At 63.0% G+C, this 56,823-nt stretch carries 53 protein-coding genes, 1 tRNA gene and 1 pseudogene (2 of these 55 running past the window's edge); 20 read left to right on the top strand and 35 right to left on the bottom strand.

The window, feature by feature from the left end; translation table 11 throughout:
* Nucleotides 1-1,159, top strand: the 3' portion of a protein-coding gene (gene glgC / locus XI02_RS12810; RefSeq protein ID WP_172648432.1) for a glucose-1-phosphate adenylyltransferase. It extends 104 nt beyond the left edge of the window; only the last 1,159 of its 1,263 coding nucleotides appear in the window; its start codon lies off the left edge, out of view; the stop codon is at nt 1,157-1,159.
* Entirely contained in the window at nt 1,156-2,610 is a 1,455-nt protein-coding gene (gene glgA / locus XI02_RS12805) for a glycogen synthase GlgA (protein WP_172648433.1), read from the top strand. Before glgC ends, glgA begins: the two co-directional genes overlap by 4 nt.
* 10 nt (nt 2,611-2,620) lie before the next feature.
* Here glgA and XI02_RS12800 read toward each other — a convergent pair whose 3' ends face one another.
* From XI02_RS12800 to XI02_RS12785, 4 genes are all read right to left on the bottom strand, one after another.
* Nucleotides 2,621-2,935, bottom strand: a complete 315-nt coding sequence (locus tag XI02_RS12800; protein WP_016846273.1) for a hypothetical protein — start codon at nt 2,933-2,935, stop codon at nt 2,621-2,623.
* Nucleotides 2,936-3,066: 131 nt separating this feature from the next.
* Nucleotides 3,067-4,197 carry a serine hydrolase gene (locus XI02_RS12795; RefSeq protein ID WP_244980739.1) on the bottom strand — a complete coding sequence of 377 codons (1,131 nt, stop codon included), beginning with the start codon at nt 4,195-4,197 and terminating at the stop codon, nt 3,067-3,069.
* A gap of 482 nt (nt 4,198-4,679) precedes the next feature.
* Nucleotides 4,680-5,207, bottom strand: coding sequence for a YkgB family protein (locus XI02_RS12790; protein ID WP_172648434.1), 528 nt, complete (start codon nt 5,205-5,207; stop codon nt 4,680-4,682).
* Nucleotides 5,208-5,400: 193 nt separating this feature from the next.
* Complete coding sequence (locus XI02_RS12785) at nt 5,401-6,036, bottom strand: TetR/AcrR family transcriptional regulator (protein WP_069279378.1); 636 nt, start codon at nt 6,034-6,036, stop codon at nt 5,401-5,403.
* Between the two features lie 249 nt (nt 6,037-6,285).
* Here XI02_RS12785 and XI02_RS12780 point away from each other — a divergent pair, with 249 nt between their 5' ends.
* The 7 genes from XI02_RS12780 to XI02_RS12750 are packed head-to-tail and all read left to right on the top strand — an operon-like array spanning nt 6,286 to nt 14,292.
* Complete coding sequence (locus XI02_RS12780) at nt 6,286-7,596, top strand: NAD(P)/FAD-dependent oxidoreductase (protein ID WP_244980740.1); 1,311 nt, start codon at nt 6,286-6,288, stop codon at nt 7,594-7,596.
* A 5-nt stretch (nt 7,597-7,601) separates the two neighbouring features.
* Nucleotides 7,602-8,456, top strand: a complete 855-nt coding sequence (locus XI02_RS12775) for an ABC transporter ATP-binding protein (protein ID WP_172648436.1) — start codon at nt 7,602-7,604, stop codon at nt 8,454-8,456.
* Complete coding sequence (locus tag XI02_RS12770; RefSeq protein ID WP_172648437.1) at nt 8,453-9,247, top strand: ABC transporter ATP-binding protein; 795 nt, start codon at nt 8,453-8,455, stop codon at nt 9,245-9,247. Before XI02_RS12775 ends, XI02_RS12770 begins: the two co-directional genes overlap by 4 nt.
* The gene (locus tag XI02_RS12765) at nt 9,247-11,181 is read left to right on the top strand and encodes a long-chain fatty acid--CoA ligase (protein ID WP_081334842.1); all 1,935 of its coding nucleotides are present in this window, start codon (nt 9,247-9,249) and stop codon (nt 11,179-11,181) included. The genes XI02_RS12770 and XI02_RS12765 overlap by 1 nt, the downstream gene beginning before the upstream one ends.
* Nucleotides 11,182-12,054 carry a branched-chain amino acid ABC transporter permease gene (locus XI02_RS12760; protein ID WP_172648438.1) on the top strand — a complete coding sequence of 291 codons (873 nt, stop codon included), beginning with the start codon at nt 11,182-11,184 and terminating at the stop codon, nt 12,052-12,054.
* Nucleotides 12,054-13,100 (top strand): branched-chain amino acid ABC transporter permease, encoded by a 1,047-nt coding sequence (locus XI02_RS12755; protein WP_172648439.1) that lies wholly within the window; start codon nt 12,054-12,056, stop codon nt 13,098-13,100. The genes XI02_RS12760 and XI02_RS12755 overlap by 1 nt, the downstream gene beginning before the upstream one ends.
* Nucleotides 13,101-13,131: 31 nt before the next feature.
* Nucleotides 13,132-14,292 carry an ABC transporter substrate-binding protein gene (locus XI02_RS12750; protein ID WP_172648440.1) on the top strand — a complete coding sequence of 387 codons (1,161 nt, stop codon included), beginning with the start codon at nt 13,132-13,134 and terminating at the stop codon, nt 14,290-14,292.
* A 408-nt stretch (nt 14,293-14,700) separates the two neighbouring features.
* Here XI02_RS12750 and XI02_RS12745 read toward each other — a convergent pair whose 3' ends face one another.
* Genes XI02_RS12745 through XI02_RS12720 form a run of 6 tightly spaced genes read right to left on the bottom strand, consistent with a single transcriptional unit; the run spans nt 14,701 to nt 20,143 of the window.
* Nucleotides 14,701-15,894, bottom strand: coding sequence for an acyl-CoA dehydrogenase family protein (locus XI02_RS12745; protein WP_172648441.1), 1,194 nt, complete (start codon nt 15,892-15,894; stop codon nt 14,701-14,703).
* Complete coding sequence (locus XI02_RS12740) at nt 15,891-16,826, bottom strand: alpha/beta hydrolase (RefSeq protein WP_172648442.1); 936 nt, start codon at nt 16,824-16,826, stop codon at nt 15,891-15,893. Before XI02_RS12740 ends, XI02_RS12745 begins: the two co-directional genes overlap by 4 nt.
* A 1-nt stretch (nt 16,827) precedes the next feature.
* The gene (locus XI02_RS12735) at nt 16,828-17,577 is read right to left on the bottom strand and encodes an SDR family NAD(P)-dependent oxidoreductase (protein ID WP_172648443.1); all 750 of its coding nucleotides are present in this window, start codon (nt 17,575-17,577) and stop codon (nt 16,828-16,830) included.
* 1 nt (nt 17,578) lies between these two features.
* Nucleotides 17,579-18,373: an enoyl-CoA hydratase/isomerase family protein gene (locus tag XI02_RS12730; RefSeq protein WP_172648444.1), complete on the bottom strand. Its 795-nt coding sequence runs from the start codon at nt 18,371-18,373 to the stop codon at nt 17,579-17,581.
* Between the two features lie 13 nt (nt 18,374-18,386).
* Nucleotides 18,387-18,884, bottom strand: coding sequence for an aromatic-ring-hydroxylating dioxygenase subunit beta (locus tag XI02_RS12725; RefSeq protein WP_172648445.1), 498 nt, complete (start codon nt 18,882-18,884; stop codon nt 18,387-18,389).
* A complete protein-coding gene (locus XI02_RS12720; RefSeq protein WP_172648446.1) occupies nt 18,884-20,143 on the bottom strand; it encodes a Rieske 2Fe-2S domain-containing protein in 1,260 nt (419 codons plus the stop codon). Before XI02_RS12720 ends, XI02_RS12725 begins: the two co-directional genes overlap by 1 nt.
* 583 nt (nt 20,144-20,726) lie before the next feature.
* On the opposite strand from XI02_RS12720, the gene XI02_RS12715 reads away from it, so the two are divergent.
* The 3 genes from XI02_RS12715 (at nt 20,727) to XI02_RS12705 (ending at nt 24,788) form a co-directional block, all read left to right on the top strand.
* Nucleotides 20,727-20,960 (top strand): hypothetical protein, encoded by a 234-nt coding sequence (locus tag XI02_RS12715; protein ID WP_157183436.1) that lies wholly within the window; start codon nt 20,727-20,729, stop codon nt 20,958-20,960.
* A gap of 280 nt (nt 20,961-21,240) precedes the next feature.
* Nucleotides 21,241-23,574: a TonB-dependent siderophore receptor gene (locus XI02_RS12710; protein ID WP_172649228.1), complete on the top strand. Its 2,334-nt coding sequence runs from the start codon at nt 21,241-21,243 to the stop codon at nt 23,572-23,574.
* Nucleotides 23,574-24,788 carry a PepSY domain-containing protein gene (locus XI02_RS12705; RefSeq protein ID WP_172648447.1) on the top strand — a complete coding sequence of 405 codons (1,215 nt, stop codon included), beginning with the start codon at nt 23,574-23,576 and terminating at the stop codon, nt 24,786-24,788. Before XI02_RS12710 ends, XI02_RS12705 begins: the two co-directional genes overlap by 1 nt.
* Nucleotides 24,789-24,797: 9 nt before the next feature.
* On the opposite strand, the gene XI02_RS12700 is transcribed toward XI02_RS12705, so the two are convergent.
* Together XI02_RS12700 and XI02_RS12695 are read right to left on the bottom strand one after the other, a co-directional pair.
* Nucleotides 24,798-25,277 (bottom strand): DUF4269 domain-containing protein, encoded by a 480-nt coding sequence (locus XI02_RS12700; protein WP_244980741.1) that lies wholly within the window; start codon nt 25,275-25,277, stop codon nt 24,798-24,800.
* 266 nt (nt 25,278-25,543) lie between these two features.
* Nucleotides 25,544-27,181: an isocitrate lyase gene (locus XI02_RS12695; protein WP_069279393.1), complete on the bottom strand. Its 1,638-nt coding sequence runs from the start codon at nt 27,179-27,181 to the stop codon at nt 25,544-25,546.
* Nucleotides 27,182-27,327: 146 nt separating this feature from the next.
* On the opposite strand from XI02_RS12695, the gene XI02_RS12690 reads away from it, so the two are divergent.
* Nucleotides 27,328-28,761 carry a short-chain fatty acyl-CoA regulator family protein gene (locus XI02_RS12690; protein WP_026192420.1) on the top strand — a complete coding sequence of 478 codons (1,434 nt, stop codon included), beginning with the start codon at nt 27,328-27,330 and terminating at the stop codon, nt 28,759-28,761.
* A 9-nt stretch (nt 28,762-28,770) separates the two neighbouring features.
* On the opposite strand, the gene serA is transcribed toward XI02_RS12690, so the two are convergent.
* From serA to XI02_RS12675, 3 genes are all read right to left on the bottom strand, one after another.
* On the bottom strand, nt 28,771-30,024 hold the full coding sequence (gene serA, locus XI02_RS12685) for a phosphoglycerate dehydrogenase (protein ID WP_194483402.1): 1,254 nt from the start codon (nt 30,022-30,024) through the stop codon (nt 28,771-28,773).
* Nucleotides 30,025-30,371: 347 nt separating this feature from the next.
* Nucleotides 30,372-30,740, bottom strand: coding sequence for a BA14K family protein (locus tag XI02_RS12680; RefSeq protein ID WP_172649229.1), 369 nt, complete (start codon nt 30,738-30,740; stop codon nt 30,372-30,374).
* Between the two features lie 155 nt (nt 30,741-30,895).
* Entirely contained in the window at nt 30,896-31,192 is a 297-nt protein-coding gene (locus XI02_RS12675; protein WP_244980743.1) for a hypothetical protein, read from the bottom strand.
* A gap of 157 nt (nt 31,193-31,349) precedes the next feature.
* Between XI02_RS12675 and XI02_RS45980 the strand changes: the two genes are divergently transcribed.
* The 3 genes from XI02_RS45980 (at nt 31,350) to XI02_RS12665 (ending at nt 34,740) form a co-directional block, all read left to right on the top strand.
* A complete protein-coding gene (locus tag XI02_RS45980) occupies nt 31,350-31,472 on the top strand; it encodes a hypothetical protein (RefSeq protein WP_016848234.1) in 123 nt (40 codons plus the stop codon).
* A 184-nt stretch (nt 31,473-31,656) separates the two neighbouring features.
* Nucleotides 31,657-32,718, top strand: a complete 1,062-nt coding sequence (locus XI02_RS12670) for an AraC family transcriptional regulator (RefSeq protein ID WP_244980744.1) — start codon at nt 31,657-31,659, stop codon at nt 32,716-32,718.
* A gap of 189 nt (nt 32,719-32,907) precedes the next feature.
* Complete coding sequence (locus XI02_RS12665) at nt 32,908-34,740, top strand: PQQ-binding-like beta-propeller repeat protein (protein WP_172648450.1); 1,833 nt, start codon at nt 32,908-32,910, stop codon at nt 34,738-34,740.
* A 280-nt stretch (nt 34,741-35,020) separates the two neighbouring features.
* Here the strand turns inward: XI02_RS12665 and XI02_RS12660 are convergent.
* Nucleotides 35,021-35,123: transfer RNA gene (locus XI02_RS12660), tRNA-Ser, on the bottom strand.
* An 847-nt stretch (nt 35,124-35,970) separates the two neighbouring features.
* Here XI02_RS12660 and XI02_RS12655 point away from each other — a divergent pair.
* Together XI02_RS12655 and XI02_RS12650 are read left to right on the top strand one after the other, a co-directional pair.
* Nucleotides 35,971-36,651, top strand: coding sequence for an HAD family hydrolase (locus tag XI02_RS12655; protein WP_016848237.1), 681 nt, complete (start codon nt 35,971-35,973; stop codon nt 36,649-36,651).
* A 283-nt stretch (nt 36,652-36,934) separates the two neighbouring features.
* A complete protein-coding gene (locus tag XI02_RS12650; protein WP_026192417.1) occupies nt 36,935-37,843 on the top strand; it encodes a TauD/TfdA family dioxygenase in 909 nt (302 codons plus the stop codon).
* Nucleotides 37,844-37,918: 75 nt separating this feature from the next.
* On the opposite strand, the gene XI02_RS12645 is transcribed toward XI02_RS12650, so the two are convergent.
* The 15 genes from XI02_RS12645 to XI02_RS12575 all read right to left on the bottom strand — a co-directional run bounded on the left by XI02_RS12645 (nt 37,919) and on the right by XI02_RS12575 (nt 53,356).
* Nucleotides 37,919-38,161 (bottom strand): DUF2274 domain-containing protein, encoded by a 243-nt coding sequence (locus XI02_RS12645; RefSeq protein WP_075968962.1) that lies wholly within the window; start codon nt 38,159-38,161, stop codon nt 37,919-37,921.
* Nucleotides 38,162-38,165: 4 nt separating this feature from the next.
* A complete protein-coding gene (locus XI02_RS12640) occupies nt 38,166-39,377 on the bottom strand; it encodes a TrbI/VirB10 family protein (protein WP_038379346.1) in 1,212 nt (403 codons plus the stop codon).
* Nucleotides 39,374-40,408, bottom strand: coding sequence for a P-type conjugative transfer protein TrbG (gene trbG, locus XI02_RS12635; protein WP_028344502.1), 1,035 nt, complete (start codon nt 40,406-40,408; stop codon nt 39,374-39,376). Before trbG ends, XI02_RS12640 begins: the two co-directional genes overlap by 4 nt.
* Nucleotides 40,405-41,088 carry a conjugal transfer protein TrbF gene (trbF, locus tag XI02_RS12630; protein ID WP_038379344.1) on the bottom strand — a complete coding sequence of 228 codons (684 nt, stop codon included), beginning with the start codon at nt 41,086-41,088 and terminating at the stop codon, nt 40,405-40,407. Before trbF ends, trbG begins: the two co-directional genes overlap by 4 nt.
* Before the next feature lie 92 nt (nt 41,089-41,180).
* The gene (trbL, locus tag XI02_RS12625; protein ID WP_028343873.1) at nt 41,181-42,404 is read right to left on the bottom strand and encodes a P-type conjugative transfer protein TrbL; all 1,224 of its coding nucleotides are present in this window, start codon (nt 42,402-42,404) and stop codon (nt 41,181-41,183) included.
* Complete coding sequence (gene trbK-alt, locus XI02_RS12620; protein ID WP_016845887.1) at nt 42,401-42,772, bottom strand: putative entry exclusion protein TrbK-alt; 372 nt, start codon at nt 42,770-42,772, stop codon at nt 42,401-42,403. The genes trbL and trbK-alt overlap by 4 nt, the downstream gene beginning before the upstream one ends.
* Nucleotides 42,772-43,500, bottom strand: a complete 729-nt coding sequence (gene trbJ, locus XI02_RS12615) for a P-type conjugative transfer protein TrbJ (RefSeq protein ID WP_026192416.1) — start codon at nt 43,498-43,500, stop codon at nt 42,772-42,774. The genes trbK-alt and trbJ overlap by 1 nt, the downstream gene beginning before the upstream one ends.
* Nucleotides 43,497-45,938: a conjugal transfer protein TrbE gene (gene trbE, locus XI02_RS12610; protein WP_028343872.1), complete on the bottom strand. Its 2,442-nt coding sequence runs from the start codon at nt 45,936-45,938 to the stop codon at nt 43,497-43,499. Before trbE ends, trbJ begins: the two co-directional genes overlap by 4 nt.
* 10 nt (nt 45,939-45,948) lie before the next feature.
* Nucleotides 45,949-46,212, bottom strand: a complete 264-nt coding sequence (locus XI02_RS12605) for a VirB3 family type IV secretion system protein (RefSeq protein WP_018270310.1) — start codon at nt 46,210-46,212, stop codon at nt 45,949-45,951.
* Nucleotides 46,212-46,484, bottom strand: a complete 273-nt coding sequence (locus XI02_RS12600) for a TrbC/VirB2 family protein (protein WP_240537001.1) — start codon at nt 46,482-46,484, stop codon at nt 46,212-46,214. Before XI02_RS12600 ends, XI02_RS12605 begins: the two co-directional genes overlap by 1 nt.
* A 55-nt stretch (nt 46,485-46,539) precedes the next feature.
* Nucleotides 46,540-47,454, bottom strand: a complete 915-nt coding sequence (gene trbB / locus XI02_RS12595; RefSeq protein ID WP_016845878.1) for a P-type conjugative transfer ATPase TrbB — start codon at nt 47,452-47,454, stop codon at nt 46,540-46,542.
* A 232-nt stretch (nt 47,455-47,686) separates the two neighbouring features.
* Complete coding sequence (locus tag XI02_RS12590; protein WP_026192414.1) at nt 47,687-49,015, bottom strand: nitrate/nitrite transporter; 1,329 nt, start codon at nt 49,013-49,015, stop codon at nt 47,687-47,689.
* Between the two features lie 141 nt (nt 49,016-49,156).
* Nucleotides 49,157-49,573: a CopG family transcriptional regulator gene (locus tag XI02_RS12585; RefSeq protein WP_018270307.1), complete on the bottom strand. Its 417-nt coding sequence runs from the start codon at nt 49,571-49,573 to the stop codon at nt 49,157-49,159.
* 6 nt (nt 49,574-49,579) lie between these two features.
* Nucleotides 49,580-51,556 carry a conjugal transfer protein TraG gene (locus tag XI02_RS12580; RefSeq protein ID WP_194483401.1) on the bottom strand — a complete coding sequence of 659 codons (1,977 nt, stop codon included), beginning with the start codon at nt 51,554-51,556 and terminating at the stop codon, nt 49,580-49,582.
* Between the two features lie 36 nt (nt 51,557-51,592).
* A complete protein-coding gene (locus XI02_RS12575; protein ID WP_028343870.1) occupies nt 51,593-53,356 on the bottom strand; it encodes a DUF3363 domain-containing protein in 1,764 nt (587 codons plus the stop codon).
* A 66-nt stretch (nt 53,357-53,422) separates the two neighbouring features.
* On the opposite strand from XI02_RS12575, the pseudogene XI02_RS46370 reads away from it, so the two are divergent.
* Nucleotides 53,423-54,313, top strand: a pseudogene (locus XI02_RS46370) (transposase).
* A 43-nt stretch (nt 54,314-54,356) separates the two neighbouring features.
* Entirely contained in the window at nt 54,357-54,611 is a 255-nt protein-coding gene (locus XI02_RS12560; RefSeq protein ID WP_016845865.1) for a hypothetical protein, read from the top strand.
* A 163-nt stretch (nt 54,612-54,774) separates the two neighbouring features.
* On the opposite strand, the gene XI02_RS12555 is transcribed toward XI02_RS12560, so the two are convergent.
* The 4 genes from XI02_RS12555 to XI02_RS12540 form a co-directional block, all read right to left on the bottom strand.
* Nucleotides 54,775-55,506: a lytic transglycosylase domain-containing protein gene (locus tag XI02_RS12555; RefSeq protein ID WP_210262968.1), complete on the bottom strand. Its 732-nt coding sequence runs from the start codon at nt 55,504-55,506 to the stop codon at nt 54,775-54,777.
* Nucleotides 55,507-55,661: 155 nt separating this feature from the next.
* On the bottom strand, nt 55,662-56,174 hold the full coding sequence (locus XI02_RS12550) for a S26 family signal peptidase (RefSeq protein WP_016845863.1): 513 nt from the start codon (nt 56,172-56,174) through the stop codon (nt 55,662-55,664).
* Nucleotides 56,171-56,635 carry a DUF2840 domain-containing protein gene (locus XI02_RS12545; protein WP_016845862.1) on the bottom strand — a complete coding sequence of 155 codons (465 nt, stop codon included), beginning with the start codon at nt 56,633-56,635 and terminating at the stop codon, nt 56,171-56,173. Before XI02_RS12545 ends, XI02_RS12550 begins: the two co-directional genes overlap by 4 nt.
* A gap of 182 nt (nt 56,636-56,817) precedes the next feature.
* Nucleotides 56,818-56,823 carry the 3' end of an AlpA family transcriptional regulator gene (locus XI02_RS12540; RefSeq protein WP_075968518.1) on the bottom strand. 273 nt of this gene lie beyond the right edge of the window, so only the last 6 of its 279 coding nucleotides appear in the window; its start codon lies beyond the right edge, outside the window — the gene reads right to left on this strand; its stop codon occupies nt 56,818-56,820.

Here is a 56,823-nt window from a genome sequence, read left to right as displayed (position 1 = left end):
GCCGGCGGTGTATTTCGGCGGCAAGTCCCGCATCATCGATTTCGCGCTCTCCAATGCGGTGAACTCCGGCATCCGTCGCATCGCGGTGGCGACCCAGTACAAGGCGCACAGCCTGATCCGGCATCTGCAGGGCGGCTGGAACTTCTTCCGCCCTGAGCGGAACGAGAGTTTCGATATCCTGCCCGCAAGCCAGCGCGTCTCCGAGACGATGTGGTATGTCGGCACGGCGGATGCGGTGTATCAGAACATCGACATCATCGAGGCGCACGGCACCAAGTACATTCTGGTGCTGGCCGGCGACCATGTCTACAAGATGGACTACGAGATCATGCTGAAGCAGCATGTCGAAAGCGGCGCCGACGTCACGGTCGGCTGCCTCGAGATGCCGCGCGCGGAATCCTCTGGCTTCGGCATCATGCATATCGACGAGACCGGCCTGATCCAGTCGTTCCTGGAGAAGCCGGCCGATCCGCCGCCGATGCCCGGCAAGCCCGACAAGTCGCTGGCCAGCATGGGTATCTATGTCTTCAATTCGGAATTCCTGTTCGACGAATTGCGCCGCGATGCCGCCGACCCGAACTCGGCGCACGATTTCGGCAAGGACATCATCCCCTATATCGTCAAGCACGGCCGCGCGATCGCGCATCAGTTCAACGATTCCTGCGTCCGCTCCGGCGACGATCCGCGCGCCTACTGGCGCGATGCCGGCACCGTCGACGCCTATTGGGGCGCCAACATCGATCTCACCGACGTGGTGCCCGAGCTCGACCTCTACGATCGCTCGTGGCCGATCTGGACCTATGCCGAGATCACACCGCCAGCCAAGTTCGTCCACGATGAGGAAGGCCGCCGCGGCCAGGCGGTCACCTCGCTGGTCTCGGGCGCCTGCATCATCTCGGGCGCGTCGCTGCGACGCTCGCTGCTGTTCACCGGCGTCCACGTCAATTCCTACGCCAATGTCGAGAGTGCGGTGATCATGCCCTATGTGAATGTCGGCCGCGGCGCGCGGCTCAGAAACGTCGTGATCGATCGCGGCGTGCGGATTCCGGAAGGGCTCGTCGTCGGCGAGGATCCCGCATTCGACGGCAAGCGCTTCCGCACCACCGAGAACGGGATTACGCTGATCACGCAGGCGATGATCGACAGGCTCGAGACATGACGCAACTGCGCGTCCTCGCGGTCGCTTCGGAAGTCTACCCGATCGTCAAGACCGGCGGCCTCGCCGACGTGGTCGGCGCGCTGCCGGCGGCGCTGCAGCAGCATGGCGTCACGACGCGAACGCTGGTGCCCGGCTATCCCGACGTGCTCAAGGCGCTGGCTTCGGCGGAGACGCTGCTGCACTGGCCGGAATTCTACGGCGGGCCGATCCGCGTGCTCGGCGGCGCGCGTGACGGCCTCGATCTGTTCGCGCTCGACGCGCCGCATCTCTATGCGCGCCCCGGCAATCCCTATGTCGGTCCCGACGGACGCGACTGGCCGGACAACGGCATCCGCTTTGCCGCGCTGTCGCGGATGGCAGCGGAGATCGGCCAGGGCGCGATCACTTCCTTCGTCCCCGACATCGTACATGCGCATGACTGGCAGGCGGGCCTCGCACCGGCCCTCCTGCATTACGCCGGGCAACCGCGGCCGGGCACGGTGATGACCGTGCACAACCTCGCCTATCAAGGACAGTTCTCGCCGGACATGCTTGCCGCGTTCGGCCTGCCGGGCGAATCCTACGCGCTGCAAGGCGTCGAATATTACGGCACCATCAGCCTGTTGAAGGCCGGCCTGCAATTCGCCGACCGCATCACCACGGTGTCGCCGACCTATGCGCGGGAGATTCAAAGCGACGAGGGCGGCATGGGGCTCGGCGGCCTGTTGCGCGAACGCGCCGACGTGCTGAGCGGCATCCTCAACGGCATCGACATATCAGTGTGGAATCCGGCCACCGATCCCGACATCGCGGCGCGCTTCAGCGCCGCGCAGCCGGCGGAGCGCGCGGTGAACAAGGCGGCGCTGCAGCGGCGCTTCGGGCTTGATCCCGCGCCGGATGCGATGCTGCTCGGCGTCATCAGCCGGCTGTCATGGCAGAAGGGCCTCGACCTGCTGCTGGAGAACATCCCGACGCTGCTCGGCGAAGGCATTCAGCTCGCGCTGCTCGGCAGCGGCGACCGCGACCTGCAGGATCGCTACGCCGCGCTGGCGCACGAAAATCCCGGACGGATCGCGGTCGTGATCGGCTACGACGAGGCGCTGGCGCATCTGATCCAGGCCGGCGCCGACGCGCTCGCGGTGCCGTCGCGCTTCGAGCCGTGCGGCCTCACCCAGCTGTGCGCGCTGCGCTACGGCGCGGTTCCTGTTGTCGCCAATGTCGGCGGCCTTGCCGACACCGTGCTCGACTTCGACGAAGTCGCGATCACCGGCGATGCGCCGACCGGCGTCAAGTTCGCACCCGTGACTTCCGATGCGCTCGCCCACGGCTTGCGCAAGGCGAACCTGCTGTTCAACGACAAGGTGACCTGGCGCCGGCTGCAACAGGCCGGCATGGCCACCGATGTCTCCTGGCACAATCGCGCCGGCCGCTACGCCGCGCTCTATCGCGAGCTCGCGACGACGCGGCGCTAAGCCGCCGCGATCAATTCAGCAGATCGCAGGACGCGACGCGGTTGATGTCCGCCAGGCGCCGGTCGGGATTTCCCTTGAGATCAAGGCTTGCGACGAGATCGAGCAGCCGGCCATAGGCGCGGTCGGCGACTGCGACGGGCAGCGGCTCCTCGTCGAAAGTTTCGACGTAATTGCCGACGAGACCGCTCAGCAACCGGCAAACGCCGCGCTGCTCCGGGTCGTCCCTGCTGAGGATCTCGAGTTTTTGCTGGAAGGTCCTGAAGGTTCGCAACCCGTGGGGCTGTTGCGAAAGCCAATTGTGCAAATCAGGATACAGATCGGTCATATCAGCCTCTTCAAAATGGAGAAGAAGCTACCGGCTTATACAGCCGATCATGGTTCCGCGCCATCGCGATTTTTGCATGCATCCCCTGCCCTGCTGCGCAGGCCATGTCATTGGACCGGCATGTCCGCCGACTAAAGTCGCGCGAGCGCCGGCAAAATTCTGTAGCGCGCGATCTCGTGCGGATAGTCGCCGCGATTGGCGAGCAGCACGATGCCGAGCCTGCGCGCCGGCACCAGCCCGACATAGGCTGAGGCGTTATTGAGACCGCCCGGCTTGTCGATCACGGTGACGCCGTCCAGCCGCACATGCTCCCACGCCATCGCCTGGCCGAACTTTTCGTCGACGCGAAAGCTCTCATGTTCGGTCATCTGCAAGGCCGCGCGCAATTCGGGATCGATCACCGCGCCGTCGAGGCAGGCGCCCAGCAATATGCCGAGATCGCGCGCCGATGAGAACATCTGGCCGGTGCCCGGAAAATCATAATAGCGCTGCTGATTGCCGGGCTGACCGATCGCCGTGCCGTCGTGGGAGTAGCCCTGAACCACACGCCGCATCATCTCGGGCGCCATCGTCGCACGGTCGTCCTCGCTGCGGTCCGGAACGAAGGTCGACGTCATGCCGAGCGGCTTGAGGATTCGGCTCCCGATCAACGTCGCGATTGGCATGTCATAGCGCCGCTCCAGCACCAGTTGCAGCAGCACATAGCCGGCATGGCTGTAGATGCGCTGCTTGCCCGGCTGTTCGCCCGCCGGTGGAGTCCATACATTGAGCATCGCGATGAACTGATCGCGGCTGAAGGTGCCGACCGGCCATGGCGGATGGTCGGTCGGCAGCAGCAGGCCTGACGTATGATTGACGAGCTCGCCGATGGTGATGCGGCTGACGTAGTCGCCATGCAACTCGGGCAGATATTTCGTGACGGGATCGTCCAGCCGCAATTCACCACGCTCCGTGCCGAGCGCGACCAGCGTCGCCTCGAACAGCTTACGCAACGAGGCGAGGTTGAACAGCGTGTCCCGGGTGACCGGTCGCTTCGCCGCTGCGTCAGCGAAACCGTAGTTGAAGAAGGCGACCCGGCCGCCGGCATAGACCGCCGCGGCGAGGCCGCCCGGGTCGGCCGCAGTCGCGGTCGGCGCGAGTTCCGTCGTGACGATATCCCCGATCTGCGCATCCATGTCGGAATCCGCACGCGCGATGCCAAGCGCGCCAACAGCGACGACGAGCAGGACGGCCGCGATCCGGACGGTGAGCCATTGTTTCATGGAGAATGAAATCGGTGTTGCGATGTGACCCGCGGGCGGGTCTGTTCACCATCGCGAGATGGCAACATCACGATCCTAGCGGTGGAACCAATGCGTTCGAATTCACGATTACGCGTCTTGCGCCGTTACCATCCCGGCCGGGAAGGGGCGGCCCGATCGCTGTTCCGGTGGTCACTTCCGGAAGCCGCGATCGCGACCGCCCTCCCACTCCAGCCACGGTGCGGGAACTGCAATCGAACAAACAAATGCGGGACGTTTGAAAATGACGGGAGTGGGCTTCGACGAAACGGCGAGATCGGCGCTTGCCGATCGGGCCAAGGATATTTCTGACTTCGTCACATTCCGCTCCCAACCGGGGACGTTTCTTTCTAGCAACAATTCGTCAATCGAAGGTTGCATAGGCCGATTGGATTCGATTTTCAAGACACGGTCGTCCGCGACGTTTTGTCCTGTTCCAGATGCCGGATACGCGCGATGGCTGCTTAAGCATCGGTTAACCATCGATGCGCGGCGCGAGACCTATGTGGCGCGCGCGAGCGGACGATCGACCGCGGCAACGACGCCAATAGCAGCACGAGACAGACGCAGAGCAGCACGATGTCCTTGAACAGGAACTCGCCGGCCAGGTTCCAGGCCATCGGATCGGTCGACAGGCTCCATTTGACCACCCCGGGAGTCGTGAAGAAGAACGACCACGTCACCGCGAAAGTGATGACACCCATCAGCGAGCCGATCGCTGAGAGAAGCGGGCTGAACGCGCCGGCGGCGAGCAGCACCGCGATGCCGAACTCGGTGACCCCGAGCACATAGGCCTCGCCCCGGAGGCCGAACATCGACAGCCACGAGACGAAAGGACTGTTGCTGATGAACTGCGCGATGCCTTGCGCCGATTGCAGCGTGAATTTCTGCATGCCGAACGACACGAAGATCACGACCATGACCCAGCGCAGGATCGCGAGCGGACGATAAGGCCCCTCGCCCTGTTCGGCGATGTTGAACGACAGATTCATGCTGATGTTTCTTCCCTCGCTGCGATGCCACCATCGGCCGTCGTTACGGCGTTCGTGGCAGGACTACGCAGCGCGCGCCGCGCGCGTTACGCGCGGGACAACGTCTCGCCTTCACGATGATGTGCGGATGAGATGAGGAATAATCGCTGCGAGAGATGTCTTCGGCGAAGCCGCAGAGCGCGCCGCGCCGGCCTCAGGCGCGCTGGCGCAGCGGCCGCGCGGCGTCCTTTGCCGGCACCGGCATGGTGAAGCCGTACAGGAACAGGTCCACCACCATGTCGGCGAACTCCCCTGGATCGATCCCGCCCTTTGGGTCGTACCAGGTGTGGCTGAAGTTCAGGATGCCGAACAGCATCATGCTGTAGATCTTCTTGGTCCGCTTGACGATCTTGCCTTCCTTGTCGAGTTTGACCAGAAGGTCCGAGACCGTGTCGACGAGCTGGCGCTCCAGCGCCTTGATCGCATCCTGCTCGGTCTCGCCGAGGAACGAGAGGTCGTTGAGGATCACGCGCTGCTCGTCGCTCGAACGCGCATTCAGCGCAACGATGGCCTGGATCGCGGCGCGGAACTGCTCCAGCGTCGTCGCCTTTTCGGCCATCGCCGCCTCGACGTCGGCGATCATCTCGCGGATATGGGCGTCGAGGATCGCGAACAGGATCGCTTCCTTGGAATCGAAATAATGGTACAGCGCGCCGCGCGACAGCTTGCAGGCATCCGCAAGGTCGGCGATCGAGGCACGCATATAGCCCTGCCGCGCGAACAGGCCGCAGGCCGTGGTGAGAATGCCCTGCTGAATCTCGTCGTAATTCTCTGAGCGCGTCCGCGCCATTGCCGTCTCTCTCGTGCACCGTCGGCGCCGCCGGAATCGGGCGACTGCCGTCTCTCTATACTACCGCCGCCCCACGCTCTCCTCCCCTTTGCGGGCACCATCCACCAGAACTCTTCGATCGCCCACGATGACACGACCTGCGTCAAAAAATAATTTGAACGACCGGTCGGATTATATTAGACTGCCATCCATCAAGCAAGCGGATTGCGCACGCCGGGACCAACCCGGCGGCATCGCGGGAGGTTGCGCGTGGATTCTCAGAGGATCGATGCTGTCGTGATCGGAGCCGGTGCCGGCGGGCTGTGCGCCGCGGCGCGCCTTGCCCATGGCGGGCTGCACACGCTCGTCGTCGACGACAAGGACCGGCTCGGCGGGCGCGCCTCGACCGAGGAGATCGACGGCTTCAAGGTCAATATCGGGGCGATCGCGATCGAGTTCGGTGGCGTGTTCGAGGAAACCTTCCACACCGTCGGCGCTCCGCTCGACATCCGCGCGCCGGAGCCCGCGAGCTCGTTCTTCATCGACGGCAAGGTGATCGATGTCGGCCGCGGCGGCTGGTCGCTGCTGCTCGGCCAACTGACCAAGCAAGCCTCGCGCATCCTGGAGAAATTCGCCGACGCCCGCTCCGGCAATCTGCCTGACGGGCGGCAATCGACCGAAGACTGGCTGAAGGGCTACACTAGCAATGCCACGGTGCACGCGCTGTTCCGCAATCTCTGCGCGGCGATCTTCGCCTGCAACGCCGCCGAGCTGCCAGCCCGCGCCTTCCTCACTTATTTCACCAGCAAGGGCGCCTTCAAGAAGTTCGGCTTCTGCCCGCAGGGCACGATCGGCGTCTGGAACAGTCTCGGCAACGCTGTCAGGCGCAATGGCGACATCTGGCTCGGAACGCCGGCGACGACGATCCACACTGCCAACGGCAAGGTTGAAGGCGTCACCGTGCTCAGGAACGGCGAGCGGGTGCGGATCGACACCGATCTTGTCATCAGCAATGCCGGACCAAAGGCCACGGTCGCGCTTGCCGGCAGCGAGGCGTTCCCGGCGGACTACATCGCCAAGGTGAAGAACGACCTTCGCCCGGCCGCCAACATCGTCATCAATGTCGCGAGCCGCGAGCCGCTGATCAATCATCCCGGCATCGTCACCTTCGGCAAGACGCGCCGGCTCTGCAACATGGCTAACCTCAGCGCCACCTGTCCGGAGCTCGCTCCATCAGGTTGGCATCTCTATGTCGCCTACGCGGTTCCGGTGCCGGCGCTCGGCGATTTCGACTCCGATGCGGAGGTCGCGCTCGCGCTCGAGGATCTTCGCGAGCAGTTCGCGAATTTCGACCAGGCCAGGATCCTGTCGATCCGGGTGATGCGCGACGACTGGCCGGCGCAACGCAGCTGCGCCGGCTACGATCTGCCGCGCGAGACCGGCATCGAGGGCCTGTGGTGCGTCGGCGACGCGGTGAAGCAATATGGCAATGGCGGCACCCAGGCCTGCGCCGAGACCGCGAAGCTCGTCACCGATGCGATCCTCGCCGCGCGTCCGCGCTTATCGGCCAGCCGGATCTGAGCACGATGCCGACGACCATCCCGCATCCGACACCGCAACGAGCGCCAGTCGCCGTGCCACAGCGGCAGGGCCTGCTCGAATTCCGCAACATCCGGATCGTCTACGACAATGCGATCGAGGCGATCCGCGACGTCTCGATCGCGGTGCCCGAGGGTCGCATCGTCGCCCTGCTCGGCTCCAACGGCGCCGGCAAATCGACGCTGCTGAAGGCGATGTCCGGCATCCTCTATACCGAGGAAGGCGTGATCGAGAACGGCAGCATCCGCTTCCGCAATGACGAGGTGCATCGCCTTGCGCCGGACGAACTGGTCCGCCGCGGCATCGTGCAGGTGCCGGAGGGCCGCCGCGTGTTCGCGGCACTCACCATCGACGAGAACCTGCAAATGGGCGGCTACACGAGGACCAGCGCCGAGGCGCGCGAGCGCCGCGACAAGGTGTTTGCGCTGTTTCCGCGGCTATATGAGCGGCGCGACCAGATCGCCGGCTACATGTCCGGCGGCGAGCAGCAGATGCTCGCGATCGGCCGCGCGTTGATGACCGATCCCGTGCTGCTGGCGCTCGACGAACCATCGCTCGGCCTCGCGCCGCTGATCATCGACCGCATCTATGACGTGATCGTCCGGCTGCGCGACGAACTGAAGATGACGGTGCTGCTGGTCGAGCAGAACGCGCAGCGCGCACTCGATATCGCCGACTACGGCTACATCCTGGAGACCGGCCGCGTCGTGCTCGACGGCACAGCAGCGAGGCTCACCGCCAACGAGGACGTCCAGGAATTCTATCTCGGCGTCTCCTCCACGGGTCGCAAGAGCCTGCGCGACGTCAAGCACTACAAGCGCCGCAAGCGGTGGCTGTCGTGACCGCGCTGCTCACGGTCGAAAATCTGTCAAAGCGCTTCGGCGGCCTGCAGGCGGTCGCCGATGTCAGCCTGCGCGTCGCGCCCGGCGAGATCTGCAGCGTGATCGGTCCGAACGGCGCCGGCAAGACCACGCTGTTCAACATGATCTCGGGCGTGCTTCGGCCAAGCGGCGGCCGCATCAGCTTCGACGGCATTGACCTCTCGACGATCTCGCCGTGGAAATTCGCCGCGGTCGGCATCGGCCGCACCTTCCAGAATCTCGCGCTGTTCAAGCACGGCACCGTGGTCGAGAACATCCTGACCGGCCGCCACACCCATCTGCGCTCGACCGTGCTCGATGCGGTGTGGTTTTACGGGCGTACCCGCAAGGAGGAGATCGCGGCACGGCAGCGTGTCGAACACATCATCGAATTCCTCGAGATCGAGCATATCAGGGACGCCGTGGTCGGCACGCTGTCCTACGGCCAGCAAAAGCGCGTCGAGCTCGCCCGCGCGCTCGCCTGCGAGCCGAAGCTATTGCTGCTCGACGAGATGGTCTCCGGCATGAACCAGGAGGAGACCGAGGACATCGCGCGCTTCGTGCTCGACATCCGCGACGAGCTCGGCATCACCGTCGTGATGATCGAGCACGAGATGCGCATCGTGATGGACATCTCCGACCGCGTCCATGTGCTGAACTTCGGCCGCAAGATCGCCGAAGGCACGCCCGGCGAGATCAGGCGCGATCCGGCGGTCGCGGAGGCCTATCTCGGCAGCCAGCGCACTGACGCGATGGCGAAGGCGGGCGCTTGATGTCGACGCTGGACAGCCTGCGCACCGCTCATCCGCCGCTGCAAGCGAGCGCGCCGCGCAACCCGCCGGCGACCGGCGCCGACGCGTTGCAGGCTGCGCTTGCGGATGCCGCCATCACCATCCCGCAATTGCTGCGGCAGCGCGCCACCATGCACGGCGAGGCGATGGCGCTGCGCGAGAAGGACTACGGCATCTGGAATCCCTATTCCTGGCGGCACTATTACGACACCGCGCGCGCGGTGGCGCTCGGCCTGCTCTCGCTCGGCATCAAGCCGGGCGACCGGATCGCCATCGCCGGCGAGAACACGCCGGAATGGTTTTACGCCGATCTTGGTGCGCAGATGATCGGCGCGGTCGCGGTCGGCATCTATCCGACCAATCCCTGGGTCGAGCTGCAATACATCGTCAAGCATTCGGGCGCCCGCATCGTCGTCACCGGCGACCAGGAGCAGACCGACAAGGTGCTCGACGCGATGGCGGGCAATGGCGGCCTGCCGGACCTCGAGGCCATCGTCTGCATCGACATGAAGGGCCTGCGGCATTACCGGCAATCGGAGCTGATGTCGTTCGCCGCATTGTGCGAGCGCGGCAGGGCCTACGCGCAGCAGAACCCGGAGGCCGACGCCACGCTCGACCGCCTGATCAGCCAGGGCGCGCCCGACGACGTCTGCATCCTCGTCTACACCTCGGGCACGACAGGTCCGCCCAAGGGCGCGATGCTGACCCATCGCAATCTCGTCTACGCCGCCTATGCCTACGCCAGGACCGTCGGCATTGCCGACAAGCCGTTCGAGGCGGTGAGCTATCTGCCGCTGTGCCACGTCGCGGAGCGCTGCTACGGCACCGTGACGCATCTCGTACTCGGCGGCACCGTCTCGTTCGCCGAATCGATCGACACGGTCGCAATCAACATCCGCGAGATCGCACCGACCTTCTTCGTCGGCGTGCCCCGCATCTACGAGAAGCTGCAGCAGGGCTTTCTGTTCCGCCTCGGCGAGAGCGGTCGCCTGCGCCAGAGCTTCACCAGGGCCTGTCTCGCCTGGGGCCGCACGCTGTCCGACCGTCGACAGACCGGCAACGACAATTGGCTCGATCGCGCCGCCTACGGGCTGCTCTATCTCCTGATGTTCCGCAATTTGCAGCGCCATCTCGGCTTCGCCTACAGCCGGCACCGGCTCTGCGCCGGCGCCTCGATCTCGCCGGAGACGCTGCGCTTCTTCGACATCATCGGCCGCCCGGTGTCGCAAGGCTATGGGCTCACCGAGAGCGGCGGCGTCGCCTTCATCCAGACTGAAAGCCATCATCGGATCGGCGGCTGCGGCGTACCGCTGCCGCAGACCGAATGGAAGTGTGACACCGACGGCGAGATCCTGCTGCGCAACCCGGGCGTCTTCAAGGGCTACTTCCTCGACGAGAAGGCCTCGACCGCCTCGCTGGAACACGGCGGCTGGCTGCGCACCGGCGACATCATCGAGATATTGGACAATGGCGAGATCGCCGTGGTCGACCGCAAGAAGGCGATCATCATCACCGCCGGCGGCAAGAACATCGCGCCGTCCGAGATCGAGAACGCGCTGAAGGATTCCGAGTTCATCAAGGAAGCGATCGTGGTCGGCGAGGCCAAGAAGTATCTCGGCGCCATCATCCAGGTCGATTACGACAATGTCGGCCGTTGGGCACGCGACCGGGCGCTCGCTTACACCAACTACAAATCGCTGTCGCAGCTTCCCGAAGTGAATGAGCTGGTCGAGCGCGTCGTCAACGAGACCAACAAGCGGTTCGCGCGGGTCGAGAACATCAGGCGGTTCGCCATCCTGGAAAAGGAGCTCGACCATGACGACGGCGAGCTGACCGCCACGCAGAAGGTACGTCGCGCCATGATCGAGAAGAAGTTCGCCCGCGAGCTCGCGATCATCTACCGGGCGGAGGGCTGAATGCAGTATCTGATCCAGCTGCTGATCTCGGGGCTCGCGATCGGCGCGATCTACGGCCTGATCGCGATGGGCTTCGCTGTGATCTACAAGTCGACCGGGTTGGTCAATTTCGCCCAGGGCGAGATGACCATGATCACCGCCTATATCGCCTGGACGATCTCGACCACGGTCAGCGGCAATGTGTTCGTCGTCGCGGTGGGCGCGATTCTCGCCGCTGTTCTGCTCGGGCTCATCATCGAGCGGCTCGTGATGCGGCCGATGCTGGGCGAGCCGGTATTCGCGACCGTGATGGTCACGATCGGGCTCGCCGTGATCCTGCGCTCCGCCATCAACTTCATCTGGGACGCCTATCCGCACGGCCTCGATATCGGCATGGGCCGCGGCATCGTGCATCTCGGCGGCATCGGCGTGCGCGCCGGGCAGATTGCGGTGATCGTGACACTGCTTCTGCTGCTCGCCGCGATCTGGGCGTTCTTCCGCTACAGCAAGGTCGGCGTTGCGATGCGCGCGGTCGCGGCCGATGATCGCACCGCGCTGTTGATGGGCATCAGCGCAACAAGAGTTCATGCGCTGGCCTGGGCCGCGTCTTCGGTGATCGCCGGCATCGGCGGGGTGTTCTTCGCGCTGTCCTATGATCTATCGCCGGCGATGTTCCAGCTCGGGCTGAAGGCGTTTCCGGCCACCATACTGGGCGGCCTCGACGCCGTGCTCGGCTCCGGCGTCGGCGGCCTCCTGATCGGTATCACCGAAAACCTGGCCGGCGGCTATATCGGCTCCGGCATGAAGGAGGTCGCGGGCTTTGCCATGATCATCATCGTGCTGATGATCCGCCCGTTCGGCATCTTCGGCGAACGCGACATCGAGAGGGTGTGATGCGGACCGGCGATTACAAGCAGAGCTATGGCGAACTGGTCACGCTGATCGATTCCCCGCCGGTGTGGCTATGGTCGGCGGTGCTGCTGCTGGCGCTGATCGCGGCACCTCACCTGTTGAATTCCTACGCGCTGTCGTTCCTGATGATCATCCTGATCACGGTGACCGGCGCGCTCGGACTCAACATCTTGACCGGCTACACCGGCCTGATCTCGCTCGGCCATGTCGGCTTCCTCGTCACCGGCGCCTATGCCTATGCGGTGCTGGTGTCGAAATATCACATGCCGCCGCTGATCGGTTTCCTCGGCGCCGGCGTAGTGCCGGCGCTGGCGAGCCTGGTCGTCGGCGCACCGTCGCTGCGGCTCAAGGGACTTTACCTCGCCATCACCACGCTCGCCTTCTCCTTCATCATCAACACCGTGATCCTGGAGATGCGCTGGCTCACCAATGGCGCGCGCGGCATCCAGGTGCAAAGGCCGGAGATCTTCGGCATCAGCTTCGACGGCGATGCCGCCTTCACCTATCTCTGCCTCGGCATCGCGGGGCTGACGCTGTTCGCCACCCTCAACATCCGCCGCAGCCGGATCGGCCGCGCCTTTGTCGCGATCAGGGACAACGACACCGCGGCCCGCGTCATGGGCATCAACCTGCATGCCTACAAGCTGTTCGCCTTCATCACCTCGGCGTTCATCACCGGCATCGCCGGCGCGCTCTACGGCATCTATCTGTCCTTCGTCAGCGTCGAGGGCTTTCCGTTCCTGCTCTCGATCGAGGCGCTGGCGATCCTGATCGTCGGCGGGCTCGGCTCGGCGCTCGGCGCGGTGCTCGGCACCATCCTGATCGTGCTGCTGCCGGAGGCGACACGGATCGTCTTCAGCCTGTTCAGCGCACAGATGGACGCGACCTTCACGACCGGCGCGCAGGAGCTCAAGAGCATGCTCTACGGCCTCGTCATCATCCTGTTCCTGCGCTTCCAGCCGAGGGGGCTGGTCGGCGCCTGGCACGACATCAGGCGGACCTGGGTGCACTGGCCGCTGCGCTACTAACAAAAAAACGCAACACCATGAGGAGGAGACAATGATCAAACACCTGGCAGCGGCCTCGCTGCTGCTTTCCGCGGCCTGTCTTGCGATCGGCCCCGCTGCTGCCGCCGATCCCGGGATCACCGACAGCGAGATCCTGATCGGCGACGTGGAGCCGCTGACCGGCCCGCCGGCGCTGCTCGGCGTCGCGGCCTCGATCGGCCACAAGATCGCGATCGCCGAAGCCAACGCCGCCGGCGGCATCAACGGCCGCAAGATAAAATATGTGCTGGAGGACGACGGCTACGTCACCGCGCGCACCATCCAGGGCGTCAAGAAGGTGATCGACGTCGACAAGGTCTTCGCGATGCTCGGCATCTCCGGCTCGGGCCAGTCGATCGCGGTGATGCCGGTGCTGGAGAAATCCGGTATCCCGACAGTGATCGACGTCGCGCCGGTCAAATTCCTGTGGGAGCCGCCGCGCAAGAACGTGTTCGTGGTCGGCCAATCCTACGAGGAAGGCATCATCCACCTCGTCAACTTCCTGGCCGACAGGAACCCCGGCAAGAAATGGGGCCTGATCACCCAGGACGACGATTACGGCATCACCGTGCGCGACGGCTTCGATTCCGTGGTCAAGGCCAAGAAGCTGAACGTCGTCTACAGCGGCAACTACAAGAAGGGCCAGCAGGACTTCTCGTCCGACATGCTGCAGCTGAAGGATTCCGGCGCCGAGGTGTTCCTGGCCGGCGGCATCATCGCCGAGAACATCGCGATGACAAAGGAGCTCGAGAAATTGAACATCAAGCCGGTGACCGGCATCTTCTGGCCCGGCCGTATCGAGCCGGTGCTGAAGCTGATGGGTCCGGCCGGCGACCGCATCTACGCGGTCGACTATGTCGAGCCGTTCGCGGGCACCGCCGGCAAGGCGTTCCTCGAGAAGGCCAAGCCGCTGGTGTCGGAGGCCGAGTTCAAGGGCATCAACCGCTACACCATGACCGGCTATGCCGCCGCGAAGGTCTTGATCGCGGCAATCGAGCGCTGCGGCAAGCAGCCGACCTGGGCCTGCACCATCTCGGAGCTGGAGAAGACCAAGAATGTCGAGACCGGCGTGATGGCGCCGATCAGCTTCGGTCCCGGCGTGCGCTTCTCCAACCAGAAGCTGCAGATCATGCAGGCCGATGCCGCGACGCTCAGCTTCAAGCCGGTGGAGTGACTGCTTCCGCAAACCCACTTCACCTCTCCCGCTTGCGATCACCACAGGTGCGCGCGGCCAAAATATCGAAAACAACCCCATGCAAAGGAGGTTTCGGCGTCCGGCAGGGCAACTTGACACGTCGGGCAAATCAACGGTACTATTCTATTATTCCGAAGTAGCCGGTCTGCGGCTCCTCGGGTGAGGGGTTACGGTCCATCGAGAGAGCAAGAGCCCTCACCCGGATTGCACTGGACGATGCGTCGCATCGCCAGGCGCAATCCGACCTCTCCCCGTCGGGGTAGACCCTCATGGTGAGGAGCGCCGCTTGCGGCGCGACTCGAACCACGAGGCCAAGCTCCTGCGCGGCCGGCGAAGACGCATATGCGATCGCCCTGCCGCAAACGGAGCGAGGGAAGAGCCGCCCCCTCACATCCGCTTGGCGACCTCTTCCAGCATCACCTCGGTGGCACCGCCGCCGATCGTCAGCACGCGGGCGTCGCGCACCATGCGCTCGATCGGCGTGCCGCGCATGAAGCCTGAGCCGCCATGCAGTTGCAGGCAGCCGTGCACGACCTCATGCAGCACTTCGGGCGACAGCGCCTTCACCATCGAGACCTCACACAAGCAATCCTGCCCGGCCGCCGCGAGCTCGGCGGCCTGATAGGCCAGCGCCCGCGCCGCCGCCGCCTTCGCGGCAAGCTGGGCGAGCTTCAGCCGCACGCCCTGCTGCTTCCAGAGCGGGCCGCCGAACGCCTGTCGCGTCTTCACGTAATTCGCCGTCAGCTCGATCGCCTTGGCGGATTCGCCCGCGCAGATGCCGCCGATGCAGATGCGCTCGTTCTGGAAGGTCTCCATGATGCCGTAGAAGCCCTTGTTCTCCTCGCCGAGCAGGTTCTCCGCCGGCACGCGCACGTCCTGGAACGCGAGTTCGGCGGTGTCCGAGCAGAGCCAGCCATGCTTGTCGAGCTTGGTCGCCGTGATGCCCGGCGTGTTGCGCTCGACGATGAACAGCGAAATGCCGCGGCTGCCCTTGGCATGCGGGTCGGTGCGCGCGGCGACGATCAGGAGGTCGCCATAGACCGCGTTGGTGATGAACATCTTTGCGCCGTTGATCACCCAGACATCGCCGTCGCGCCGCGCCCGTGTCTTGAGGCCTGCGACGTCGGAGCCCGCGTCGGGCTCGGTCACCGCGATCGAGCAGACCGTCTCGCCGCGGATGATCGCCGGCAAGTATTTCTGCTTCTGTTCCGGCGTGCCGCGCAAGGAGATGTGCACCGCCGACATGTCGGTATGCACGAGGATCGACGAGGTGAAGCCGCCGAAGCTGGAGCGCCCCAGCTCTTCGGCGAACACCATCGAGGCCAGCGGCCCCATGTCGGTGCCGCCATACTCGGCCGCATGGCGCATGCCGAGGAAGCCGAGCGCGCCCATGCGGCGATAGATCTCGCGCGGGATCTTGCCGTCGCGCTCCCAAGCCTCGGCATGCGGCACCACTTCCTTCTCGACGAAGCGGCGCACCTGCTCGCGCAGCATGCGCAGCTCCTCGGGCAGATTGGGCTGCTCCGAAAAGTGGAATTCGGTCTCAGTGAGCTGGCGCGGATCCGACGTCATGACGTTCATTGTGGCGCCCTCTGATGGCCGATGTGAAGATGGTTGCGCAAAAAAGCTGCCAGCGATGCGACCGCCTCTCGCGCCTGCGGAATCTCCGGGAACATCTGGAAGACGTGGATCATGCCGTCCCAGACCTGCAGCTCGACGTCGACACCGGCAGCCTTCGCCCGTGCGGCCAGTTCCGTCGCATCGTCGCGCACGGTCTCGCGGTCGCCGACCTGCACCAGCAGCGGCGGCAGCGCGGAGAGATCGGCATATAGCGGCGAGGCCAGCGGATTGCTGACATCGCCGTCCTTGCCAAGGTAGTTCTTCGCGAGCGCCAGGATCATCGCGCGCTGGTGGATCGGATCGACCTCGGCCCTGCTCTGATAGCTCGCGCCGCTCGCGGTGAGGTCGGTCCAGGGTGACATCAGCGCGCCGGCAGCGGGCAGCGGCAGGCCGCGATCGCGCGCCGCCAGCATCGTGCACAGCACGAGATTGCCGCCGGCCGAATCCCCGGCGAAGGCGATATCCGCCGGATGCAGCCCCTGATCGCGCAGATATTGATAGGCAATCAGCGCATCCTCGAGCGCCGCCGGAAACCGGTGCTCCGGCGCCAGGCGATAGTTGATCGAAAGCACTTGGCAGCCGGATGCATCCGCGATCCGCGCGGCCAGGTCGCGATGCGAGGCGATCGAGCCGATGCGGAAGCCGCCGCCGTGAAAATAGAGGACCGCTTTGTCGCGCGGAGCATCCGACGGCACGAGCCATTCGCCGTCGACCCCGCCGGCGGAAACCGGCCCGCGCCTCACCGGCACCGAGCAGCCGGCAAAAGCCAAGTCCCAATCGCTGCGCATCTGCGCCACCGATGTATCGCGGGTCCAGCCACGATAGATCGCGCGCAAACGCTCGATCGCGCGATCGACCGGCGTGATTGCGATATCGTCGCCTGTGCTGGCCATCTCAGCCGCCGATGCCCATGCCGCCGGAAACGCCGAGCGTCTCGCCGGTGATATAGGCGGCCTGGTCGGAAGCCAGGAACAGCGCGGCAGCCGCGACCTCCTCCGGCTCGCCGAGGCGGCCGAGCAGCGTTGCGCCGGTCATCGCCTGCAGGATCCTGTCGCCGCCCTTTGCCACGGCCTGCTCCAGCATCGGCGTGCGGATCGGTCCCGGCGCGATCGCGTTCGCGGTAATGCCATAGCGTGCATTTTCCCGCGCGATGCTCCGGGTGAACGAGATCACGCCGCCCTTGGCCGCGGAGTAGACCGCACCGCCTTTTGAGCCGAGCCGCGCCGCTTCCGAGGTGACGTTGATGATGCGGCCAAAGCGCGCCGCCTGCATCGCCGGCAGCGCGGCGTGGGTGCAGGCCAGCACCGAGGTGAGATTGACCGCGATCAGCCGCGCCCAATCCTCCGCCGTGGTATCGGTGAAGAAAGCGTGCTGATCGACGCCGGCATTGTTGACGACAATGTCGAATGGGCCGTCCTGCGCCATCACAGCCTGCACGGCCATGGCGTCGCTGACGTCTAGTCCTGCAACGTCAGCGCCGGTGTCGCGCGCCAGCTCCGAGGCCGCGGCGACGTCGAGATCGCCGATCACGACCCTGGCGCCCGCGCCGGCAAAGCTGCGCGCGATCGCAGCACCGATGCCCCGCGCGCCGCCGGAGACGAAGGCACGGCGGCCATCGAGACGTCCGAATGGCAAGCTCGCCACCTCAGCGCCCCGTGAATACAGGCTGGCGCCGCTCGATCACCGCGGCGAGCCCTTCGCGTGCATCGGCCATCCCCGAGAGTTCCGCGACGGTGCGCGCCTCTTCCGACAGGCACTGCTCGATGCTGGTGCCGGTGCCTGCCCAGACCAGCCGCTTGGTCGCCGCCAGCGCCTTCGGCGCGCCGGCCGCAAGCTCGCGGGCCAGCGCGAGCGATGCCTCGGCGAGCTCGGCATCGGGCACGACCCTGGTGACGATGCCCATCTGCAACGCTTCCGCCGCCGGGATCACCGGATTGGTCAGGAGGATCGACATCGCGCGCCGCAGGCCGACCAGCCGCGACAGCGTAACGGAGACGCCGGCATCCGGCGCCATCGCCACCCGCGTCGCGCCGGCGAGGAATTTTGCCGATTCCGCCGCGATTACGATGTCGGAAGCGCAGACCAGACCGAAGCCGCCGCCGCCCGCCGCAAAGCCCTGCACCGATGATATGACCGGGGCCTCCAGCCGCAGCAATCCGGTCACCGCATTCTGCAGATAGGCGGTGGCCTGGCGGATATAGTCCGGCAGCTTCTCGCCCTTGGAGGCGAAGGCGCGGACGTCGCCACCGGCGCAGAAATTGGTACCCTCGCCGCTCAGCAGCACGACGCGCAGATCGGAATGACCATGACAGACCATGATGGCGTCGCACAGCGCGCGGAGCAGCTCGACACTCATGCCGTTGGCCGCATCGGGGCGGTTGAGCCGCAGCCGCGCGATGCCGTCGGTGACGTCGAGCAGAACGGGGCCCTTGTCGATCATGGCGAGACCTCTCCTAGACCAGGAATGACAGCGTGTAGATCGCCTTGTCGTTGTTGACGAGGATGACCTTCTTGGTGGCCATCCGCAATTCGCCATCGACATGGCGCAGCCGGTATTCATTGCGCGCCGCCCACAGCGTGTCGTCGCGCAGGCTCGACTCGAAAATGAGGCTGTTGCTGGCGACCGCGATGTCGCCGTCGTCAGGCTGCTCGTCCATCAATTCGATGTTGGAGATCAGCCGGCGCAGGTTCGACTGCGGCGTCTGGGTGAAGTGCTTGCCGGTCATCAGCTGCCGGACCCGCAGCGCGATCCGCGAGCGGTTGTCGTAGATGATCGACATCTGCCGTTCCGGGTCGATGTCGGCGCCGTTGGCCGGCACCCAATAGACGCCATCGTCGGTCCAGAGCTTTTCCCAGGCCTCGTATTGATGCTCGTCCTGCAACCGCGCCTCGCGATAGAGGAAGGCGGTGATGGCGCTCATCGACGCGGCGCTGCTCTCGCGCGACAGCATCAGTTTGGCTCCATCAGCTTGCGATAATGCGTCCAGATGCCGCGCGACGGCACCTCGTCGGTGACGTGACCGACCGTGAAGCCGAGTTCGTCCCGCCGCTCGCGCTTCTCGCCGCGGCCGAGGAAGATCCATTCCGGGTTGCGCGCCAGCACGCCGCGATGGCAGCGCTCGTACATTTCGGAATCATCCGCCAGCAGGAAGCCGGCCGGGCCGACCGAGCCCATGGTCTGCTGGCGCAGCCTTCGGTTCAGATCGGGCGCGCCCTTGAACTGCAACGCGGTGACGTGCTGCACGCTGTCGTCGACGCCGAGCGGCTGGATCACGAACATCTGGATCTCGGCGATGAACAGGTTCGGGAAGATCATCACATGCGGCGTGCCGTCGATCATGATCTCCCGCGCTGCGGTGTCGCCATGGGCGGCCTTCATGCGCGCCGTGTAGTCCGGCAGCCGGTCCTCGCTGGTGCCGAACCAGCTCATCGGCGCATCGCGCTTGCGGAACTCGGGCCGCAGATCGATCTCGGTATGGCCGTTGCCGTAGTCGCGCGTCAGCGCGGTCGAGGCGCCGCCATAGAGCTTGCCGATCATGCTGTCGGCGACGCCGAAGATCGAGGTGTGCACGAAGGCCGGATGATAGCCGTCGCACTCGTTCTCCAGGATGAACTTCCAGTTCGCCTTGACGCGATGCTTGAGAAAGCCCGCCGTGATCTCCACCTCGCCCTCCGGCGAGGTGCGCACCAGGCGATCGATGGTCTCCGCGGCGCCGCCGAGATGCTCCTTCAGCGTCGGGCCGTCGGCTGCGAACGAGCCGAACACGAAGCCGCGATAGGAGGCGACGCGCGTCACCCGACCGAGCGCGAGCTGCGACTTGTCCTGCCCTTCATATCCGTCCGGGAAGGCATAGCCGACCAGGCGGCCGTCATTGGCGAAGGTCCAGGAATGGAACGGACAGGTGAACGAGCGGGCATTGCCGCGCTCATAGGAGCAGACCTGGTTGCCGCGATGCGAGCAGCGGTTGAGCAGCAGATTGACCTTGCCCTGCTCGTCGCGCGTCATGATCACGGATTGCGGGCCGATCGACTTGACGACGTAGTCGTTGGCGTTCGGCACCTCGCTCTCGTGCCCGACATAGACCCAGGTCCGGTACCAGATGTTCTTGAGCTCGGCCTCGAAGATCTCGGGATCGGTATAGAGCGATCCGTGCACCCGGTCGGGCCGGATCAACCGCTCCCATGGCGAGGCGCCGGTCATCATGTTCATCGTTCCGTCTCCCTCACCGATCGCCTGCCGCCGACGTTTTCGTCGACGGTCAATAATAATCCGAACGGTCGTTCGACGAATAGCACACCCGGGACAGGCCAGCAAGCGGCTTTACGATCACCGCCCCCGGCCCGGCGCGGACAGATGCAATTCCCGGTGGTCGGCGGCGCCACGGGTCAGCCTTGCGCGACGGCTTCGTTGCGCCCGCGATCTGCGATCCGACGCTGCATCGATTTCCGCGTCGTCGCGAACGCTACCTTGAGCGGAGCGCAGATCATGCGCCGCAGGGGCCGTTCGATCTCAGCGCGGCATCGCGATTGTGACCGCCGCGAGGGTTCGCGCCGCGGCTTCCCCCTCAAGGAAGGGCAACCCGTCATCAAACAACGGTTGAAGCCATATCGTGATCGCGGCTGAGTTGCAGCCATTGGGCGTCATCGGTTCCATCGCCTGTTGAGTCCCGGCAACACCGCCGAACAAAATGCGCAATCGTGCTGATTGCGGCGTTGTGAACCACGAAGGTGCCGCATCCCTGTCAAATCCTGTCTGCGGGTGGCGCAACAAAAACACTTTGGGGAAAACCTACATGCAGCAGGCACCGCTGGCCGCACGGAGTGCGGAATCGTCTGGATATGTTCTCTACTTCCAGCTCGCCAGCAACGGCACGAGACGCGCGTGCAGTCTGACGATCCACGCAGAAAGCGCCAACGAGGCGGCGCGGATTTTTCGCGAGAACTGGGGCACGATCGAATCGATGGCCCGCGACGGCGTCAGCACGGGAATGGTCGGCTCGGCACCGGTCAGCCTGGCGATGTCGTGAGACGCATCGCGCGGCGTACGGCGAACCATACACCTGAGATGTGACAGGACGACGGCTGCAGCTTCAGGCAACGGTCCAACGGCCGTTTGACGCGCGGACGCGACAAGCAAGTTACGGGGTTCAGGGCTCGCGCACACGCGCGGGCCCTGTCGCGTCTTAGAATGATTCAAATCCATCCCGGTTAGAGAGATTCAAGTTTGCTCCGGTTCTTTTCGCGCGCGCCGACTGCTAGAGGCGCGGCGTGACCAAGTGCGCGTGAATCGGAAGTCCAAGAGTGCCTGTGAATGCTGATGGCCGCCTTGTCGGCGACCGTCGAAATGCCGCCGACAAGGGCCGCACCCATCTGCTGATCGGCGCAGTATTCCTGCTCACCGATGTCGCCTCCGCGGCAACGCCGGCAAACGCCCAATCGAGCGTCCCGTTGCCGCCTGTTTCGGTTGACCAGCCGACGCAGAAGCGCAAGCCGGCGGCCGCCGCGGCAAAGCCGGCGCAGCGAACGCAGGCAGCCGCCGCGGCACGGCAGCGCAGCCGGAACGCCCAACCGGCGCCGCCGACACCGTCGGAGCGCGCGGCAGCCAGCGCCGCGGTGCTGAACGAAGCCAAGCTCCACTATCGCGCGATGCCAAGCTCGACCACGCTGCGCAGCGGCGCCTCGCCGCTCGACACCTCGCAGACGGTCAACGTCGTGCCCGAGCAGGTGCTGAAGGATCAGCTGCCGCGCAACCTCGACGACGCGCTGGCCAATGTCAGCGGCGTCACCCAGGCCAATACGCTGGCCGGCACCCAGGATGCGGTGATGCGCCGTGGCTTCGGCGACAACCGCGACGGCTCGATCATGCGCAACGGCATGCCGCTGGTGCAGGGCCGCAGCCTCGATGCAGCGGTCGAAAGCGTCGAGGTGCTGAAGGGCCCGGCGTCGCTGCTCTATGGCATCATGGATCCCGGCGGCATCGTCAACACGATCAGCAAGCGCCCCGAGCTCTATCAGCACGGCTCGGTGACCCTGCTCGGCTCGACCTACGCCAGCTCCAGGACCGGAGCCGACGGCACCATCGACATCACCGGCCCGATCGGCGATCGCGGCCTTGCCTATCGCTTCATCGGTTATGGCGTGAGCGAGGACTATTGGCGCAATTTCGGGCGCCATCGCGAAATGCTGGTCGCACCGTCGCTGGCCTGGTACGGCGAGAACACCACAATCCAGCTCAACTATGAGCACCGCGAATTCATCACGCCGTTCGACCGCGGCACTGCGTTCGATCCCGCAACCAAGGCGCCGCTGGCGATCCCGGCGACGCGGCGGCTCGACGAGCCCTTCAACAACATGTGGGGCACCTCCGACCTGATGCAGGCGTCGGTCGAGCACCGGTTGAACCAGGACTGGAAGCTGTTCGCGGCCTACAGCTACAACACCGAAACCTTCAGCGCCAACCAGCTCCGCATCACCGGCGTCAGCGCCAAGACCGGCGTCGAGACCCGCAGCAATGACGGCACGTGGGGCTCGCTCAGCAATGCCAGCTACGGCACCTCCTATTTGCAGGGCAATGTCTGGCTCGGCGATATGCGCAACGAAGTGCTGTTCGGCGGCGACGGCCAGTACCGCACGATCTATCGCGACAACCTGATCCGGCAGGCGACCCCGAGCTTCAACTTCTACAATCCGGTCTATGGGCTGATCACGCCGGGGACGACGGTGTCCGCCGCCGACAGCGCCCAGACCGACAAGCTCGGCCAGTGGTCGCTGTTCTTCCAGGACACGCTGCATCTGACCGAGCGCTTCGCGCTGGTCGGCGGCGTGCGCTACATGGATTACGACCAGCTCGCCGGCAAGGGCCGCCCGTTCATCACCAATACCAATGTCTCGGCCGACAAGGTGCTGCCGCTCGGCGGCGCCATCTTCAAGCTCACCAACCAGGTCTCGCTCTATGCGAGCTACACGCAATCGCTGAAACCGACCTCGAGCATCGCGCCGCTTACCGGCGGCGTCGTGATCGGCTCCAACATCGCGCCCGAAGAGGGCACCCAGTGGGAGACCGGCGTCAAGTTCGACTTCAACAAGCGGATCTCCGGCACGCTTGCGCTCTACGACATCGACAAGAAGAACGTGCTGGTTTCGCAGCTCGACCCCACGACTGGCATCGTCGAGTACCGTACCGCAGGCAAGGTTCGCTCGCGCGGCGTCGAACTCGACGTTACCGGCAGTCTGACTGATAACTGGAGCATGATCGGCAGCTATGGCTATACCGATGCGCGGGTCACCGAGGATCCGACGCTCGCCGGCAAGCAATTGCAGAACGTCGCGCTGAACACCGCCTCGCTCTACCTCGTCTATGATTTCGGCACCACCCTGCCCGGCCGGCTTCGCCTCGGCGGCGGCGCGCGCTATGTCGGCGACCGGCCGGGCGATGCCGCGAACAGCTTCGTGCTGCCGGCCTACACGGTCGCGGACCTGTTTGCGACCTACGAGACCAAGGTCCAGTCGTTCCCGGTCATCTACCAGTTCAACGTCAAGAACCTGTTCGACACGGTCTACTACCCTTCAGCCAACAGCATCCTGACGGTCGCGATGGGCGACGCGCGGCGCTTCTCGCTCTCGGCGACGGTGAAATTCTGATGAGTGACGTTTGGCGCCCGATCAAGGCTGCACTGCTGCAGGTCCATTCCCTGGTCGGTCTTGTGCTGGCGCTGCTGTGGGCCGTGGTCGGCCTCACCGGCGCGACGATGGCCTTTGAGGACGAGATCGAGGCCAGCCTGAACAGTCAGATGATGCGCGTCGAGGCCAGTGCGGCCCGGCGGCTCACGCCGGACGAGTTGATCGCGCGGCTGGCGGCGGCGGGCGATTTCGGCAAGATCTCGGCCGTGACGATGGTCGGCGATCCATCGGCCGCGACCCGCATCCGTTTCGCTCGCAGCGAAAGCGGCACGCGGCCGTCCTCGGTCTATGTCGACCCCTATGATGGGCACGTGCTCGGCTCGCCGCGCGGCGAGGAGTTCTTCGCAACCGTCCGCAGGCTGCATCGCTGGCTGCTGTTGCCGGGCGACGGCAACGGCATCGGGCGCAAGATCACCGGCACTGCTGCAATCTGCCTGATCGTGATGCTGATCACCGGCCTCGTGCTGCGCTGGCCGCGTCGTGCGCGCAGCGTGAAGACATGGCTGAAGCCGAATCTGGGACTGCGCGGCCGCGGCCTGCATCGCTCGCTGCACGCCGTGATCGGCACCTGGGTGCTGCCGGTCTATCTGGTGATGACGCTGACCGGCTTGTGGTATTCGTTCGAATGGTACAAGGCCGGCGCCAACTGGCTGTTCGCGCGGCCTCAGGCCGCGGCCGCGGCGATGCAGTCCAAGCCGCCGCGCGGCGGCGCGACGGCCGAGAGCAAGGGTGAAACCAAGACTGAAACGAAGGGCGAGGCAAAGCCGCTTGCGTTCGATCACGTCTGGTCGGCGTTCCTGCAGCAGGAGAACAACAGTTACGGAAGGGCTCTCATGACGCTGCCGGCCGGCGCGGGCACGGCCGTGCGCGTGCGGTCATGGCCGCGGGATTCGACGCTCGAGAGCGTGCGTGACGAATTCCGCATCGATGCCCTCACCGGCCGCGTCATCTCATCGGATCGCTACGCCGACAAGACGTTTGGCGAACGCGTCCTCGCCAGCGTGCTCGACATCCACCGCGGCGCCATCCTGGGATGGCCCGGCAAGCTCGCCTTCATGCTGGCCGCCGCCATGATGCCGCTGTTCGCCGTGACCGGCCTGCTGCTTTATCTGTCCCGTCGCAGGCACCGGCGGCTGGCGCGGCAGCCGGTCGGCCACCTCGTTCCGGGCGAATGAATCTTGCGATCAGAAATCGCACGCCGCGAGCCGGGCACGTAACTCGGCGTCCGTTTCGGCCGCGAGCTCAAGCAATCCGCGATAGGGATCGCCCGATATCCCGAGCACGGTAGCGAACGCAGGCTCGGTCTTGAGGCCGCCTGCCCTCAACTCGCTGACGGCTCGCCGCAGCCGTCCATGATCAAGCGCAAGCAGCCGCCGTTCGACCTCGAAGTGGATCCAGCCTCGTTGCTGCTCCACCGGACGTTGATCACCGAACAGTTCGAACGGCCAGCCGTCGCACACAAAGCGGGCAATCACCGGCCGCGTCCCCGAGGTCCATCGGAAGAGGACGAAATCATCGCACGCTTGATAGTGAACCCAAACGATGTCCGCGAATGCGTTCGGGTCGGACGCATGGCAGACGATATCGATGTCGCTGCCCGGCACGGCTAGGCCGAGCGGCAGCGTTCCGACGATGCGGGGATCGAACGGCTTCAGCAGTTCCATCACGGCGGAGCCGGTGACGGCGGATGCGTAGTGCCCGACACTCATCAGGTGGCATGCCCTCGAGATCGCAGCGACGCGTTACCACACGCGCGTGGAACGCGCGAACCTCTGCAAATGGCGGGCTTGAGGGGAAGCGAGCCCAAAAACGTCACGGGGCGATCTCGACCGCGTCACCGTGGTCGAAAATCGCCCCGCCGCCGGCGGACAGGCCAGGCTGCTCGCGCGCCGGACCGTCCAGCCGATAGTCGAATGATCCGTTCGATCGATCAGCCGAACTGGTTCATCGTGTTGTGGGCGCCGCCCGCCTTGAGGGCAGCCTCACCGGCGAAGTACTCCTTGTGATCGTCGCCGATGTCGGAGCCCGCCATGTTCTGATGCTTGACGCAGGCGATGCCCTGACGGATTTCCGCGCGCTGCACGTTCTTGACGTATCCAAGCATGCCCTGCTCGCCGAAATACTCCCTCGCGAGATTGTCGGTCGACAGCGCAGCCGTGTGATAGGTCGGCAGCGTGATCAGATGGTGGAAGATGCCGGCGCGCTTGGCCGAATCCGCCTGGAAGGTACGGATGCGCTCGTCGGCTTCCTTCGCCAGCGGCGTGTCGTCGTACTCCGCCTTCATCAGCTCGGCGCGGTTGTACTTGCTGACATCCTGGCCGGCTTCCTTCATCGCGTCGTAGACCTGCCAACGGAAGTTGAGGGTCCAGTTGAACGACGGCGAGTTGTTGTAGGCCAGCTTCGCGTTCGGAATGACCTTGCGGATGCGATCGACCATGCTGGCGATCTGCTCGATATGCGGCTTCTCGGTCTCGATCCACAAGAGGTCGGCGCCGTTCTGCAGCGAGGTGATGCAGTCGAGCACGCAACGATCCGCACCGGTGCCGGGACGGAACTGGTAGAGGTTGCTGGGCAGACGCTTCGGACGCATCATCTTGCCGTTCTGGTTGATGATGACGTCGCCGTTGCGCGCGTTGGCGGACGTCACTTCCTCGCAATCAAGGAAGCTGTTGTACTGGTCGCCGATGTCGCCGGGCTTGTGGCTCACGGCGATCTGCTGGGTCAGGCCGGCGCCGAGCGAGTCGGTGCGGGTCACGATGATGCCGTCCTCGACGCCGAGCTCGAGGAACGCATGGCGGCAGGCGCGGATCTTCGCGATGAACACCTCGTGCGGCACGGTGACCTTGCCGTCCTGGTGGCCGCACTGCTTCTCGTCGGAGACCTGGTTCTCGATCTGCAGGGCGCAGGCGCCCGCCTCGATCATCTTCTTGGCGAGCAGATAGGTCGCCTCGGCATTGCCGAAGCCGGCGTCGATGTCGGCGATGACCGGCACGACGTGGGTCTGGAAGTTGTCGATCTTCTCGATCAGCGCCTTTTCCCTGGCCTTGTCGCCTTCCTTGCGAGCCGCATCGAGCGCGCGGAAGATGTCGTTCAGTTCACGCGAATCCGCCTGACGCAGGAAGGTGTAAAGTTCTTCGATCAGAGCCGGCACCGAGGTCTTCTCGTGCATCGACTGGTCGGGCAGCGGGCCGAATTCGGAGCGCAGCGCCGCGATCATCCAGCCGGACAGATACAGATAGCGGCGGTCGGTATTGCCGAAGTGCTTCTTGACCGAGATCAGCTTCTGCTGGGCGATGAAGCCGTGCCAGCAGCCGAGCGACTGGGTGTACTTGGTGCTGTCGGCGTCATAGGCCGCCATGTCGGCGCGCATCAGCGCGGCCGTGTAGCGGGCGACATCCAGACCGGTCTTGAAGCGGTTCTGCAGGCGCATCCGCGCCACGGCTTCGGCGGTGACGCCGTTCCAGGTGTCCTTGGTCTTGAGCAGCGCTTCGGCCGCCTCGATCTCGCTCTGATACGAAGCCGGTCCCTGGATGGCCCGGTCGCTGATCCCGCGCGGTTGGAAGTTCATGTCCGTGATCCCTTCGGTGACGAAATAACTGCACCGTTTGTGACGCGCGGCGTCATCGGGAGCTAGACCTGGCGCGGAAAACTTGTCATAACTTACAAGAAACCGATGTATTATTGTAAGAATCTTACAAGAATTGGAATAAGGCGATGGTAACCTCAAGCGCCCGTTCCGTTTTTATGGGCCCGCGCCTCCGCCGGCTGCGGCGCGACCTCGGGCTGACCCAGGCCGACATGGCCGCCGATCTCGAAATCTCGGCCCCCTATGTGGCGCTGCTGGAACGCAATCAGCGTCCGGTGACGGCCGACATGCTGCTGCGGCTCGCCCGCACCTACAAGATCGATCTGGCCGACCTCGCCGGCGATGGCGGCGCCGATCATACCGCCCGCATGCAATCGATCTTGAAGGAACCGATGTTTGCCGACATCGACATCCCCGCGCTCGAGGTCAGCGACCTCGCGGTCAGTTATCCCGGGATGACCGAGGCGTTCCTGCGCCTCTACACCGCCTACCGCGAGGAGCAGCTGGCGCTTGCGGAGCGACGAGCTCCGGACCTGGCGATCGCGTCACCGGGCCAGGAGAACTTTGACGCCAACGATCCCGTCGCGGAAGTCCGGCGCTTCCTCGCCGCGCGCCGCAACAATTTTGCCAGCCTCGACGATGCCGCCGAGCGGCTCGTCCACGAACCGGCCGGGCCCGCCGGATTCATCGAGCGGCTTCGGGAGCGGCACAAACTCCAGGTCCGCTATCTGCCGCCGAACGTCATGCTGGGCTCGATCAGGCGACTGGATCTGCATCGCAGACAATTGCTGCTGGAGGACTCGCTCGATACCGCGGGCCTCAATTTTCAGCTGGCCAAGCAGCTTGCCTATCTGGAACTGGAAAACGAGATCGGCGCCGCCGTCGAAGCCGGCAAGTTCACGACCAAGAGCGCCGAGCTGCTGGCCCGCCGTGCGCTTGCGGCCTACGCCGCCGCCGCGCTCATCATGCCGTATTCCGTGTTCGCGAAAGCGGTCGAGGCGCGCCGCTACGATCTGGAGGCGCTGGCGCGTCAATTCGGCACCAGCTTCGAGCAGATCGCGCACCGCGTCACGACCTTGCAACGGCCGGGTCTCGAGAAGGTCCCGTTCTTCCTGATCCGGGTCGATCCGGCCGGCAACATTTCCAAGCTGCTCGACGGCGCCGGCTTCCCGTTTGCAAAGCACGGCGGCGCATGTCCGCTGTGGTCGGTGCACGATATCTTCAAGACGCCGCGCCAGATCGTCACGCAATGGCTGGAATTGCCCGACGGGCAGCGGTTCTTTTCGATCGCCCGCACCGTGACCGCCGGCGGCGGCGCGTTCGGCGCCATCCGCGTCGAGCGGGCGATCGCGATCGGCTGCGCCGCCGAACATGCGGGCCAGTTGATCTACACGCGCGACGGACAGGGGCCGAACGCCGACGAGCCGACGCCGATCGGCGTCGCATGCCGGGTCTGCCATCGGCCAAGATGCGCGGCACGGTCGGCGCCGCCGATCGGCCGCGAGATCCTTCCCGACGATTTCAGGACCTCGAGCGTTCCGTTCGGGTTCTCGGCTGATTGACGAAGTCGATCACCCCTGCGGCCGGTTCTGGTCGTACAGCACCCGCACGCGGATCGTGCCGTCAATGGCTTTCAAATCGGCCAGCAGTCCCTCGCCCTCGCCGCCGACCACGTCGGTCTCGAGCACGACATAGCCGACTTCCGGATCGGTCTGCAGATATTGCGCCAGGATGTTGATGCCGTGCCGGGAGACCGCGTCGTTGACCTGGCGCATGACGCCGGGAACGTTGCGATGAACATGGATGAAACGGGTGCCGGTCGGTCGCGCCGGCAACTGCACTTGCGGAAAATTGACCGCGCCGAAGGTCGACCCGACATCGGAATAGTCGATCAACTTGCGCGCAACTTCGCCGCCGATGCGATCCTGCGCTTCTTCCGTCGAACCGCCGACATGCGGCGTGAGGATGACGTTGGGGAGACCTTGCAGCGGCGAGACAAAGCGCGCCTCGTTCGACACCGGCTCGACCGGAAACACGTCGACCGCGGCACCTGCCAGCCGGCCCTCACGCAGTGCGCGTGCCAGCGCATCGAGATCGACCACGGTGCCGCGCGAGTTGTTGATCAGATAGGCCTCAGGCTTCATCAGCTGGAGCTGGGCCGCGCCGATCATGTTGGCGGTGGCCGGCGTTTCCGGCACATGCAGCGATACGACGTCGCTGGCCGCGAGCAACGCGTCGAGCGATTCGGCGGGCTCGGTATTGCCATGGCGGAGCTTGTCGGTCTGATCAAAATAGATCACGCGCATGCCCATCGCTTCGGCGAGGTTCGACAGCTGCGAGCCGATGTTGCCGTAGCCGACGATGCCGAGCGTCTTGCCGCGCACCTCGCGGCTGCCTTCGGCGGACTTGTCCCAGCCGCCGGCATGTGCGGAGACCGAACGCGGAAAGATCCGGCGGAACAGCATCACGATCTCGGCGATGGTCAGCTCCGCGACGCTGCGGGTGTTGGAGTATGGCGCGTTGAATACGGGGATTCCCAGCTTCCGCGCGGCGTCGAGATCCACCTGGTTGGTGCCGACCGAAAAGCAGCCGACAACGAGCAATCGGTCGGCGGCCTCCAGGATGTCCGCGGTCAACTGGGTCCGCGAGCGAATTCCCAGCATATGGATGCCCGACAGCGCCTGCCTGAGCTCTTTGGGCCCCAGCGCCTTGGGCAGACGTTGCAGCTCGGTATAGCCGTTCGCCTCGAACATCCGGGCCGCGGATTCGTTCACGCCCTCCAGCAGCAGCACGCGTATTTTGGTCTTGGGAAGCGACAACATCATCGAGATCCGGATTCGTAAGGTTCGGGCAGATCCTGCCACGAGCGCAGTTTCGACGGATCGCGTGATAGCATAGAAAACGATCGGGTCAGAAGCCGCCCTGGCCGCCCGCTCTGCGATTCCCGATGAAGCCCCGCGATCCGCGCATCCAGGCGCGGAGCGGGAACCCGTTCAGTCAAAGGTCCTGGCCAATTCGCCGGCAGAAGCCGCGTTTGCGGCTCCCGGGGCGCTCGAAAACCTGCTCCGGCTCACTGGCCGGAGCTCCATTCGTGCTCAGCGCGGCGCCGAGGGTGATTGTCTGGAGCGGCGGTTTCGCTTCCCCGTTCCTGTGCCGCAAGCCTGCTGCAGTTTCACTGGCAGAGATACCGCCGGCCGTCCTTTGCCTGGAACGTATTCGACGCCGCGTCGTACGAGCGATAGCGCTGGGCGCAGGACGCCGCGTGCTGCTGGGCCGCGGCAGCTTCCTGCTGCGCGGCGGCGTTGGCCGCGCCGGCCGCGATGACGCCGCCGATGAGGCCACCGACCAGTCCGCCGACCGCAGCGCCGCCACCATTGTCATAGCACTGCCCGTAACGGCACCAGACCTTCTCGGTCAACGACGGCGCGGCAGCGGCGACGCCGGCACTGTGCTGCAGCGGAGCCGAAATGGCGGGGGCCGAAAACACCATCGCACCGGTGGCGGCCATCAAAACAACTTTCACAACGCGAGCCCTACGCATCATATCTCCTGCTTCATTGCTGTGGGCGCAGGCCGGCACCTGCGTCCCGATTCCCTCGACATGGATGGGCTCGCCCGGTCCCGGACCGGACGACACCCGGACACGCGCGGCCGGTTACAATTCGCGCGTCAGCCTGCTTCACGGATGGGCGGAGTTCATTGGCCCGCTGCGTTCACGACGCGGCAGAGGTTGTCGCCGACACCTGGAGCCAACTGTCCTGGCGGCAAGATGAAGGTCGCATCGACGCGGCTGCCCTTGCCGTCCTTGCGGACGACGACCTGCAGCGTCTGTGGCCGGCCGGATCCGGTGGTCTCCTGCTGGGTGGTCACCGTACCGAGTTTCTTGTCGACGTTCACACCGACAAAACCCTCCGCCAGAACGGCGCGGGACACCTTGTCGAGGGCAGCACCGGGATTGACCGACGGGAAGGTCATCCAGGTCTTGTGCGTCATGCCCGTCACCATGGGAACGCCGGTGCTCTGGACGTGATCTGCGCAACCATCGGCCAGCGCAGGCATGGACGAAAGAACCGTAAGCGCGAGTACGCAAGTAATCCTTGTAAGCATGCTTTCATAACCCGTTTGAGTTGGTTGTGACGATTTAGGCCAAATGGGCTACGAGTCCATGGACGACGTCGCATTCCGGATGGAGGCGTTCGGATTGTGGCTAGGACAAGCGATCGCGGATGCTGTGCATCCGCTGGTGCTCTCGAGCGTCGCCGCGACGGATTGAATCGGAACGTTCGCGCGATGCAGGCGAGCGGATTAGATCGAATGTCAGCTTTCACGGCTCGATTGCGCGATCCGGATATTCTGTTCGGTATTCGGATATTGAAGGAATTGTGAGAAAGGGCACGCGACCCGAAATCACCAAGCTGTGCTAGTGTGGTGATGCGGTCTATGCGTGTGGCGCAACAGTGGAAAACCGGTCCGATGGATCCGGCAATCCGCGAACAGCAAACATCCGATGGCTGGATTTGATGGTCGAAGACGTACTCGCTGCACCTCCCACGCGATCGGGATCTTCGTTTCAAGAACTTCTTGAAATGCTCCACCCCCACGGGATCAAGGCGCATTCCTCGCCGCGGCCTGACGAATCGTTTCACTGGCATGCGGATATCGCCATTGGCGCGGAAATTGACGTCGTACGGGCCGATCTGTCGGCCGGTTGGGATTGGCGCTATTCATACGAGAATTCCGCCGGGGAGCTTGCAATAAGCCTGCTGAATGCCGGCCAGGCCGAAATGCTCATTGCAGGAAAGAGCATCCAGCGGACTCCTTCCGAGATCGCCATCGTGCCGCTTCCGACGATGCAAGCGCAGCGGGTTGAAGCGGTCGATGGACGATACTCAAGCGTCACGCTCACCTTGCATACGGGCGTGGTTACCAAGGTGCTGTCTGCGACGTTCGGGAGCACGGCGCTGGAAGATCTCAATCTGACGCCGATCGTCGACTTGTCGACCGGCATTGGACAGACACTTCTTCAGCTTGTCCGCACGAGCACCACCGGTTTGTATGACGGGATCCTGGTACGCTCTCCGAAAGCCAGTGCGCTGCTATCGGAAGCAGCGATACAGCTCATCCTTGAGAACGTTCCTCATCGGTTGACGGACCGGTTGAGCCGCCACCCGCTGGATGCGCCGCCGCGCTACATTCGGCGTGCGGTCGAGTATATGCGGGCCAATCCGCATCTGCCGCTGACGATATCGGATATTGCCGCAACAGTTGGGGTCAGCAGCCGGTTGCTGCAATTGGGCTTCCGCAAAATTCACGGCACGACGCCGATCGCCTATTTGCGGCAAATTCGGCTGGAGGCCATCCACGACGAATTGTCGCGACCGGAGAACGTGCTTCCGGTCAGCGAAGTTGCCCTGAAGTGGGGCTTTACGCATATGGGCCGTTTCGCTGCGGTGTACCGCACGGCCTTCGGCCTGTATCCGTCCGATACGGTCCGGCGCGCGCGAGGATTCTGCAGCTAGGCAGGCGGTTTCTCGAGCCAGGCTGCGGCGGATCAGCAAATAGCCGTCCCCGACGCTCGAATCGGGGGCGGCGGCGATCGGATCTTGCACCGCCCTACATGCCGCCGGCCTCGCCAGGCACGATGCAGCCGGAAGGTTGTGCTACACTGCAATCGCTCTCATCATCAAAGCCAACGCCGGTGAATCACGATGAAACTGAGTGCTGCGATCGCCGTCGCCCTGATCTCCTCTTGCCTGCCTGCAACTGCGCAGCAAGGCGGTGCCGACCTCTACGCGCAACGCTGCGCGCAATGTCACGACAGCAGCAATGCGGGTGTTCGCGCGCCGAGCCGCACCGCGCTGCAATCCAGATCGTTCGACGAGGTGCTTGGTGCGATCACCACTGGCCCGATGGCGTCCTTCGCGCAGGGACTGAGCAATGACGAGCGCGCCGCGATCGCCTCACTCATCACCGGAAAGGTCGCTTCGCATGCAGCGGCCGAGAACGCAGGCCAATGCGCGCAGAACGAGACCGGCTTTCCGCAGCCGATCGACGGACCTCGGTGGAACGGCTGGGGCACCGACATCAACAACAGCCGGTTTCAGCCGGCGGCAATGGCCGGCCTCGCGCAAGACCAGGTCTCCCGGCTGCGCCTGAAATGGGCGTTCGGATTTTCTGACACGTCGAATGCCAACGCGCAGCCGAGCGTGGTTGGCGGCTTGTTGTTCGTTGGTGGCGGCGACCGCAAGGTCCACGCCCTCGACGCCAAGAGCGGATGCACCCGCTGGGAGTTTCCGACCGAGGCGCCGGTGCGGACGGCCATCAGCTTTGCCCCGCTGGACAACGGCCAGCCTGCCATCTTCTTTGGTGACGTGCGTGCCAACGTCTACGCCCTGAATGCCGCGACCGGCAAGCTGATCTGGAAGAGCAAGGTCGACGATCATGTCGCCGCGCGGATTACCGGTGCGCCGGTGTTCTATGCCGGCGTCGTCTATGTCGGCGTTTCATCGATCGAGGAGGCCATCGGGTCTCGCCCCACCTACCAGTGCTGCACGTTTCGCGGCAGCGTCGTTGCGCTGAAGGCCGAGACCGGCGCACAGATCTGGAAGACCTACACGATCCCCGAGGCGCCGCATCCGACACGGGCGAACGCCCTCGGGACCCAGCTGTTCGGTCCGGCCGGCGCGTCGGTGTGGTCCGCGCCGACGATCGATATGCAGCGCCAGGCGCTCTATGTCGCGACCTCGAACAGCTATGCCGACCCGGCAACCGACACCAGCGATGCCATCCTCGCGCTCGATCTCGCGACCGGCCGAATGCTGTGGCATCGGCAGGCCACGCCGAAAGACAGCTTCGTCGTTGCGTGTTTCGGCACCGATCAGAGCAATTGTCCGGAAGACCGCGGCCCCGACCATGACTTCGGCCAATCGCCGATCCTGGTGAGCCTGCGCAACGGACAGCGCGTGCTGGTGATCGGCCAAAAATCCGGCGTGGTCCACGCGCTCGATCCCGACCATGAGGGCAACATCCTGTGGCAGACGCGGATCGGCAAGGGAGGCCCGTTGGGCGGGACCGAGTGGGGTTCCGCCGCCGACCAGGACCGAATCTATGTCGCCAATTCGGACGTGCGATTTCTAAGGGACGGCACGCGACGTCTGAATTCAAGCGAAGGCGGCGGCCTGTTCGGACTCGATCTTGCGACCGGGAAGATCACGATGCAGGTGGCGCCGGTGGCCTGTGGCGACCGCCCGCAATGCAGCCCCGCGCTCTCCGCGGCGGTCACCGTCATTCCCGGCGTCGTCTTCTCCGGCGGCGTGAGCGGCTTCCTGCGCGCCTACGCGACCGATGACGCACGGCTGCTTTGGGAAATCGACACCGCCCGCGACTACACCACGGTCAACGGCGTTGCGGCCCATGGCGGCGCCATGGACGGACCCGGCCCGGTCGTCGTCGACGGCATGCTGTACGTCAATTCCGGCTACGCGCAATGGAGCGGCCTGCCCGGCAACGTTCTGCTGGCCTTTGAAATCGGCAACCCCTGACGGGTATTTGCACCTCAAGCTGAGCACTACTCGCGGCGGGCTATTCGTGCTTTGATGCGGACAGGACCAGCCGAAAGGTCCGAAGGGAGACCGTGTGGTGCTTGGTGACGTGCTACGCAACATCACGTCAGGGGCTGTTCCCCTCGCGCGCTCCAATGGTCCCGACTCACCGATATCAGGGACCGGCGCCCCGAAATCGACCGACATGGCAGCCGCGCTTCAAATCGACGCGCATGTCGTTGCGCACGAAAAACACAGAAACTATAAGTGCTTGAAAGAATGGTCGGAGTGGCAGGATTCGAACCTGCGACCCCTGCGTCCCGAACGCAGTGAGCATCTTCTAACTTATTGATTTTTCTTGTGTGGTGGCCACTCCCGTCCCGTTTTGTTCACGGTCGTTTCACCCAATTCATTGCGATTTCGTTGCGGCATTTCCTGACGAGAACGGCGCTCGCTGAGATGTCGAGCCGGCGAGCTGCAATGTGACCTGACTAAGTTCAAAATCAGCATCTGATCGCAAGGAGAAGCAATCCTAGCGATTTCCGAGCGCCCCTAAACTCTGCCGCATGAACACTGGTTTTTACGTAACAAGCTCAGTTCTTTCAGAAGACCGACTCTGATGACGTCTTCGGAAAAAGTGATCTGGCGGCGCCCACGATCGGCACCGATTGCACCCGGCCATCGACCGGACCTGCCGCTCGCCAACTTCCTTGACTGCGTCGGTGACGAGTTACTCCACGACTGCTCCAAAGCGCCACCCTCGGGCTTGTCTGGGTAGCCAGCTAAAACAGTAAGCCAAGTCTTTTCACTACTCATGCATTTCATTGCTGGCGCGGGAGGGATCCGACCGCCGAATGACGAAAACAAGATACGTCGGCGTCGCCAGCTCTATGCTGTGGCTGGTCCACCGTAAAAATCTTGGTCCGTTTCTGACAGCGACGTAAGGTCATGTCAGGATCGCCACACTGCGCGTCGGGTTCAGATTTTTCAAAGCACAGTTTGCCGCTTACTGCGCGCTTGCGGCGTTGGCACGACCATTGCTCCAGCAAAGATCAGCTTCAAAGATACAGAGGAAAACGGTCATGCTCTTCTTCCCTAGTTCGCGCGTCCTACACAGAACAGCGATCCGCGCGTTTACTTGACCGGGCGCAATACTAGACATACGGACCCGCAATTGTCCGATCGCAAATGCATTTACCGCCGCGGTACTTGCCTTAGGTTCATTCGCCCATGAAATCCGCGATTGTGTTCGACTGGAATGGCACGCTGCTCGATGATGCCAATGCGGTGCTTCAAACCATCAATGCAATTTTGAGCCGATTCGGTCGCGCAACCGTAGATATGCGCAGGCTTCGAGAGGAATTCGAACTCCCTCTTTCGGTTCTCTTCCGCAACCTAGACATGTCGAAAGATGAAATCGACGTCGTGGAGAGAAATGACAGCGCCATTTTTCATGACACTTACGAATTCTTGGCGCGCAACGCTGCCTTACGCAAAGGGGCACGAAATGTTTTGCTCGCCGCTGATCACAGAGCCGTTCACACCATTATTGTCAGCAATCACATTGTTGAACCAATTCGCGCACAAGTGCGAAGACTTGGAATCAAGACTCACGTCACGGACATTTTGGCATTTGAGAACCGCGCAACCCAGTTTAAGAGCGTGAACAAGGAAGAACGTCTGCGCTTGTATATGCAGGCCAATGATATACCTCCACAAAGAACCGTCATCGTGGGTGACATGCCAGTTGAGACGGAGATTGCCCGCAATCTCGGTCTTATCAACGTATCAATAATGGGGGGATTCGTTTCCGAAGCACGCTTGCGCGCCGCGGGGCCTGATTACATGATTCATGACCATCACGAATTATTACCCATTTTGCAGAAGCATTGCATTCTTCCGATCGGATGAGTCACCACAAGAGCATAACAGAAGAAGCTGCCGGTTGGCGCGCTATTGCTGTCCGCTTGGTCTTCACACCATTCGACGAGAGTGGTCGGCGATCAAGTTCTTTCGTCACACGGGCGAACTATCAGTCAGTTCAGTCCGAAAGCTTGCGCCAAATATCGCGATCCGTTCGGCGCCCATGTGAGTCTACGCGGTCGGTCTGAGTCCGTCACATGGCACGATGCTTGCTGGAATCATTCGCTACCGAGAGGCGAGGAAGACACTGCGAGGGGCTTGGAAAAACAACATGAGCAGAACGGCTGTGATCGGTGACGTCATTTCAGGCACCGATGTTGTGAAGCGTGCAGCGCGCATCGGTGCCGAAGTCAAAAATATCAAGCTATCGGGCGATCTACCGGACCACACGATCGACGCTATTAACAGCTTGTTGCTCGAGCACAAGGTGATCTTCTTCCGCAATCAAGGACATCTCAATGACGCCGAGCATGAGCGCTTTGCCGCTCGCCTTGGAAAGCTAGTTCCCCATCCGATGCTCGGTCCTACCAAGGGGATGGCGTCGCTCCTCGAACTGGACTCCAGTCGCGGCGGCGGTCGCGCCGATGTTTGGCATGCGGATGGGACCTTCGCCGAAGCCTATCCCAAAACTTTGGTCCTACGAGCCGTTGTAATGCCAACGTTCGGAGGCGACACCGTGTGGTCGAACACAGCGGCTGCTTATCTTGATCTACCGGCACCGCTACAGCGGCTTGCAGAGGAACTATGGGCCGTTCACAGCAACGTTTTCGATTACGCCGGAATCGCGCGCGTCCGCGAGGTCGACAAGAGACACTTTGACGAGGTGTTCACCAGAACGGTTTTTGAGACCGAGCATCCCGTCGTGCGCGTCCACCCCGAAACAGGCGAGCGGGCGCTGGTGCTCGGCGCCTTGGTGAAGCACTTTATTGGGGTCCCTAAGTACGACGGACAAAAGCTGTTCGATCTGTTCCAGTCTCACGTCACCGCGCCCGAAAACACTGTGCGCTGGAACTGGCTAGAGGGCGATATCGCGATATGGGACAATCGCGCAACACAGCATTACGCAGTCAACGATTACGGTGACCAGCATCGCGTCGTACGTCGGGCCACGATCGATGGTGACGTGCCCATCAGCGTAGATGGCCGGAGCAGTGTAACGCGCCTGAAGGTAACGGAATAGCGGCCCAAACTCGGCGGCGCCTAGGTTTATGCATCGCATTAAGCGTCGCGCGACAGCTTTGAGAAACCTTAGGCATCACTGTCCTGCGCCGGCGACCGGTGCGTCGCCTCGACGTTTCAGTTTAGAAAACCCTCGATCGGTGGCCATAAAGCGCGCTAACATGGGGGCGATAAGCTTAGTCGGTTCGACGACTTGACCACCTTGAAGCGAAAGGGCCTCTGCATATGCAATGAGATCACGATGCACGGCCGCCGGCAGCTCCGTACTCACTTTGACCGGCTTGTCGTCTGGAAGCTCTCCTATTTTGAGTTTTGGCATGTTGTCACCCTCTATACGGCGTAACTATGAGGTCACGATTGACAAGAACACGAACCGGGAAACCAGGCCGCACGGTCAAAGTGGGCTGGATATTGAGACTGCGTCGAACCACCTGCTGTCCGGTTTGGTTTAGTGAGTCGGAGGCGCCGTGTCGCAACGCCTGGATGATGGCGCTGTCGTTGCTATTGGTGTCCGAACCAGCCCCTAGTTCGGTCCCGACCGCCAGAAACGTCGATAGTGCCGCAGCCTTGAATAGCTCTGCCCAGTGATTGTCGACTTGGTCTTCCAGACCCGCATACCCAGCGCTATCAGCGCCAGGCTGCCGCTCGAGAACGATAGAATGTCCATTCGGCATAATCAGCCGCGTCCAGACCAGTAGGACACGGGACTGGCCGAAAGTAACCTGACTATCGTATGTGCCGATCAGACGCGCTCCCTGAGGCACAAGCAGAAAGCGGCCGGTCGGCGTGTCAAAAACATTCTCGGTGACCTGCGCGGTAATTTGGCCCGGCAGGTCCGATCGGATCCCGGTAATCAGGGCTGCCGGAATGACCGTCCCAGCCTGCACGACATATGGTGAAGCCGGCTTGGTGATGCGGTCGGGGCTGACCGTGCGACGGTCCACAGAAGCATTCACGAAGGCAAGCTTTCGGTCTTGACCGTTCTGCGCCAATCCGTCGTCGCCAGTGCTCGATAAGTTCGGCGACGCGACGCGGTCGCCTTCAACAGCCGCAGCGGCAGGCGGACGTCCTTCTCCTCCCTTGGTCGGAGCGAACAAATGGCTAATGCGGGCTGCCTCCGTCTCCTGGTCTCGGCGCTGCTGTTCCGCATCAGCCCCGATCGCCGGCGAGTGGCCTTGGGCAGCAAGGATTGGCCGACCGAGGTCGCCAGGGAGTGGCGGACCAAGCTGCGGTATTGGCTGGCGCGGAACGCCAGCATAATCCTTCGGCAGCGTCGTAAGGCCATCGGCAACATTGTGATGGTCAGTGCTGTAGAGTTCATCGGCCGCCTGGTTTCGGGGACGATTGTTCTGCAGCGACCACAGGACTGCTCCACCAATGACAAAGAGGGCAAGCGCACTCCCTCCGGCCAGGACTTTTCGCGACAACCGTGTCACGCGCGGATGCTCCGCTCTCAGTCGGAAGCTTTTGGACTGCTCCTCTTGTGTCTCCGGCGGATCTGCTTGCTCGTGATCGTTTCCACTCTGGCTGATCATGACGACGGCCTCCCGTCGGTCCTGACAATCCTGACCTTTTGCTGGCGCTCACTGCCGAGCCTCAGTTCAGCTGCTCCAAACAGCCGATCGACGATTAACACGTTACCGTAGGCGCGATAGTTGACGAGCTCGGTCTTCCCGTCAGGGCCGATGACAAAGAGCGGTGGCATCTCTCCCTGGACGATACCTTTAGGGAATTCGACGTAGACCTTGCGGCCATCGTCGTATGCGGCGAGCGGCCGCCAGGGTGGACTGTCCCCTTCAATGGCATAGCGGGAGATACGCTGCCCTGGATCCGGAAGAGGGGGTCTCAGAGCGACTGAACGGGATCGTTCGCGCGCTGTTTCAGGATAGTACCAGGCAACAGACGGCATATATGGCCGCTCGCGGGAGCGGAGCTCAATGAGGTAGGTGCGCCGGTCGGTATTGACAACGAGGTTAGTCTCGATCGATGCGCGGGTCGGCTTGACCAGGATATGGACGCGTCGCGTATCGCCGCTCCCGCTCTCAGTATCGCCTACGACCCAGCGTACGGTATCTCCGGCCGCGATGGGCCCTGATCCCGTCAGTTGCTCTCCCTCCTCGAGCGCGACGTCCGTGATCTGCCCCGGCGCGGCATAGATCTGATAGAGCGCCCCGGGACTGTAGGCGTAGATCTGCGCTGCGTTGAAATATCCCCGCTTCCGCGGTTCGACCCGGGCTGCGCTGTTTGCCGTCTCAACCCGGCTCACAGGGTCGGGCTCTTCCTTCCCTCCTGACTTGCCGCCGAGAGCCGGTTTCCAGAGCGGTGGAACGTGAAGCGGTCGCGACTTGTCATCCAGAGGCGCTGGCGGCGCCGGCGGCGGCGGGATTTCCGCGTCATAGCTGATCTGTGGCGGGATGTAGGTCGCGCACCCACCGAGCGCCGACGAACAAACCAGAAGAGCGGATAGAAATGCTCGCTTCGATGTCACGAGCTCGGACCAAGTCGAATTGCACCTACTGTACACGATAGGACGCTTCGAATAAACGTAAGACGGGGTCTTGGTCACTGACTCAACTCCTTTGACCAGTTGATGGCGCGGACATAGACGCCAAGGGGATTCTTGCGCAGGCGTTCGGCATCGCGCGGCATCTCGATCACGACGGTGAGAATTGCGGTCCAACGCTCGGTCGAACTCAGCGAGCCATTATCGTAGGTGCGCTGGATCCATGCGACCCGAAAGCTTTCTGAAGACGCGCGAATGACGCTCGACACGTCGACGGAGATTTGCGCCTTACCCAGTTTGGCAAAAGGGTCATTGTTGCGCGCGTAGTCGTTGAGCGCAGCGGCGCCGCGATCGGTTGCAAAATCGTATGCCCGGAGCCAGTTTTGGCGCAGAACGATGCCGTCGGCCGGAAGGCCCCTGACATCCTCGATAAAGCGCGCCAGATGGTAGGCGATCTGTGCATCAGTGGGTTGATAGTCGATGTTGGCCGGCGCGACCCTTTGGGCCTGGCCAAGATGGTCGACTTCGACCACCCAGGGCGTGATCGAGCCTTGATTCGACTGCCGGACAAGGCTACCTGCGAGACCGGCTGACAACATCAAGCAGCCGAATGCCATCAGGCGCCAGTTCTTGGCTTGCACGCGCGCTGATCCAATGCGTTCGTCCCAAACTTGAGCTGCTTTCTGATACGGCGTGACCGGTGCGGGCATGCGCCCGTAATGAACGGAAGTTCGTTTGAACATCGATGGTTGCCCCTGGTATCGAGTGATCGGTTTCAAGTCGGGCGATGGAAGGGTTGAGGTGCTGCTGTGCGGCGTAGGTACAGTGGTGCGTCTCAGCGCTCTCCTTCGGACAAATCGACGGAGGAGCCGCTGCCACCGTGATCGCCCGAGCGGACCGCGTGGCCGGCAGCCGAAGCACCATGCCGAATAGTCTCGGCACGCTTCATCCGGCGCGCCCAATCAGGCCGCCCCTCGGCCGAGGTGCTCGCCGCCCGTTCGCCCGCTTGCTCACCTCCGACGGCAGCCGCTGCGCGACGCAAAGGACTCATGGCAGCCGAAGCGCCAGCCTCCGCGACGCCGGCAAGGCCGCCGTTTCGATAGGCGGCTGACGCTCCGCTTAGGACAGCGCCGCCACCGCGCGCGGCGCCTGCAATCGCGCCACTAGCGAGACCAGCACCGGCCGCTACACCAGCACCTGCCGCAACAAGCCCGCCAGCAGCCAAACCCGATCCAATCGCCGCACCGGCGCCGAGCTGCGGTCCGCCAGATACCAGGCCGTTTGCAATACCCGGACCGAAGATGCCGAGGCCCAGCAGGGAGAGCGCCGCGAGCACTAGCGTCATTGCGTCTTCAATGGTCGGCTGAGCACCTCGGAAACCAGAGGTGAACTGCGAGAACAGGGTCGAACCGATGCCCACGATGACAGCTAGGACCAGAACCTTTATCCCCGAAGATATTACATTGCCCAGGACCCGCTCAGCGGCAAAGGCGGTCTTGCCAAACAGACCAAATGGAATGAGCACGAAGCCGGCCAGCGTCGTAAGCTTGAACTCGATCAGAGTGACGAAAAGTTGGATCGCCAAAATGAAGAAGGCGAGCAGCACCACGACCCATGCGAATAAGAGAACGACGATCTGAACGAAATTCTCGAAAAAGCTGATGTAACCCATCAGGTTCGAGATCGAATCGAGCAGTGGTCGGCCGGCATCGAGTCCGACTTGGGCGATCTTTCCCGGCCTCAGGAAATCGGATGCGGATAGGCTTGCACCCGACGCTTTCAGCCCAAGTCCGGCAAAGCTCTCGAAAACGATGCGCGCCAGGTTGTTCCAGTTGCCGATGAGGTAGGCAAAGACGCCCACGAAGAGGGTCTTCTTGACGAGCCGCGCGATGATGTCCTCGTCAGTTCCCCAACTCCAGAACAACGCAGCGAGAGTGATGTCGATCGCGGCGAGTGTCGTCGCGAGATATCCAACGTCACTGCCCAGCAACCCGAATCCGTTATCGATATAACGCGTAAACGTTTCCAAGAACTGGTCGATGATCCCGGTACCCGTCATGGCTTGCTCGCCTCGGGTGTCGCCGGTTGCGGATATGCTTGCGGGATCCGGCTCTGATCCTTTGGGGCGGGCGCCAGCCCTGCGAAGGAATCATTCTGGCCAGGGTCTGCTGGGCCGATTCTTTTGCCAAAGAAGCGACGCCGGTTTTCGTCCCAAATCTGCTTGCAATGCCGATAACCCACTGTGTCCTCTGGAGTGACACCGCGGCAGCGTGCGAGCTCGGAGCTGGCTGCATCGGTCCCTTGCTCCGCCTTCGGTGCCGACCGAGACGCGTCCAGTCCGCGCAGCTGAATCGTGCAGGCGGCGACGGCCACTAGGCCGATTGTCGTAAGCAGCGAAAGCGCCTTGAATGCCTTTACGTCGGTCATCAGTGGAACATCTGTACATTGGAGGATTGATAGCCCTGTCCTGGTGTTAGGAAGCGCTTGAGCTGCTCTCGACCCTGATCCTGGGCCGCGGCGCGCTGCGCCGCTTCGAGGCTCTGCGCCCTGCCCTGCGCCGCCGTGGCCGCCGTGAGATCGGCAAGTTGTTGCGCTTGAAGCGCGAGGATCTGATTGCCAGCCTGCGTTGCCTGCAGCGCGCCGGCGGCCCCCTGGCTTGACGTCACGAGCGCGGATGTCTGGATGCGATTGGTGTCGAGGTTACCAACGATGCCGGCTTGGACGCGAAGCGCGTCTTGCGTCGCGGCATAGGAATTTTGCCATCGCGCTTGAGCGTTGGCGACCAGCAGCTGGTTCGACTGGTTGCTGGTGGCTGGCGCGTAGCTGGTCGAGAAGGCGCGATCGATTTCCTGGACGTCGTAGGCGATGCGCTGAGCCTGCGCCAGCAACTGTTGGGTCCGCTGAATCGAGGATAGAAATTGCTGCAGCGACGAATACGGAAGGTTCGCCAGATTCTTCGCCTGATTGATCAGCATCTGCGCCTCGTTCTGCAACGAGGTGATCTGGTTGTTGATCTGCTGAAGCTCGCGCGCAGCGGTCAGGACATTCTGAACGTAGTTGTTGGGATCGAAAACGATCAGCGCCCGTGCGGGGATCGCAACGCCAAGCGCCAGCGCAGTGACGCCGGCTGCGGCCAATAGGGCAAGACGCCTCATGGCGATTTCTCCAGATTGACGAGATTGGGAATTAGATCTATGGCCCAGGCGACGCCACGGTGCTGGAGCCAGGCCGGCACGAAGCCGTCAGGTCCATGTTCGGCGAAGAGCTGCGCGATGGCAGCTTGGTCTGTCTTGGAAGAGGCCGCGGTGAATGCGAGCGCAACCTCACCAAGCCCGAGTTCGAACATCCGGTTGCCGCGACGGGACTGGCAGTAATAGTCGCGTTTTGGCGTTGCCCGACTCAATAACTCGATCTGGCGGTCATTGAGGCCGAAGCGGCGGTAGATGGCGGTGATTTGCGGTTCGATCGCCCGTTCGTTCGGCAGCAATAAGCGAGTTGGGCAGCTTTCGATGATCGCCGGCGCGATCGCTGAGCCGTCGACATCCGAGAGCGACTGGGTAGCGAAGATGACGGAGGCATTCTTTTTCCGAAGCGTTTTCAGCCACTCCCGGAGCTGCCCCGCGAAATCCTCATCATCGAGGGCAAGCCAACCCTCATCGACCATAAGGAGCGTCGGCCGACCATCGAGACGGTCCCCAATACGATGGAAGAGGTAAGCCAGCACGGCCGGCGCAGCACTCGTTCCGATCAAGCCTTCGGTCTCAAATGCCTGGACCGACGCTTCGCCAAGGCGCTCGAATTCGGCATCGAGCAGGCGCCCCGAGGGACCACCCACGCAATAGGGTTGCAGCGCACGTTTCAGGGAGTTGGATTGGAGGAGGACTGACAGGCCGGTCAGGGTGCGTTCCTGCATCGGCGCCGAGGCGAGAGACGTCAGCGCCGACCACAGATGATCCTTGACCTCCGGGGTGATCTCGATTTTTTCCCGTGCCAGGATCGCGCAGATCCATTCGGTGGCCCATCCGCGCTCTGAGGGATCATCGATCCAAGCCAGCGGCTGCAGCGCGACGGGCCGATCACTTCCGTCAGACAAAGCACCGCCCAAATCATGCCAGTCGCCGCCCATGCCGAGCGCGGCCGCCCTGATCGAACCACCGAAATCGAACGCAAAGATCTGGGAGTTCGGGTAGCGGCGGAATTGCAGTGCCATCAGAGCGAGCAGTACCGACTTGCCGGCCCCCGTCGGTCCGACCACAAGGGTATGGCCGACGTCGCCGACGTGGAGGGAAAATCGGAACGGGGTCGATCCCTCGGTCTTGCCGAACAGGAGGGGCGGCCCCTTGAAGTGCAGATCCCTCGCCTCGCCGGCCCATATGGCGGAAATCGGAATCATATGGGCGAGGTTGAGGGTCGAAACCGGCGGCTGACGCACGTTCGCATAGACATGCCCCGGCAGACTGCCGAGCCAGGCTTCGACGGCGTTCACCGTCTCGATCATGCAGGTGAAATCACGCCCCTGGATTACCTTCTCGACCAGCCGCAGCTTTTCATCGGCGGCATTGGGATCGCGGTCCCAGACAGTGATGGTCGCGGTGACAAAGGCTTGTCCGATCTGATCGGACCCCAGTTCCTGCAACGCTGCGTCAGCATCGAGCGCCTTGTTGTGGGCGTCGGTATCGAGCAGCGTCGACGCCTCGTTGGTCATGACCTCCTTGAGAATGGCGCCAATCGACTTTCGCTTGGCGAACCACTGCCGCCGAATCTTGGTCAGCAGCTTGGTGGCGTCTGTCTTGTCGAGCATGATCGCCCGGGTCGACCAACGATAAGAGAATGGCAGGCGATTCAGGTCGTCTAGGATTCCCGGCGTCGTGGCGCCCGGAAAGCCGACAATTGTTAGGACCCGAAGATTGGCTGAGCCCAACATCGGCTCTAGCCCGCCGGTCAACGGCTGGTCGGCCAAGAGCGCATCGATGTACATGGGAATTTCGGGCACTCGAACCCGATGACGTTTGGTCGAGATCGTCGAGTGCAGATAGGTCAGAGTATCCTGGTCATCGAGCCAGGTGCACTCCGGCATGAACCCTTCGACGAGTTGCAGCACGCGGTTGGTTTGATCGACAAACCCGCGCAGCACCTCGCGCGCGTCGGCTCCAACAGTGCGATCACGCCCCTCGTAAAGCAGTCGTTCTGCCTTGGCGGCTCCTTCCTCGGGGGGCAGATAGAGAAAGGTGAGGAAATAACTGGACTCATAGTGGGCGCCCGCCTCTTCGAACTGAGCTCTGCGCTCGGCGTCGACCAGTGCGGATGCGACATCCGGAAATGTACTCGGAGGATAGGCCCCGGCAAAATGGCGCTGTGCCTCGACGAATACGGCCCAACCTGATCCGAGGCGGCGCAGGGCGTTGTTCAGACGACCGGCGACGGCGACAAGCTCAGCCGGGACCGCGCTGTCGAGGTCGGGGCCACGGAATTTCGCCGTCCGTTGAAACGAACCGTCCTTGTTCAGGATGATTCCCTCGTCGACTATGGCGGCCCACGGCAAGAAGTCCGCAAGACGCGCGTTGGAATGGCGGTATTCGGCAAGGTTCATCATGGTAGAGAGCTCAGGCGTTGAGGTGGCCGGGAATGCGAAGATGTCGGCGCACGACGTCGACAAACGCAGGATCGCGCTTGGCTGCCCAGACGGCGGCCATGTGGCCGATGAACCACAGGACAAGGCCCGCGATCCAGAGCCGAAGCCCGAGCCCCAAGGCTGCAGCAAGCGTACCGTTGACGATCGCGACCGACCGTGGCGCGCCGCCCATCAGGATTGGCTCAGTGAGCGCGCGATGAACGAGCACGACAAAGCCTGTGACTGGTTCATCCATCAGATCACCACGCCGCCGCCGAAGGAGAAGAACGAAAGGAAGAAACTCGAGGCGGCAAACGCGATCGACAGACCGAACACGATCTGGATCAGCCTGCGGAAACCACCCGACGAGTCTCCGAACGCGAGCGTGAGCCCGGTTACGACGATGATGATGACGGCAATGATCTTGGCGACTGGCCCCTCGACCGACTGCAGGATCTGATTGAGTGGCTGCTCCCACGGCATGTTCGATCCGGCAGCCCAGGCCGGTGCCGACGCCAAAAGAAGCATCCCGGACATGGCCAGTGAAGCGGCATCTCGAGGAAAGCGAAATTGCGGACGCATGTCAGTCTCCTGTTGATGAAAGGTCGTAGTCGCCGGCGGGCCCTAGCCCGGTGACGAGAGCAAGCTCAGCGAGGCGACGGTCAGCGCCGCGCCCCGCAAGCACAGCAACGAGGTTGATGGTCTCAGCGATCAGGGCGCGCGGAACCGTGATGACGGCTTCCTGGATGAGTTGCTCGAGCCGCCGCAGGGCACCGAGCGCAGTGCCCGCATGAATAGTGCCGATGCCGCCGGGGTGGCCGGTGCCCCAGGCCTTGAGCAGATCGAGTGCTTCAGCACCGCGAACTTCGCCGACTGGAATCCGGTCAGGACGCAGTCGCAGCGAGGAGCGAACGAGGTCCGATAACGTGGCCACGCCATCTTTGGTACGCAAAGCGACGAGATTGGGCGCTTTGCACTGAAGTTCGCGGGTATCTTCGATCAGCACGACCCGATCAGAAGTCTTTGCCACCTCGGCTAAGAGCGCATTCGTCAATGTTGTCTTGCCGGTCGATGTCCCGCCGGCGACGAGGATGTTCTTGCGTGAGGCGACTGCGCTTTTCAGGATGTTGGCCTGTTCCGATGTCATGATCTCTTTGACGACGTAGTCATCCAGCGTAAACACGGCGACGGCGGGCTTGCGGATAGCAAAGGCCGGTGCTGCAACGACTGGGGGCACGAGCCCTTCGAAGCGTTCGCCGGTCTCAGGCAATTCGGCCGAGACCCGTGGCGCGCCGGCATGCACTTCGGCGCCTACATGGTGCGCAACCAGACGAACAATGCGCTCGCCATCCGCTGCGGACAGAGTTTCGCCTGTATCGGTCAGGCCATGCGACAAACGGTCGATCCACAGCCGCCCATCTGGGTTGAGCATTACCTCGATGATCGATTGATCCTCGAGGTATCCGGCGATCGCTGGGCCAAGAGCACTACGCAGCATTCGCGCACCGCGCGAATTCGCCTCCGATTGAAAGGAATGGATTGCCACCGTTGCCCTCCCCGAATGAGGGCGTCCACAGAGGGGCGCCCAGATGGGGACGATTAGAAAAGGCACCAACGGACTTAGCGCAACAAGCGCTTTCGGTGATCGAAGACTGGCGTAGAAAAAGAAAGATTGAGAGGCGATTTTTTTGACACCTACTCAATCGTATCGGTTCGCTGCGAGTTTGTGCTCACCACTCCGCATCGTCATCCGGGGGCAGGAGGATGGCCGAATTCTGGTACAAGCCAACTGACTCGGCAGGTTCGAAGGTGCTAGCCGACATCTCGAGACAGATTGAACCCACCCATGACGCAAAGGACCGAAACCAAGGCAGCGCGAACCAGAGAAACGTCGCGATCTGCAGCGCTACGTTGAAACCGAACGCTGCTTGATAGGCTTGGACGGGCCTATGGCCATCATTCGCAGACCATTGCTCCAGGATAAGACCTGTTGCGTATTGTGCTAGAAACGCCCAACCAAAGTGCAAGACGTTCAAGGCACCGTTGGCACGACCGGCAAGCTCTGGCGGAAAGTAATCCGCCACCACGGCGAAGCTGACCACAGTTGCCGTTCCTACAATTGCGACAACAGACCAGAGCAAGATAGATGGCAGAGACGCTCGCAGGATCAAGGCACACTCGGCTGCGATAAATAGTACCGCAGCTATCGCCAATATTGTCTCCGCCCCGATTCCCCTTCGTTTGACGCAATGGACTGTCATACCGAACAACCAGGCACCAGCGCTAAGTACGATCGACATAATGAAGAGCTGTCTGATGAGACTTGCGCGATCAAACCCCTCTACGTCGGTCAGCCATGGCGATGCCCACAATCCCTGCAGAGACCAAGCCGATCCAATGCAAGTCGCCGACAACGGGGCCATTCGCCAAAAGCGCCGATCGCTGAAAACGGAGCTCAGGGTGGCGGAAGCTGTTGATGGGGCTACGCTTCGTTCAGGCACCACAAGATAGATGAGAATGGCCGTCGTACCGGTCGCGACTGCCAGAATCTCAAAGAGCTGCCGCCAGCCCATCGACGTCAGCAGGTGTTCGACGGGAGCCGTCGCGGTCACCGCTCCTAGCGAGCCCAGCATGATCATATAGCCGTTCAGTAAGGCAACTTGTTCCCTAGGGAACCAAAGGATGATCGACTTCAGTCCTGCGGTCAGTGCCGCCGCCACGCCAAGCCCGATCATTGCGCGCGCGATCAAAAGCGACAGGAAGCCGGTCGATACCGCAAACAGTCCGCCGCCGACGGCTGCGAGCAAGAGCAGAACGCTCTGGACGCGACGCGGACCAAAGTGGTCCAACAATATACCGACGGGGATCTGGGCCGCCGCCAGAACAAGAAAATAGATTGACGTAAGCAACCCGAGGTCGGCAGTCCCAAGCCCGGTGTCCGAGCTGAGATGGCTGGCGATCACGGCGTTGATCGTTCGAAACAGATACGAGAGGTAGTACCCAGCTGCAAAAGGGAGAAAAACGCGCGCGATTCGACGCCATGCTGTTGAAATTTGCATGCTGGCCCCTTTGCTCTCAGCTCACCCGAGCCGATAGCGCGTCCAGCTTTTGTCAGTTCGGCTAACTCGCGGTGGTAGTAGGCTGGCGTAGAAAAAGAAGGAGCGGCGAAATGGTCTATCGACATAGGTTCAATCAGGCTCTTAGGCCGATTCCTGACGGCGGATATCTTCTGGAATCTCGCGCAGAAAGCTTTGCCCCTTTTGCATACGACGCCCGAGCGCCTCGACAAATCCTTCAAAGCGCTCCCTTCCCTTTGCTTGAGCGGCCGCTTGCGCATCGTTGGGCAACGGTGGCGTGATCGTCAGCCAAAAACGAATGAAGAGGGCCAAGGTCTCGGCCGTCAGACCAACGTCACGTTCCAGCCTCTGCATCTGACGGGAAAGCCGATCCAAACGGCGGGTAAATGCTGCTTCCCGCCTGTCCGCTCCATCCGGTGACAGAAACGAAGCGACGGCCGCTTCCACGATTGCAGACCGCGAAAGCTTTTTGCGATCGGCAAGATCAGAAATCTGTTTCAGAAGCTCGGGCGGGAAATAGACGTTCATCCGGTCGCGCATATCGCCTCAGAGCTCCATACCGTCATTCGGGTCCATAGCGACTTGACGCGCGACGCCAAGCATCTGCATAAGTCGAGACTGGCGGACTGCATCCTCGTCGTCGTCAAGAACGGCAGCAAATTCCTCTGCCGGCGTCAGTTCGGTCGTTTCCTTGACGATCGCGACGTGATCGGGGAGTTCCGGCTCACGACGGAGCCCGCTGTTCGCCGTGTCTTTCTCGGTCTCCGCGGCCTTGTCAGTTGGACCTCCCGCCGGCTTTAGCGTTCGGAGCGCTGACCACCCGTCCGTTCGCGATGATCGGCTGGCCCTCGCCGGATCAGGCGGCAGTAGAACCCTCTCGGCGAATCGCCGATCCTCGTAGTAGCGGACCTTCTTGGCCCGGATCGGCGGCGTGCCCGCCACCATGACGATCTCGTCCATCGACGGAAGCTGCATGACTTCGCCCGGGGTCAAAAGCGGCCTTGCCGTTTCCTGGCGCGAGACCATGAGGTGACCGAGCCAAGGATTCAACCTGTGCCCGGCGTAGTTCTTCATGGCCCGCATCTCGGTCGCCGTACCCAAGGCGTCGGACACACGTTTGGCCGTCCGCTCGTCGTTGGTCGCGAAGCTGACGCGGACGTGGCAGTTGTCTAGGATGGCGTTGTTAGGCCCATAGGCCTTCTCGATCTGCGACTGCGCGATCAAGAAGCTCTTGATGCCGTACCCCGCCATGAAGGCGAGCGCGGACTCGAAAAAATCGAGCCGCCCCAGCGCTGGGAACTCGTCGAGCATCATCAGGACTCGATGCCGGCGGTCGCAGGCGTGCAGGTCCTCGGTTAGGCGACGACCAATCTGGTTCAGCACCAGACGAATCAACGGCTTGGTCCGTGAGATATCGGATGGCGGCACTACGAGATACAACGTTGTAGGGTGGCTATCCGCGATCAGATCGGCGATCCGCCAATCGCAACGGCAGGTCACCTGGGCCACCACTGGATCACGGTACAGCCCGAGGAACGACATCGCCGTGGATAGGACACCAGAACGTTCATTTTCCGACTTATTGAGGAGTTCGCGCGCGGTCGATGCGACCACGGGATGAGCGCCCTGCTCGCCGAGGTGCCGAGCAGTCATCATCGCCTTTAGAGTGGCTTCGATCGGCCGCTTCGGGTCGGAAAGAAAAGCTGCGACGCCGGCCAAGGTCTTGTCTGCCTCGGCATAGAGGACATGGAGTATGGCGCCGACCAGAAGCGAATGACTGGTCTTCTCCCAATGGTTCCGCTTGTCGAGCGAGCCTTCGGGGTCGACCAGGACGTCCGCGACGTTCTGGACGTCGCGAACCTCCCATTCCCCGCGCCGGACTTCGAGGAGCGGGTTGTAGGTCGAGGACCTTGGATTGGTGGGATCGAACAACAGGACGCGGCCATGCCGCGAGCGAAAGCCCGCGGTCAGTTGCCAGTTCTCGCCCTTGATGTCGTGGACGATAGCCGAGCCCGCCCATGCCAGCAATGAGGGAACGACGAGGCCGACACCTTTGCCCGACCGGGTCGGTGCAAAACACAGTACGTGCTCCGGTCCGTCATGGCGGAGGTAGTCGCGGTCGAGTTTGCCAAGCACAACGCCATCCGGACCGAGAAGACCGGCCGCTCGAACCTCGTCGCCATTAGCCCAGCGCGCCGAACCATAGGTTTCGACGTTCTTGGCTTCACGCGCGCGCCACACCGACATGCCGATCGCCACCGCGATCGAAACGAAGGTTCCTGACGCCGCGATGAAGGCTCCCTCGACAAAGATTTGAGGCGCGTAGGCGTCGTAGACGAACCACCACCAGAAGAAGACCGGCGGGTAATAGATCTTGAAGCCTAATAGTTCGAACCAGGGTCGCCCAAGCTCCGGTTGCCAAGCGAGCCGCCAGGCTGTCCACTCGGTGGCTCCCCAGATGGCCAACAAAACGATCAGACCGACAACGATTACCTGTCCCCAGAGGATTTTGGTTCCGGACATCCCGAACGCCCTTCCGCAACTGAATTGGAGAGATTGCTAGAGGCCGAGGTCGCGCTTGCGGCCAAGGCCCCATTCGATGCCGCCGCCGTCCTTCACGACGCCGGTGACGTGCTGGCCGAGCCGCTTTTCGAGTTCACGTGACCAGGGCACGAGCGCGAAGCCGAGCCCATTATCGATCATGGCGAATCGTCCCGAGGTAAGTGTCAGCCGCTGGCGATACGTGCCGGCCACATGCTCCCCGGAAGCGGCGTTCACATGAGGCAAGCCGGTGTCGGCCGAGACCCGTGCGGCCACGTCCTCCAACTCGCGCCGGCGCAACGTATTAAGGAGATCGCGCTGCAGAATGATGCGTTGGCCCTGCCGCCGCGCCAGGCCCTCCTGGATCAGATGCTCGGTTCGGGCTTCCATGGCGTCACGGGTCTCGCGGCCGAATCCGCCCATGGCGAGCGGCATGGGCTCGCGTTCGACGAGCCGGTGGTCGAGCCAGGTCGCGCCCTTGGCGGTGACCTGCGCCCCAAGATCGATATCGGAACGGGGCGCGAGCACCAGGGTGGGACGCGGATCGCCGGCTTGACCGAAGCGTCGGACTTCGACGATGCCGCCGACCGGTGGCGCATGTTCGAAGGCCTCGAGCCCTCGAAAGCGCACGTGGTGAGCGCGTCCGTCTGTTCCATCGATCGTGGCGTAGGCCTCGCCGGTCAGTTCGTCGTGCAATCCACGATCGACCAGTCGTCCGATAATCTGGGATGTCGGCTGTCCACCGTCGATGACGAAGTCGGCAACGCCGCGCGCTTCCCCGCGCTCGGTAAAGGCACGGTGCATGGTCTTGATGATATCGCCGCGCAGGCCGAGGTCGCGCAAGCTACGCTCGGCCTCGAGCCCTACCATCCATTCCGCAGGTGCGGCGGATGCGGCCAGGCCCATCTTCTCCAGGTGTTGAAGGCGAGCGACCATCAGGCGCCGGATCTCGGGGTCGGACTTGCCGGGCTTCTCTGGGCGAAGATCGATAGTGCCGGTCTCGTCTGCAGTCAGCCGGATCTCCCGATCGAGCCGCGTCCATCGTTCCGCCGTGACTTCCCTCTCCAGCGAATTGCGGATCTCATGCTCCGGTTTTGGCCCCAGTTCGATGGCGACCAGTTCCTCGGCGCGTGAACGCAGTCCCCTGCTGATGTAGTCGCGGGAGATCACTAGATCCGCCCCTTCCTCATCTACTCCCCGAACGAGAATATGAACGTGAGGGTTATCGGTATTCCAATGATCGACAGCCACCCAATCGAGCCGCGTGCCTAGATCGGTCTCCATCTGCGTGGCGAGATCGCGGGTAAAGGCGCGCAGGTCGTTCATGTCGCCGGCATCCTCCGGTGAGACGATGAATCTGAAATGATGCCGGTCGTCCTTGCACCGCTCTGCGAAAGCCGCGCTATCGGCGCGGTCGGTGCCCGCATCGAACATCTCGGCGCGCTCACCACCCCGAGTCACGCCGTCGCGCTTCAGATATGAGAGGTGGGCGGTCAGTGGTGCTGAACGGAAGGCGCGCCCTTTATGCCGAACCACGCGTGCCTTCACCACAGCGCGCCGCGTCGGGCTGAACAATCTGGCGCGGCTGAAGGCGAGGCGCCCGCGGCCAAACGTCGAGCGCCCATAGGCCGCCGAACGCCTGCCGGCCATAGCCTGCGCTGGGGTGTGCCCTGCTTTCTTCGCCGCCCGCAGCACCTGGTTGATGAAACTCTTCGGCTTCGGCGCGCGCGTGCTGCGAATGCGCCCAGGCCGAATACGCAGGTCGCTATCGGCTGCGGTCACAGGCGGTCCTCCAGGTGGGCGAAAGCGCCTACAGTGCCGAGATTGTCCTTGATTGCATTGTTAAAGATGCAAGGCGCGGCACGCGCCGCGACCGACCGGCACGCTAGAACCCAAGCCATGTCAATGGCTTGCGGTTCGACCGGCGAGCCCCTTTTATCTCGCCTTCCTAATCGGGCGTTCAAAGTCAACTCATTCCTACGCTTTTCTCCGACTCTTCGCACTTCAGCCATGACAGGGCTCCCTGCATCGACAACGGACAGACGTCACTACACCGCGCTTGCGATCCCATTCACCGGGCGAGGTCCATGCGTTCCTTCGCGTTCAGCACTTGGACCGTCGCATGCTCTCCATCAGGTTGGTAAACAGGGCTATCCAAGCAGTCCGACGCTCTCGTCCCCGAGCGGAGGGCGCACCAAGCCTGGACGGCTGTGGATGTATGCCCACGATCAACGGAGCTTGGCTGGACCTGAGCCGCCGGCTGCAGTTTATGTGTTCGCGTCCGACCGCAAGGCGGAGCGCCCGGCTACGCATCTGGCGCACTTCAAGGGCCTTCTGCACATCGACGGATACGCGGGATTCGGTCGGCTGACTGACGCCGGAAACGTCATCCTCGCCGCGTGTTGGGCGCACACCGGGCACAAGTTCTACGAAGTTGCGCAGTCCGAGGACATGCCCGTCTCGCACGAGGCCCTGCGGCGCATCGCTAGCCTCTATGCCCTCGAAGCGCAGCTGCGTGGTCAATCGCCGGCGCATCGGCTGGCGATGCGGCGCGCATTCGCCAAGCCGGTCATTGACAGCCTTCGCTTCTAGCTGGAGGTGCAGCTTCCTCAACTGCCCGGCCGCAGCAATCTCGGAGAAGCGATCGGTTATGCACTGTCGCACTGGGATGGATTGACCCGCTTCCTCCATGAGTACTGCATCGAACTTGACACGAAGCCCGTCGACCGCGCGATTTGACCGGTGGCGTTCGGAGGCAAGAACAATCTCTTCGGCGAGAGCGATGGCGCTGGGGTATGATGGCGTTATAGAGATGACCCAGTCTTCCCGAAACGGGGAAGATATCAAGCTGCTCTGCGAGGCCATTGCGGCGCTTCGTGAGTTGCTTTCACGCACGCAAGACGCGACGGACGAGTCGTTTGACGACGGCCATTCGGTTGATATTTGGAAGAGCGAGGAACTCCGTGCCGCAACAGATCGGGCTGAAGCAGTGATCGCGAAGGCGGAAGCTGCCATGGCTGCGTCCCGCACAGAGTAGGAGTTCTCTGGCTCGGAGCGTTGCCACGTAAGGCCGTTAGGCACGTCAAGACCCGACGTCATGTGCGGCCCCTGGACGCATACCGTCGTGTTGCAACCAGTCCCTGCTCTCAGACTGTTTTCCTCGCTGAACCACGCGATCGCCTCCCATGCTGCACAGCTGATCATCGCGCTGTTCCCGAGTTCGACCGGGCGACAAACACGTCAGTGGCCGTGGGGACCATCTGCAAAACATCTCGCGACGAGATTGCAGTCGTTGCGCCGGTCGAGGACAGGAACGCCGGCTTCCGATCGCCCGCCTTGACTGGGTCAATTCGCCCGACGAACAGCGTCGCAGCTGCTGACGGCTGCTGGCTCGCGGCCCAAGTCGCTGGCAGTTCGATGCCGAGCAGATTTGCAAGCTTGGCCACGTATACTCGCGTTTCGTCTGACAAAGGACCGCCCGCGAGATGCCCGTCGTAGCAAGTTGGGCCCGCGTTGTACGCGGCGAACGCCCCGGGCGAACCATAGCGGTCAAGCAGTTCGCCGAGATACGCCGTGCCGGCCAGAATGTTGTTGCGCGGATCGTAGGGATCGCTTCCGAGATGATAGCGTTCGCGAAGTTCCGCCCAGGTCGCCGGCATAATCTGCATCAGGCCGATTGCGCCCTTTGGGGACTTCGCGTGTACGTCACCAGCGCTTTCGATGCTAATGACTGAACTGATCAAGTTCTCCGGAACTGCAAAGCGTTTTGACGCTTCGTAGACGAAAGCTGCAAACGGGTTGCTCGTCCGAGAGACCGCTCGAACCGCAGTCGATCCATTCTCGGTCTGACCAACACTATGCGACGCAGTCAAAATGAGCAGCAGTGGCACGACAGCCCAAACGCGCATCCCCAGTCGAATCAAAGATGCCATGTTCGCTTCCGTCCAGTGTAAAGCTGCTTCGCGGCGGCCGTTGGACCGCCCTTGACTCCCGCACCCATCGGCTTTGCGGAGATTGACCGGCAGGGAGGAATGGTCCGCCAATCGATCGATCAGAGGAATGGCGTGGCGCCGTGAACCCCGCAAGATCAGTCCTCCCATGTCCACACCGGGATGGCACGGCCGATCACGGCCGAGGCCGGAAGAAGCCCAAAATATCGACCGTCGAGGGAGTCGACCGACTGCCAATTCATGACAAACAGCTCGCCGTCTCTGACGACGCGGCAACCCTGCCATTTCGGCAGCGGCCGGCCGCGTCCGTCGCGATCCCGCGCCTCGCCCACTGCAATGTCGTCGACCGAAATTGCGGGTCCGCTTCTGCAGACCGTCTGCCCGGGCAGAGCCAAGACTCGCTTAAGCATAGGGACGCCGAGCGGCAGATAGCCGTTGAAGTCGAGAAAGGTCGCAAGCGGTTCCGGCGGCTGAACGGCGACCAGCTCCGTGACAAGGAAGCGCTTCGCTGGTCGCAAGCCATAGAGACCGATCGGCACGCTTGCCGATGCATTCCAAATGTAGATCGGCAGCGGCTCCAGGGCGATCGTCGCGACGACAGCGGAAGCTACGGCAAACGTCGTGGTCAGCGTCCATAGACGGTCCGTCATCGCATCACCCTTTGACGATGTAGCCAAGCCTGGTGGCGGCCCTTCGTGTAGGGACGCGGGTTTTCGTTGACGGACAGGCGATTGTGAACGTGATGCCAATGATCGGGCGCTACATCAGCCGGATCGATGCTCAGCGCATCGATCGCGTCGATCATCTGCAGCGCCCGTTCGACTTTAGGCCAGCCGGAGAGCCGCAGCAAAATCTCTCCGCCGGGCTTTACATAGGGCACTGTCGAGCAGCGCTGTCCTGCTGCGACCGCGCGCAAGATGTCGATCCGCGAAATGACCGTGCCAAAGTCGTTGGAAGTCCAACGGACGAAGGCAAAGATGCCGCCGGCTGCGAATGACAGGATGCGCCGGTGGCGATCAAGCTTCCGTTCCTTGACAATGCGACCGAAACGAACGCGGTTTTCAATACGCTTTTCGAGCCACAGCACTTCCACTTCGGTGAGATCGCTCATGCCGCCGCTCCTTGAATCTCGAACCGAGGATCGTATGCTTTCGGCTGGGTGAAGCGCGTCCGAAGGAGAGCAGAACTGGCCATCCGGCGCGGCGCAAGATCGCCAGGAAGCGTGCGAAACAGGTCGCGCGGCTCACGCTCGGAGCGGCCGTAGTGCGCTGGGGATTTGCTGACGGGCATGGCTTAGCG

The sequence above is a fragment of the Bradyrhizobium sp. CCBAU 21365 genome (assembly GCF_015291305.1).
Taxonomy (GTDB): Bacteria; Pseudomonadota; Alphaproteobacteria; order Rhizobiales; family Xanthobacteraceae; genus Bradyrhizobium; species Bradyrhizobium elkanii.
This window is presented reverse-complemented; position numbering and strand designations above follow the sequence as displayed.

Coding starts and splice junctions, on each gene's coding strand:
- trbJ (WP_026192416.1), bottom strand. CDS start 43,500: ATGAGGCGTCTTGCCCTATTGGCCGCAGCCGGCGTCACTGCGCTGGCG.
- XI02_RS12555 (WP_210262968.1), bottom strand. CDS start 55,506: ATGGCATCTTTGATTCGACTGGGGATGCGCGTTTGGGCTGTCGTGCCA.
- XI02_RS12765 (WP_081334842.1), top strand. CDS start 9,247: ATGTCGACGCTGGACAGCCTGCGCACCGCTCATCCGCCGCTGCAAGCG.
- XI02_RS12725 (WP_172648445.1), bottom strand. CDS start 18,884: ATGCTGTCGCGCGAGAGCAGCGCCGCGTCGATGAGCGCCATCACCGCC.
- trbE (WP_028343872.1), bottom strand. CDS start 45,938: ATGATGAACCTTGCCGAATACCGCCATTCCAACGCGCGTCTTGCGGAC.
- XI02_RS12655 (WP_016848237.1), top strand. CDS start 35,971: ATGAAATCCGCGATTGTGTTCGACTGGAATGGCACGCTGCTCGATGAT.
- trbL (WP_028343873.1), bottom strand. CDS start 42,404: ATGACGGGTACCGGGATCATCGACCAGTTCTTGGAAACGTTTACGCGT.
- XI02_RS12600 (WP_240537001.1), bottom strand. CDS start 46,484: ATGCTTCTTTTGGCGTCGGCACCGGCCTGGGCTGCCGGATCGAACATG.
- XI02_RS12680 (WP_172649229.1), bottom strand. CDS start 30,740: ATGCGTAGGGCTCGCGTTGTGAAAGTTGTTTTGATGGCCGCCACCGGT.
- XI02_RS12665 (WP_172648450.1), top strand. CDS start 32,908: ATGAAACTGAGTGCTGCGATCGCCGTCGCCCTGATCTCCTCTTGCCTG.
- XI02_RS12705 (WP_172648447.1), top strand. CDS start 23,574: ATGAGTGACGTTTGGCGCCCGATCAAGGCTGCACTGCTGCAGGTCCAT.
- XI02_RS12695 (WP_069279393.1), bottom strand. CDS start 27,181: ATGAACTTCCAACCGCGCGGGATCAGCGACCGGGCCATCCAGGGACCG.
- XI02_RS12585 (WP_018270307.1), bottom strand. CDS start 49,573: ATGCGCGACCGGATGAACGTCTATTTCCCGCCCGAGCTTCTGAAACAG.
- trbF (WP_038379344.1), bottom strand. CDS start 41,088: ATGTTCAAACGAACTTCCGTTCATTACGGGCGCATGCCCGCACCGGTC.
- XI02_RS12755 (WP_172648439.1), top strand. CDS start 12,054: ATGCGGACCGGCGATTACAAGCAGAGCTATGGCGAACTGGTCACGCTG.
- trbK-alt (WP_016845887.1), bottom strand. CDS start 42,772: ATGACCGACGTAAAGGCATTCAAGGCGCTTTCGCTGCTTACGACAATC.
- XI02_RS12785 (WP_069279378.1), bottom strand. CDS start 6,036: ATGGCGCGGACGCGCTCAGAGAATTACGACGAGATTCAGCAGGGCATT.
- serA (WP_194483402.1), bottom strand. CDS start 30,024: ATGATGTTGTCGCTTCCCAAGACCAAAATACGCGTGCTGCTGCTGGAG.
- XI02_RS45980 (WP_016848234.1), top strand. CDS start 31,350: ATGGGCTACGAGTCCATGGACGACGTCGCATTCCGGATGGAGGCGTTC.
- XI02_RS12545 (WP_016845862.1), bottom strand. CDS start 56,635: ATGAGCGATCTCACCGAAGTGGAAGTGCTGTGGCTCGAAAAGCGTATT.
- XI02_RS12790 (WP_172648434.1), bottom strand. CDS start 5,207: ATGAATCTGTCGTTCAACATCGCCGAACAGGGCGAGGGGCCTTATCGT.
- XI02_RS12800 (WP_016846273.1), bottom strand. CDS start 2,935: ATGACCGATCTGTATCCTGATTTGCACAATTGGCTTTCGCAACAGCCC.
- XI02_RS12740 (WP_172648442.1), bottom strand. CDS start 16,826: ATGGCCAGCACAGGCGACGATATCGCAATCACGCCGGTCGATCGCGCG.
- XI02_RS12550 (WP_016845863.1), bottom strand. CDS start 56,174: ATGACGGACCGTCTATGGACGCTGACCACGACGTTTGCCGTAGCTTCC.
- XI02_RS12720 (WP_172648446.1), bottom strand. CDS start 20,143: ATGAACATGATGACCGGCGCCTCGCCATGGGAGCGGTTGATCCGGCCC.
- XI02_RS12745 (WP_172648441.1), bottom strand. CDS start 15,894: ATGAACGTCATGACGTCGGATCCGCGCCAGCTCACTGAGACCGAATTC.
- XI02_RS12675 (WP_244980743.1), bottom strand. CDS start 31,192: ATGACGCACAAGACCTGGATGACCTTCCCGTCGGTCAATCCCGGTGCT.
- XI02_RS12560 (WP_016845865.1), top strand. CDS start 54,357: ATGGCGCTGGGGTATGATGGCGTTATAGAGATGACCCAGTCTTCCCGA.
- glgA (WP_172648433.1), top strand. CDS start 1,156: ATGACGCAACTGCGCGTCCTCGCGGTCGCTTCGGAAGTCTACCCGATC.
- XI02_RS12750 (WP_172648440.1), top strand. CDS start 13,132: ATGATCAAACACCTGGCAGCGGCCTCGCTGCTGCTTTCCGCGGCCTGT.
- XI02_RS12795 (WP_244980739.1), bottom strand. CDS start 4,197: ATGAAACAATGGCTCACCGTCCGGATCGCGGCCGTCCTGCTCGTCGTC.
- XI02_RS12605 (WP_018270310.1), bottom strand. CDS start 46,212: ATGGATGAACCAGTCACAGGCTTTGTCGTGCTCGTTCATCGCGCGCTC.
- XI02_RS12645 (WP_075968962.1), bottom strand. CDS start 38,161: ATGCCAAAACTCAAAATAGGAGAGCTTCCAGACGACAAGCCGGTCAAA.
- trbB (WP_016845878.1), bottom strand. CDS start 47,454: ATGCTGCGTAGTGCTCTTGGCCCAGCGATCGCCGGATACCTCGAGGAT.
- XI02_RS12760 (WP_172648438.1), top strand. CDS start 11,182: ATGCAGTATCTGATCCAGCTGCTGATCTCGGGGCTCGCGATCGGCGCG.
- XI02_RS12730 (WP_172648444.1), bottom strand. CDS start 18,373: ATGATCGACAAGGGCCCCGTTCTGCTCGACGTCACCGACGGCATCGCG.
- XI02_RS12775 (WP_172648436.1), top strand. CDS start 7,602: ATGCCGACGACCATCCCGCATCCGACACCGCAACGAGCGCCAGTCGCC.
- XI02_RS12590 (WP_026192414.1), bottom strand. CDS start 49,015: ATGCAAATTTCAACAGCATGGCGTCGAATCGCGCGCGTTTTTCTCCCT.
- XI02_RS12715 (WP_157183436.1), top strand. CDS start 20,727: ATGCAGCAGGCACCGCTGGCCGCACGGAGTGCGGAATCGTCTGGATAT.
- XI02_RS12640 (WP_038379346.1), bottom strand. CDS start 39,377: ATGATCAGCCAGAGTGGAAACGATCACGAGCAAGCAGATCCGCCGGAG.
- XI02_RS12650 (WP_026192417.1), top strand. CDS start 36,935: ATGAGCAGAACGGCTGTGATCGGTGACGTCATTTCAGGCACCGATGTT.
- XI02_RS12690 (WP_026192420.1), top strand. CDS start 27,328: ATGGTAACCTCAAGCGCCCGTTCCGTTTTTATGGGCCCGCGCCTCCGC.
- XI02_RS12700 (WP_244980741.1), bottom strand. CDS start 25,277: ATGGAACTGCTGAAGCCGTTCGATCCCCGCATCGTCGGAACGCTGCCG.
- XI02_RS12580 (WP_194483401.1), bottom strand. CDS start 51,556: ATGTCCGGAACCAAAATCCTCTGGGGACAGGTAATCGTTGTCGGTCTG.